The organism is Spirulina subsalsa CS-330 (assembly GCF_028330765.1).
In the GTDB taxonomy this organism is placed as follows: Bacteria; Cyanobacteriota; Cyanobacteriia; order Cyanobacteriales; family Spirulinaceae; genus Spirulina; species Spirulina subsalsa_A.
In genome coordinates this window covers 1-48,075 of record NZ_JAQMTY010000031.1, presented here as the reverse complement: position 1 = coordinate 48,075, position 48,075 = coordinate 1, and the positions used below count along the sequence as shown (strand labels likewise).

The 48,075-nt window shown below is 56.4% G+C and carries 24 protein-coding genes and 1 tRNA gene; 10 read left to right on the top strand and 15 right to left on the bottom strand.

Annotated elements, in window-relative coordinates:
• Positions 1-151: 151 nt before the first annotated feature.
• Positions 152-1,627 (bottom strand): polysaccharide deacetylase family protein, encoded by a 1,476-nt coding sequence (locus PN477_RS02420; RefSeq protein ID WP_272121921.1) that lies wholly within the window; start codon positions 1,625-1,627, stop codon positions 152-154.
• A gap of 325 nt (positions 1,628-1,952) precedes the next feature.
• Positions 1,953-3,968, bottom strand: a complete 2,016-nt coding sequence (locus PN477_RS02415) for a serine/threonine-protein kinase (protein ID WP_272121919.1) — start codon at positions 3,966-3,968, stop codon at positions 1,953-1,955.
• Positions 3,969-4,234: 266 nt separating this feature from the next.
• Here PN477_RS02415 and PN477_RS02410 point away from each other — a divergent pair, with 266 nt between their 5' ends.
• Positions 4,235-4,867: a Uma2 family endonuclease gene (locus PN477_RS02410; RefSeq protein ID WP_272121917.1), complete on the top strand. Its 633-nt coding sequence runs from the start codon at positions 4,235-4,237 to the stop codon at positions 4,865-4,867.
• Positions 4,868-5,032: 165 nt separating this feature from the next.
• Here PN477_RS02410 and treY read toward each other — a convergent pair whose 3' ends face one another.
• The 4 genes from treY to PN477_RS02390 all read right to left on the bottom strand — a co-directional run bounded on the left by treY (position 5,033) and on the right by PN477_RS02390 (position 11,496).
• Positions 5,033-7,891, bottom strand: a complete 2,859-nt coding sequence (gene treY / locus PN477_RS02405; RefSeq protein WP_417158734.1) for a malto-oligosyltrehalose synthase — start codon at positions 7,889-7,891, stop codon at positions 5,033-5,035.
• Positions 7,892-7,944: 53 nt separating this feature from the next.
• Entirely contained in the window at positions 7,945-9,759 is a 1,815-nt protein-coding gene (gene treZ / locus PN477_RS02400) for a malto-oligosyltrehalose trehalohydrolase (RefSeq protein WP_272121913.1), read from the bottom strand.
• A 123-nt stretch (positions 9,760-9,882) separates the two neighbouring features.
• Positions 9,883-10,389, bottom strand: a complete 507-nt coding sequence (locus tag PN477_RS02395) for a cupin domain-containing protein (RefSeq protein WP_272146953.1) — start codon at positions 10,387-10,389, stop codon at positions 9,883-9,885.
• A 189-nt stretch (positions 10,390-10,578) separates the two neighbouring features.
• On the bottom strand, positions 10,579-11,496 hold the full coding sequence (locus PN477_RS02390) for a sulfotransferase family protein (RefSeq protein WP_272121909.1): 918 nt from the start codon (positions 11,494-11,496) through the stop codon (positions 10,579-10,581).
• A gap of 189 nt (positions 11,497-11,685) precedes the next feature.
• On the opposite strand from PN477_RS02390, the gene htpG reads away from it, so the two are divergent.
• On the top strand, positions 11,686-13,632 hold the full coding sequence (gene htpG / locus PN477_RS02385; protein WP_272121907.1) for a molecular chaperone HtpG: 1,947 nt from the start codon (positions 11,686-11,688) through the stop codon (positions 13,630-13,632).
• A gap of 91 nt (positions 13,633-13,723) precedes the next feature.
• On the opposite strand, the gene PN477_RS02380 is transcribed toward htpG, so the two are convergent.
• A complete protein-coding gene (locus PN477_RS02380) occupies positions 13,724-16,609 on the bottom strand; it encodes an NACHT domain-containing protein (protein ID WP_272121905.1) in 2,886 nt (961 codons plus the stop codon).
• A 271-nt stretch (positions 16,610-16,880) separates the two neighbouring features.
• Between PN477_RS02380 and PN477_RS02375 the strand changes: the two genes are divergently transcribed.
• Both PN477_RS02375 and PN477_RS02370 read left to right on the top strand, forming a co-directional pair.
• A tRNA-OTHER gene (locus PN477_RS02375) sits at positions 16,881-17,009 on the top strand.
• Positions 17,010-17,314: 305 nt separating this feature from the next.
• On the top strand, positions 17,315-18,910 hold the full coding sequence (locus PN477_RS02370) for a TROVE domain-containing protein (protein WP_272121903.1): 1,596 nt from the start codon (positions 17,315-17,317) through the stop codon (positions 18,908-18,910).
• A 103-nt stretch (positions 18,911-19,013) separates the two neighbouring features.
• On the opposite strand, the gene cheB is transcribed toward PN477_RS02370, so the two are convergent.
• From cheB to PN477_RS02330, 8 genes are all read right to left on the bottom strand, one after another.
• On the bottom strand, positions 19,014-20,063 hold the full coding sequence (gene cheB / locus PN477_RS02365) for a chemotaxis-specific protein-glutamate methyltransferase CheB (protein WP_272121901.1): 1,050 nt from the start codon (positions 20,061-20,063) through the stop codon (positions 19,014-19,016).
• The gene (locus PN477_RS02360; RefSeq protein ID WP_272121898.1) at positions 20,050-20,892 is read right to left on the bottom strand and encodes a CheR family methyltransferase; all 843 of its coding nucleotides are present in this window, start codon (positions 20,890-20,892) and stop codon (positions 20,050-20,052) included. The genes cheB and PN477_RS02360 overlap by 14 nt, the downstream gene beginning before the upstream one ends.
• Positions 20,893-20,909: 17 nt before the next feature.
• A complete protein-coding gene (locus PN477_RS02355) occupies positions 20,910-24,116 on the bottom strand; it encodes a HEAT repeat domain-containing protein (RefSeq protein ID WP_272121896.1) in 3,207 nt (1,068 codons plus the stop codon).
• A gap of 48 nt (positions 24,117-24,164) precedes the next feature.
• Entirely contained in the window at positions 24,165-26,201 is a 2,037-nt protein-coding gene (locus tag PN477_RS02350; RefSeq protein WP_272121894.1) for a methyl-accepting chemotaxis protein, read from the bottom strand.
• Positions 26,170-26,622 carry a chemotaxis protein CheW gene (locus tag PN477_RS02345; RefSeq protein ID WP_272121892.1) on the bottom strand — a complete coding sequence of 151 codons (453 nt, stop codon included), beginning with the start codon at positions 26,620-26,622 and terminating at the stop codon, positions 26,170-26,172. Before PN477_RS02345 ends, PN477_RS02350 begins: the two co-directional genes overlap by 32 nt.
• Before the next feature lie 5 nt (positions 26,623-26,627).
• A complete protein-coding gene (locus PN477_RS02340; protein ID WP_272121890.1) occupies positions 26,628-28,634 on the bottom strand; it encodes a chemotaxis protein CheA in 2,007 nt (668 codons plus the stop codon).
• Positions 28,635-28,646: 12 nt separating this feature from the next.
• The gene (locus PN477_RS02335; RefSeq protein ID WP_272121888.1) at positions 28,647-29,018 is read right to left on the bottom strand and encodes a response regulator; all 372 of its coding nucleotides are present in this window, start codon (positions 29,016-29,018) and stop codon (positions 28,647-28,649) included.
• 297 nt (positions 29,019-29,315) lie between these two features.
• Positions 29,316-33,902, bottom strand: a complete 4,587-nt coding sequence (locus PN477_RS02330; protein ID WP_272121886.1) for a PAS domain S-box protein — start codon at positions 33,900-33,902, stop codon at positions 29,316-29,318.
• Between the two features lie 533 nt (positions 33,903-34,435).
• On the opposite strand from PN477_RS02330, the gene PN477_RS02325 reads away from it, so the two are divergent.
• The 6 genes from PN477_RS02325 to PN477_RS02300 all read left to right on the top strand — a co-directional run bounded on the left by PN477_RS02325 (position 34,436) and on the right by PN477_RS02300 (position 47,831).
• Positions 34,436-36,157 (top strand): diflavin flavoprotein, encoded by a 1,722-nt coding sequence (locus PN477_RS02325; RefSeq protein ID WP_272121884.1) that lies wholly within the window; start codon positions 34,436-34,438, stop codon positions 36,155-36,157.
• 11 nt (positions 36,158-36,168) lie between these two features.
• Positions 36,169-37,266, top strand: a complete 1,098-nt coding sequence (locus PN477_RS02320) for a TIGR03032 family protein (protein WP_272121883.1) — start codon at positions 36,169-36,171, stop codon at positions 37,264-37,266.
• 144 nt (positions 37,267-37,410) lie between these two features.
• Positions 37,411-39,423, top strand: a complete 2,013-nt coding sequence (locus PN477_RS02315) for an FG-GAP-like repeat-containing protein (protein ID WP_272121881.1) — start codon at positions 37,411-37,413, stop codon at positions 39,421-39,423.
• Positions 39,423-40,190 (top strand): biotin--[acetyl-CoA-carboxylase] ligase, encoded by a 768-nt coding sequence (locus PN477_RS02310; protein WP_272121879.1) that lies wholly within the window; start codon positions 39,423-39,425, stop codon positions 40,188-40,190. The genes PN477_RS02315 and PN477_RS02310 overlap by 1 nt, the downstream gene beginning before the upstream one ends.
• 202 nt (positions 40,191-40,392) lie before the next feature.
• Positions 40,393-41,895, top strand: coding sequence for a peptidoglycan DD-metalloendopeptidase family protein (locus tag PN477_RS02305; protein ID WP_272121877.1), 1,503 nt, complete (start codon positions 40,393-40,395; stop codon positions 41,893-41,895).
• Positions 41,896-42,068: 173 nt separating this feature from the next.
• The gene (locus PN477_RS02300; protein ID WP_272121876.1) at positions 42,069-47,831 is read left to right on the top strand and encodes a translocation/assembly module TamB domain-containing protein; all 5,763 of its coding nucleotides are present in this window, start codon (positions 42,069-42,071) and stop codon (positions 47,829-47,831) included.
• Positions 47,832-48,075: the final 244 nt, after the last annotated feature.

Genomic DNA, 48,075 nt, shown 5'->3' with positions numbered 1-48,075 from the left:
ATTAAAGGACTCGCTGTCGCTCGATTTGTTTGTTGGTGCAAATTCATCTCGCCACTAAAAGGCACGTCCGCCGTTACCTTCGGTAACTCTACTCGGACTCGCTTTATAGTGGGAGTCTTCTTTGCACATTTTAAGATAACGACCCGCCGAACTACTGCACCAACGCTTCTCCCCGGCGATAGAGTTCCCGCGCATAGTCCGTCCAAGTCCCCTGTCCCCAATAGCGGAAACAACTGGTTTCCACCAACATCACATAGAGCAGCGCCTCGGTATAGTCCCGGCTCTGGGTTACGGTTGGATCGGCTGCGATCGCTGCGTCAAACTTGGCGTGAAACTGGGCACTGAGGCGATTCATCGGCTCTAAAACATTCTCATAACCCTTCACCCAACTAAGATCGCTCGTCCAAGATGCGCCCTCCATGTGGAATTGATGATCTTCTGCGTTGAGAGATGCGATCGCCCCCGCCACCGCCTCCGGAGTTGGGCAGTCCCGATCCACCCGTGCCCAAATCTTATGCTGTTGCACCGCCTGACACACCGGATAATCCGCCGCCGTCACCCCCGCCGCCGCCAAGAGTTCTAGATATTCCGTCCCGTTAATCCCCACCGTGCTGCTATCCTGCTGAATCGCCTGCCACGCCGGGAAAAATCCCCCCGGAAACTCATTCATCATCACCCCGCCATTCTCCCCATCGGCGATCTGCGTCCCGCAACAGGGGACGGATTGGCCGCCGAGGGGTTGACGACCCCGCGTTTTCGCTTCATGGTAGGGCTGCATTTGCGCCACTAATTTTGTATCCGATCCTTGGGTTTTAATCAGTGCCGTGATGCTGATCGTTTCGCCGTGGGAATTCGTCGCCACCAAACGATTGGGTAAATATTTATCATCATGAATCAGCCCCGCACCATCGAGCCGTTCGACAGAATGTTCTTGCACCATGAGCCAACGATAGCCGCAATCTTTGAGGGCTTTAATATATTCAAATAACGTGTCAGGATGGTTCGGTAAATGCATTTCCGGCGGTGAAAATCCTTTCACCCGCGCTAGGGCTTCCGGGCCAAAAATGGCCGCAAAATACTGTTGCCAGGCCTGAATTTGCAGCTTCACATCCGGAATCGGAGTAGACGGTACAACCCCGTGACTCCAAAGGGTTCCCAACCATTCCACATGGGGCCAATACCGATCATCGAGGGTGATTTTTTTGAGATTATCAATAATGTCCTGGCGACCCATTTGAATCAAGCCCCAGAGCAGATTTCCGGAATAGTCCAACATGATCCGAGGATTGCAGCCTTGGGCGATTAAATCCGGGATGAAGTCCCCCATGCGGCTGTAGCAATGGGCGAAGACTGTGGCGTTGTGATTATCGCCATCGTGGGGATTTTCAAGCATATTTTGGAGATTACAAATCAAGCCGCCATTCTGTCCCGCTGGGATGGTGGGTTGGTGCATGTGGAGGGCACAGGCAAAACTGGATTTGAAGGTGTCTAGGTTGAGATTTGTGCGGTTTAAAAAGATGGACTGATCGTGGTTGGTAATGCGAGCGATCGCAGCTTCAGATCCGCAAATATTCGGCAAGCCTTCCCGTTCTAAACTGAGATCAATCTGATCTTGAAGCGTTGCCATAATTAACAGTCCTGAGTAGTTTCGGTAATGATTGATCGTCGGTCGCAATGCCAACCGTTGAGCACAACCCAGGCTGCGAGAAATCCTTGCTGCCAGGTAATTTTATAGCGGTTTCCCTCAACACAAGGTACAAAGATCCCCCTCAATCCCCCTTAAAAAGGGGGCGGTGGCGTTCTCATCGTTTCGCAATTTGCTATCAAGATTCCCAATACGTTGATCACTGCTCCAGTATTCAGCAAAAAATGGGGTCTGGCCAACAATATTTGTGACGATTAGCCATGGAGCGAGCGATCGCAGTCCCTTCCGCGTGCGATCGCTCCATCGATCAATCCACATTCAAGCGCAGGGCAAATTGGGTCGGCTCGCGGGTGAGCACATCAATTTGATAAGTCCCTCCTTGGCGGATCTTGCCCTGCCAGGATAAGGTTCCCCGCGCCGATTCGAGCACCGCACCACTGGGATCGCGCAGCCGTAATTCCACCAAGCCATCGGTGACGGCCACCGTCAGCACGCGCCCCGATTCCACCGCCACTCGATACTGCTTAAAGGCTTGGGGGGTGGTGCGTCCCCGCAGTTCTAAGGAGGTTTCTTCGGGTTCGGGGTTAATCTCTACCGGCTCAGGGTTGGGGGTGGGCGTGGGTGTTGGGGTTGGGTTGGGCGTGGGCGTGGGGGTTGGCGTGGGTGTGGGTGTGGGGGTTGGGGTCGGAATGGGGGGAGCCGTGGGGATGGGAGAGGGTTCCGGAGCGCCTTGTACCATGACATCAAGGCGGTATTTGTATTGATCAGCGGCGAATCCGGGTAAGGGGTTCAGGGTGATCGTGTAGCGGCCATCGCTGGGTAGGGTTCCTTGCCAACTGCGGACGCGATCGCTCCCACTACCCACCGGCTGCCCCTGGGCCGTCAACACCGTCAGCACCACCCCATCACTCTCCAAGCGCGTCTCTAAACTCTGGCCCGCCTGAGCATCAAAACTGTATTCTGCCGAGCTATCGGTGGTGAGTTGTCCCCGTCGGGTCAAGTTACGGCCGGGGCGGAGGACGAGGGTTTCTTCCGTCACCGTGGGGGACGGGGTGGGGGTCGGTGAGGGGGACGGGGTGGGGCTGGGGGGCGTATCGGGGATGTCTGTGGTGGGGGTCGGGGTGGGCGTGGGGAAGTCCTGGGGTTCGTCGATCACGCCCGTATCCGGGGAGCGATTGAGCAGCAGAGTGATTAAGCCCCATGTCCCCAAACCCGCAGCCAGACTAATCACCAACGTCAACCCCAACAGGGCTAAGGGGGCGGGGATCGTTGACCCTTGGCGCGGTGTCCGAACTTGAGGGCCGGTGGCTGTGGGGGGTGAGGTCGGTGCGCCGACCGTGGTGGGGTCAGGCGATCGCCCCCCAACCACCATCGTGCCCATCTGCGAAAGATCTTGGGAGCGAGGCGGCGGCGGTGTTTGGGGGGGCGGCGTTTGGGGAGGTTGAGGCTGGGGCGGCGAGATCGGTGCAGGGGGCGCAACGGGAGGCGTACCCAAACCCTGGAGGGCTTGCTGTACCGCCAGAGCCGAGGGATAGCGTTGATTGGGGCGATCGCTCAACATCCGATCCAACACCGCCGCAAACCCAGCACTCACCTGGGCATAATTGCGCCATTGCCAGACAAAATTCCCTTGATCAAACAAGGCTTGGGGGTCTTTCCCTGTCAACAGCACGATCGCCGTCACCGCCAAACTATAGAGGTCACTACTGGGATAGGCCTGGCCCGTTTGCATCTGTTCGCGGGGTGCATAGCCCACCTTGCCCACCGTCGTCGCCGCTTGTAAATCGGGGGATTGAATTCGGGTGGCCAATTCCTTCACCACGCCAAAATCAATCAAAATCGGCACTTGATCGGGCGATCGCAAAATAATATTCCCCGGCGACACATCCCGATGAATAATCCCCTGCTGATGGAGATAGCCCAACACCGGCAACAGCGGCTCTAACCACTGCCGCACCTCCGCCTCGCCGCACTGCTGCCCGTTCAGCCGTCGCACATCAAGCACATCCTGCAACGTCTGCCCCTCAACATAGTCCTGCACCAAAAACAGCCGCCCCGCCTCCTCAAAGGTCGCCTGAAACTGCGGAATTTGGGGGTGCTTAATCTGGTACAGCGTCGCCGCTTCCCGTTGGAACAGTTCCCGCGACTTCGCCAGCACATAGTCCGAACTCTGGGACGGCATCAGTTCCTTAATCGCGCAACGCTCATTAAAGCGGCCCCGATCTTCAGCGAGATAGGTTCGCCCAAAGCCGCCTTGGCCAAGGGTTTGCACAATTAAGTAACGCTGGTTTAACAGAATTCCCGGTGTCAGTGGCGATTGCATGGGAGATTTCAAAAAAATGCGGTCAAAGCAACAGTGTACGCCGAACCCTCATCGTCTGCATGATTTTGCGCACCACACCCGGCACAGCGATCGCAACAATTCAGGGGGCAACCTCTTCCAATCTTAAGCGATCGCCACAAGAGCAAGCCTGAGCGCAGGCCAGGGACGGCAATCCACAGGCTCTAGATCGCTCAAGGTTACAGCGATCGCGCCCAAACGGCCCCCGTGCCATCGGTTAAAATTGAGCGATAGAGTGATGAATCACCATGCTGCTAACCCAACACCGGGCCGATCGCGTCCTGTTGCACCATCTGACGTGGCAACAGTTTGAAACCTTGTTAACCTGTCTTGGCGATCAGCGCAATAGTCGGATTGCCTATGATGCCGGGACCGTAGAGATTATGACCCCATTACCAGAACATGAATATTATCGAGATGCGATCGCGGACACGATCAAAGACATCGCCGACGAACTCGATTTAGATTACGAGTGTTACGGCTCAACAACTTGGCGTAAACCATTAAAACAGGCTGGAGTTGAGGCTGATAATTGTTTTTATTTTCAAAATGAACACCTCATCCGGGGGAAACTAAATTTTGATCTCAGCCAAGATCCACCACCCGATCTTGCCCTTGAAATTGACCTCACCAGTAAATCCTTAGCTCGGTTTCCAATTTATGCCCGCTTAAATGTGCCGGAAATTTGGTGTTATGAAGCGGGAGAATTGCGCATTTATACATTACAAAATGGGCAATATCAAGACGTAGACACTAGCCCGACATTTCCGCAATTAAAGATTCGTGAATTACCCCAACTGATCGAAACTCACCGGATGCAAGGTCGGCGGGCGTTACGGCGGGCCGTGCGGAACTGGACAAGAGCGCAAATTCAGCCATAATCTACCCATGCATTGAGCCGTGAAAAGCAGTTTAATTGTGCTGATCACGGCTCTATCGCGATCCTATTTGATTCATGAACAGGCAAGGGGCTTAAGCCCCTTGTTGATGAGGAGATAAGATCTTCGATTGATTTAGGATCGCTATAGATGGCGAGAGTGCTGGAATTATGAAGACGGTTGACCGTGGCGGCTACTCACCACCTCGGTTTCTGAATTCACATCATCCACAGAATTCACCAACAGAGCAACGGGAAAATGCGCCAAAGTATCCCGCAAAAACAGCGCATCCTGACTGTTGAGGGTTTGACCGCTGATCAGGTCGCACCAGTGGGAGGGGGAACCGGGGGGGAGGGACAGGCGGGTTTCGTGCCACACCTGCTCACCGAGGGGTAATTCTGTGTCGCTAACAATGGAGGTGAAAAAACGCGGCGCGATCGCGATCGCTGTATGGCTTCCCCACGTCCGCGTAAACGCCACCACATGATCCTGAAGACTACCAATCACCGTTAATTTTTGATAATCACCCCGCTGAAACACCTCCATAAATTGATGACGTGCCTGCAAGAGTTGATAAATCAAAAAGAGCTTAACGCGCCCATCCTCCGGTTTTTCGAGCAAGGTTTTCAGTAAATCAAGGGGATCTTTATCCCAGGCTTTTTTAATCGCCCGCAGATACTTCGTGCGCAGTTTATAATCCACCGGGCGACGATTATCGGGATCAACCAAACTCAGATCCCATAATTCCGTCCCCTGATAAATATCCGGCACACCCGGAGCCGTCATTTTTAGCAACACCTGCGAGAGTGAATTAAAGACACCGTAATGTTGAATCTTGCGTTGAAAGACACGAAATTCAGTTAAAAATTCATTCTTTGGACTTGGTTTTAAAATGCGCTCTGCAAACTGAGTAAAGCCATCCTCATACCCGGTATCCGGCTTGAGCCAAGCGGTATAGACTTTCGCTTCTCGAATCGCTTTGACGGTGTATTCTTTAATCCGCTCGACAAAATCATCATGGTCAGTATCGGTGAAGGGAAATGTGCCGATCAAAGTCTGATAGAGAAAATATTCATCATTGGTGTCGGGCACATCAAGACCCGTTTCCGGCAGACAGTGTTTTTGCGCTGCGTTTAATGCCTGCCATTTGCGTAATTGGGCATCCCATTGATCAGGAATTTCCGACAGGACATTAATGCGCGATCGCACATCTTCACCTCGTTTTGTGTCGTGGGTGGCGGTGGCGTTCATCGTGTGGGGCCAGTTGGCGCATTTGAGATGATTTTTCTGGTGAAATTCATCCAACGAAACACCAAAATACAGGGGATTTGATCCCACCTCATTGAGGGACACTAAACGGTTATAAATATAGAGCACCGTATCTTCAATGCCCTTCGCCATCAGCGGCCCCGTGAACTGCTGAAGGCGCATCACAAACAGTAACCATTGCTGCTGTTCCTCACCACTGAGGTAGTCATCAAAATCCAACAAGAGGAATTTTTCAATGAAGCTGAGTTCATTTAAAAAGACCGGAATATTTTCTTTTGCTTGTTGAATGACTTGGGTGATGTGGTTGCGATCGCTCGAACTAATATCGTCGTTATTAATATAGGTACGGTACACGGGAAACAGGGCCATCACCTCGACGAGAGCGGATTTTAAGCCGTAGAGGGTGAAATCGCTGGCGTAGCGGTAGCGGATCGAAATCTGTTTGAGGAAGTGTGCCAGGTTATCAATATCCCCGGCCAAGTGCTTACTAATGATCAGGCGTTTTTTCTCATCGATGAGGCGATCGCAGTCAATCGATGCACCAATGAAGCGGTGATAAATGTCGGTGAGGGTCTGCTCATTTTCCTGTTGACAGAATATCCCATTGACTAAATTGAGGAAATCATAGCCCGTTGTCCCTTGGATCGGCCAATTTAACGGCAGTTCTTCGTGGGTTTCGAGGATTTTTTCGATAGTGAGATAGGTATGGTTAGCGCGATCGCGCAGTCGGAATAAATACGTGGAGGGATCGAATAAACCATCAATGTGATCAATGCGCAGCCCGTGAATTTTACCCGCTTCAATCAGATCGAAAATGAGTTGGTGGGTACTTTTGAACACATCCGGATCTTCAATGCGGAGGGAAATTAAATCATTCACCGTAAAAAAGCGGCGATAGTTTAATTCTTCATTCCCCACCTTCCAAAAGGCGAGGCGAAAAAACTGCTCTGAGAGTAATTCTTCCAGGCGATTAAAACTTTCTGGAATTCCGACTTGACCATTAAAAAGCTGAATATTCGTCTCAATAAACGTGTGAATATCGGTGTTATCATTCCACAATTCCCAGAGCATACTTTTAATGAATGCAATCTGGTCGTAGCGTTCGCTGCCTTCTTCCCCGGACGGAATATATTTCAACCCGTAGAGCACGCCGAGAAATTTCACAAAATCCGGGTGTTTACGCCCCAGGGTTTGGCGCAGTTGCCCCAGGTTATAGGCTAAAACAGCGGTGTAGGATTCAATCCGAATCGGAAATTTTAGATCGTAGTAATTAACACTAAACCCCTGCTCATCGTATTGCAGTTGGAGTTCACCACTTTCGAGGCAGTCACCGTAAAATTTTCCTAAAAAGGGGGCTAAGACCTTGCCGCGAATGCCTTCATAAGGGTGATCCCATTGAATATCAAAGTAGTTTTTGTATTGGGAATCGCTGCCGTTTTCTAAGACATCCATCAGCATTTGATTTTGACTATCAAAGGCCATGTGATTCGGCACAATATCTTGCAGCCATTTGATCTGATGCTCTTGGAGTTTGGCGGTGAGATCTTCAAAGTGATCTGCGCCGCCGAGTTCGGGATTTAACTGGGTGGGGTCGGCCACATCGTAGCCGTGGGTGCTGCCGGAGCGGGCTTTGAAAATGGGGGAGGCGTAGAGGTAGGACACGCCGAGTTCCGCGAGGTAGGGGACGATCGCTTTCGCGTGTTTGAAGGTGAATTGGGGGTTGAATTGGAGCCGGTACGTGGCGAGGGGCAAGTGCATCATGGGAGTTAAACGAGTCCTAAAGCGGCAATGATACGGGTTAAGGGTGAGAGCTAGGATTGACTGTGGTATAACACAACGGCGCGGGGTGCGATCGCCACCGCATCCCCCCCAACACATTGATCGGGGGCATCGCTGCCGGGGCCGTGCCATTGGGCGATCGCAGAATCGAGTTGCAGACTCCACGATCCCGGCGGGGCAGTGATGGGCAGGGAGCGATCGCTAAAATTAAACCCAAACCAGACCCGCTCGCCTTGCTCCTGTCGCTCCACCAATAAGCTTGGATGTTCCGGGTTGGGGGTGGCTTGAATTTGCGTTAAATCCAGGTGATGGAGGGGCTTCAGTTGGCGACGGAGTTGAATTAGGGTTTGATAAAACTGACGCAACACGCCACCCTGACCGGCCCAATCCCAACTGAGGACGGATTCGTGAAACACGGTTTCCCCTTGGGGGTCGGGGATTTTGTCTTCGGGCCAGCCAAAGGCTTTAAATTCTTCGGCGCGTCCCTGTCGCACTCCGTCGATCAACCCTGGATCGCTGTGGTTGACGAAATATTGAAAGGGGCGGGTTTCGCCGTATTCTTCGCCCATGAAGAGCATCGGCACAAAGGGCGAGAGGAAGAGCAGGCCCGCCGCCAGTTTCAACCCTTCAAAGTCCGTCAGTTGGGAAAGGCGATCGCCCAGTAACCGATTGCCAATCTGGTCATGATTTTGCACACAAACCACAAAGTTTTTGCCCTGACAGCCCTGGGGATCATTGCCGTGGTTGCGGCGACGGTGGGGCGCATATTGGCCTGTGTAGATGTAGCCTTGGCGGTAGCTGGTGGCCAATTGCTCCACCGTGCCAAAGTCGCAGTAATAGCCCGACTGTTCCCCCGTGATCAGGGTATGGACGGCGTGGTGAAAATCATCGCACCATTGACTATCGTGACCAAACCCGCCGGTGTCGCGGTCTTGCAGCACCCGCACATCATTGAGATCACTTTCGGCGATCAAATAGCGGGGATAACTCGCCGCGCTCAGGTCAGCCACCGCCGCCCCCAATTCCTGCAAAAAGGGGCGGGCACTAAAGTCATAAATCGCATGGACGGCATCAAGGCGTAGCGCGTCGATGTGGTAGGTGTCGAGCCAGTAGCGCGTATTTTCAATGAAGAAGTTGCGGACTTCATTGCTGTCGGCTTGGTCGTAGTTGATCGCGTCGCCCCAGGGGGTGCGGTATTGGTTGGTGAAATAGGGGCCGTAGGGCCAGAGGTAATTCCCTTCGGGGCCAAAGTGGTTATAGACCACATCGAGGATGACGGCAATGCCCGCTGTGTGGCAGGCGTTGACAAGGCGTTTTAATCCCTCTGGGCCGCCGTAGGAGTCCTGCACGCCATAGAGATAAACCCCGTCATAGCCCCAATTGCGCGTCCCCGGAAAGGGGGCAACGGGCATCAGTTCGATCGCATTCACCCCCAAGTCTTTGAGATCTTCAAGGCGCGGGATAATCGCGTCAAACGTGCCTGCTGGGGTGAATGTGCCCACATGGAGTTCATAGATGATGTAGTGATCTAAGGCATGATTGCGCCAGTCGTGATCCGACCAAGCGATCGCACCGTGATCCACCACCATTGACGGGCCGTGAACGCCCTCCGGTTGGGCATGGGAGGCGGGGTCGGGGCGTTCGAGGTCGCCATCGAGTTGATAGAGATAGCGGCTGCCGGGCGGGGTATCGGTTGCGATCGCACTCCAATAGCCTCCCGATTCCGGCGCGAGGGGAATGATGCGATCGTCCGGAGCCACTAGATGCACCGCCACCGCCTCACGGCCAGGAGCCCACACCCGAAACTCGCAGCGATTCTCTCCGATGTACCAACTACCCACGCGCATACTCAACACACCTAATGATTCACAATATCGATCAATGCTTGATTGAGTCGATTGTACTCAATCTGTCCATTGACCGATGCAGGGGCGCGATCGGATTCCCCTCCCCTGCTCATCGGACACCGCTCACGCCTTGATATACGGAGCCAACTCCGTCCACAGTTCCGGAAACTGCGCCCGAATCTCCGCCGCCGTCGCCACCCGCATATCCCGATAATCAAACCCCGGAGCCACCGCTTCCCCCAGCAGTCCATAGTCCCCCGCCGTCAACACCGCCGCCTTCCAATATCCCCCCGGCACTAATAACTGCGGCACTTCCCCCCGCGCCAGATCTAACCCCAACGTCACCCGCTCAAGGTTGCCCGCCAAATCCACCAAAATATAGCGAATCGGATCACCGGCATGGAAATAATGCATGATGTCGGATTGATTTTGATGGAGATGATCCAAGGGGCGATCGTCGGTTAACAGGTAATAAATCGAGGTCAGCATCGCTCGATTTGTCCCTTCGCGTGGGGTCGGAATTTCGTCGGTGGATCGATGACTTTCCGCAAAATATCCCCCTTCAATATGTTCGATTAATCCTAATTTTTGAATCCAGTCTTGTTTATTCATTTTGGGTTGATTCGACATCGATATATCCTCACTGCGATCGCCTACTACTTATACATAACCCAAGTTGCGAGTCTGGATCTGGTAATACGTGAGCCAGAGGTTCACACTGTAGTGCGAGCTTCTAGCTCGCTGTCCTGACTGAGAGGGGGATGAAACGCAGGCTAGGGCAACTATCCTATCGCAGCTAATCAGCGCAGCCATGCCGGGTTAATCCACGGTTAACCAGTGGGATAGATCCCGCTGAATCAGGTCTTGGGTGGCGAGAATATCCGCTTGGAATCGGGGCAACAGTTGGCGGCGCAGGTGGGGGGTGAGTTTGGGGGGGGCTTCGATGTTGGCGCGGTAGGCTTTGGCGGCGAGGGGTTGACGGATGCGGGCCGGAATCAGGGGGCGCAGCATTTTTTTAATCAGATTATCCTGGGTTAAAAAGTCATGAATACTGACATTTTTTTGTACCTGCTGGGTGGTGTTGTGGCGCTTCGACATATTCGGTTGAAAGTTGGAATCAATCTCTAAAAATTCAAATAGACTGGCAAGAAATTGCCGGGGATGTTGTCGCCAATCGTCGTAAAGATAGATTTTTAATTGTTCACGGGGAAAGATTGACCAATAGCGTTGAAGTTGCTCGGCATATTGCCCGACGGCGTGATAATGCCAAGCGGGGGAAAAGTTTTGGGTGATGCGATCGCTCTCCGCCTCTAACGCCGCGTTGAAATCACTCAACCACTCCCGCCCATCCCGCCGCAAATGGAGAAAATGGGAAAAGGCGCGATCGATAGGATTACGCAAAATCGCCACCAGTTTCGCGTCGGGGGTGTAGCGGTGAATGCGTTCCGGCACGCCCGGCCAATAGAGATACATCGTCGAAGCCTCGCCCCGTGCGATCGCCTCCCCCGCCCCCTCAAACAGTGCTTGATATTCTCCCCACTCATGCACCGATGCCGTGGTGAGGGAGCCGCGCTCATCCCGCGGCCCGTTAAATTGCAAACTATGGCCCTCGAAGGCGAAAAAATGCGGCTCTTTCACCGCGCTCATGAACACCTGGGGATGCTGCTGTAAATAGGCATAGAGGGCAGTGGTTCCGGCTTTGGGCGCACCCAGGAGCAGAAAATTCGGTTGAGTCATGGTGAAAAGGGAGCGAGAACGTGAGGGTATTGAAGTGCGATCGGGTGTTCTAGATTTTGCGTCACAGCAGGACTTTCACCCGGTCAGGTAGGGTAATCCGCATCCCCATTGGGGGGAAATCCTTGCGTGATAATGATCAGCGACGATCCACAATACAAGTCTAGAACCCGTTAGCGACAGAACGAAACTATGGCAACCGTACTCGAACAAGGCAATATTACGATCCATACCGAGAATATTTTTCCCATCATCAAGAAATCCCTCTACACGGATCATGAAATTTTCTTGCGGGAGTTAATTTCCAACAGTGTGGATGCGATCGCCAAATTAAAGATGGTATCCTATGCCGGTGAAGTCGATGGCGAACTCCCCGCACCGCAAATCGATATCACCGTCGACACCGAAAAGAAAACCCTTTCCGTCTCCGATAACGGCATCGGCATGACCCCCGATGAAATCAAAAAATATATTAACCAAGTCGCCTTTTCCAGCGCCGAAGAATTTATTCAAAAATATCAAAAAGACCCCGACCAGCAAATTATCGGCCACTTTGGCTTAGGGTTTTATTCCAGCTTCATGGTCGCCAAACAAGTGGAGATTGAAACCCTCTCCCACCGTCCCAATTCCCAAGCGATTCACTGGTCTTGTGACGGTTCCCCCGCCTTTGAACTCACCGAAGGAACCCGCACCACCCCCGGCACCACCGTCACCCTCACCCTGATGGATGAGGAAACCGAATACGCCGAAGAAGCTCGCATTAAACAGTTAATTAAAACCTACTGCGACTTCATGCCCGTGCCGATCATGATGGGCGAAGAACGGCTCAATCAAGAAAAAGCCCTCTGGAAGGTTTCTCCCCAAGATTTAAACGACGAAGACTATCTCGAATTCTATCGTTATCTTCACCCCTTCCAAGACGATCCCTTACTCTGGGTTCACCTCAAAACAGACTATCCCTTTGTCCTCGATGGCATTCTCTATTTCCCCCAAATCCGTCCCGATGTGGATGTGAATAAAGGGCAGATTAAGCTGTTTTGTAATCAGGTGTTTGTCAGCGATAATTGCGACGACATTATCCCGGACTTTTTGCGGCCCTTGCGCGGGGTAATTGATAGCACGGATATTCCGCTGAATGTGTCTCGGAGTGCGTTAACGAGCGATCGCACCGTCCGCCGCATCGCCGACTACATCTCCAAGAAAATCGCCGATCGCCTCAAACAAATCTTCCGCGAAGACCGCGCTAAGTTTGTCAAATGCTGGCAAGATGTGGGCACATTCATTAAATTTGGCTCCCTTAAAGACGACAAATTCAAAGAGCAAGTCGCCGACATCATCATCTACAAGAGTACCCAGCAAGAGGACGCACCCCAAGTGGAAGTCCAAACCGAAGGGGAAGACGAATGGCAAGATACGCCCACCAATGACGGCTACACCACGATCAAAGACTACCTCGAACGCAACAAAGAAAAGCACGAAAACCGTGTGTTCTATTGCACCGATGCCGGTTCCCAAGCGCCCTATGTGGAACTCTACAAAAATCAAGGCATGGAAGTTCTCTATATGGACTCCTTCATTGATACAAATTACTTTATTCCCTTCTTGGAGCGGGAATATTCCGAGGTGAAATTTGCGCGGGTGGATGCGGAACTGGATCAAAGCCTGCTCAATAAAGACGAGTCGGAAATCGTTGACCCCACCACCAATAAAACCAAAAGTGAGGTGATCAAGGAGTTATTTGAAAAAGCGTTGGAGAATAGCAAAATCACGATTCGGGCTGAATCGATTAAGTCCGAAAATCCCCAAGGCACGCCCCCCGCGATGGTGATCATGCCGGAAGAATTGCGCCGCATTCAAGAGATGACAGCCTTGATGCAACAGAAGGATATGGAATTCCCGGATATGCACACGTTGCTCGTTAATACGGCACATCCGATGGTGCAAAATCTACTCAATTTGTCCCAAGGTAGCATTGTGGATGGGTCGGGTGAATCTCAAACGGGAACGTTGGTCAATCAAATGTGCCAGCATATTTATGACTTGGCGTTGATTTCCCAAAAGCCTTTTGATGCGGACAACATGAAGGCGTTTGTGGAACGGTCTAATGCCCTGCTGACGAAGGTGTCTGAACGGCTGTAATCCAGTGCCAACGGGTTAAACCATCCCACGATTGATGGGGCAGCGGGGCAGGGTTATCCTGTCCCGTTTTTTGGTGTCAGGATTGCGATCGCTACAACAGCAAAAATTCGTGATAGGCCAGGGCATCGGTGCAATACCAAAGGATACGATCGCACTCGTGACGCTGCACCGAGGGGGGAAGCTGGGCGATCGCAGTCTTTAATGACCCCACGATTTGGGGATTGTGTTCGGTTTGAGCGACGGTTTTAATGTCCTTGGCGAGGCGTTTGTAGAGGGCGGCGGGATGGCCGGGGGTGATCAGGAGGTGGAGAAGGGTGGCGATCGCGTCCGGGTGATCGGGTTGGAAGCGGGCGAGGCGGATGGCGTGGCGGCGTTGTTCGGTGGGGTTGGGGGCGGCGTGGAGACGGGCGGTGATGCTGGCGATCGCACGTTCAGAGACGGGTTTGCTTGGGCGGGATTTTGTCGGCATCGGTGGGGGTGCGCCGTGCTGGAGGCGGTGAAGGTTGTCGCGGATTTGGGTGAGCAGGCCGGGGGTTTGGACGGTATCGCGGAGGGTTTCGAGGGTGGCGATCGCGTTAGCCACTATCGCGTTAGCCACTATCGCGTCAGCCACTATCACGTCAGCCACTATCACGTCGGGATGGCCGGGGATAAATTTACCCAAACTGTAGGCGGCTTTGCAGCGAATTTTCGGCGGGTGTTCGGGTTGAAGCAAGTCGGTGAGGGTGGCGATCGCGTCGGGATGCCCCGGCTGCACTCGGCAGAGGCTGTCGCTGAATTGCCAGCGGCGATAGGCATCGGGGGCCGTTTGGAGCAGATCGCACAACGTCGCCACCGCGACGGGATGGCCCGGCGCGAGACTTTTGCCCAGGGTGTAAGCGGCTTGCCAGCGGGGAAAGGGGTGGGTTTGGGTGTCAAGGAATTCCACCAGGTGAGCGATCGCAAGGGTGCGATCGGTTTGTACCACCACTCGCCGGGCCAGGTTTAAGCGCGGCACAGAATGACCCTGGGGCATTGTCGCCGAAAACGTCGGGCCAAACCGCCAGTCTAGGATCACCCCCATTAGATCCGCCGCCTGTTCCGAGTCGGGAAATTCCGCCAACAGCAACGCCGCGAGTCCTTGGGCGCGATCGCGATACAGTCCCACGCCGCCATCGTCGAACGATCGCAGGGCAGCGATCGCGCCCTCCTTCTCCACCTTCGCCCCATCCTCCCGCCCCATCCACAACCGCAACACCTCCCACCAGCGCGGATTCAACGCCGGATAATCTGCCGCCGGATCGAGCCAAAACGCCGCCCCCGGAATCACCTGCGCCGCAAAATACGCCTGAAATAACGGATGATAAAACCGATACACCGGATCAGCCGTGGCCGCACGAATCCCCACCGGATAGAGCCAGCCCACTTGTAACGCCAGGGTCAAAAGGTCGGGAGACTCACGAAACGCCCGCTGTACCACAGGATCGGGGAGATGATAGCCCAAGGACGAATCAGCAAAAGCGTTAAACGCAAGGGTTGCCAAGACCCCATTGAGGCGATGACGTTGGGCGGGGGTGGTGGGGAAACGGTCTTGTTGCCAACTGTAGAGGGCGGTGACAAATTGGGCGTAAAGTTGGGCTTGGCTGCGGGGAAATTGCCCCTCATTGAGCGACCACGCCCGACAGAGTAGCGCTAATCGCAACGGATTGCCCACCGCGTCCCGGATGGTGTGGTGTTGGGGATCGTGGAGGCGGGTCTGTAATTGTTGCCCGCGTTCGGGTTGGGCGGCAAACCAGCGATCGATAAATTGCCCCCCTTGATCCGGCTCTCCGTCCCTGGCCAGACTGAACCGCCGACAGCGATAGGCCGTAAACCCATCGAGGGCATTTTTCGCCCCCTCCCATCCATGGAGCCGACAGGTGAGCACCACCGACACACCCCCCAACACCCCCCGCAACTGTCGCCCCAATTGCGCCAACATTCGGCTACTGTCCCCCGCCATTTCATCCACGCCATCCAGCAGCAGCCAAGCGTTGCCCGTGGTCAGCAGTTGGGATAATTCAGCCTGGAGCAGGGCGGGGATGTGTAGGGATTGGGTGGCCTGTTGGAGCCAGTTTTGCAGCAGATAATCCGGGAGGGATTGACCCTGAAGATCCGCTAACGTGACCCAGATGGGATATGCGCCCCGGTCGAGGAGTTGGGTGGCGAGGCTTTGGAGGGTGGTAGTTTTGCCGGCTCCGGCTTCCCCGACGATCGCCCACCGTTGGCGGCCCGTTGTGGTGTTGAGCAGTTCCTCAAGGGTGACGATCGCTCCCTCGTCTTCGCTGTCTTCTTCGGCATCATCCTGAAGGCGATCGCGCACCGGTCGCGGCACTAATGCCAACGGCACATAAAGATCCTGATGGTCAAACCGCATCCCATCCGGGGCGGTGAGAGGGTTGGTGGTGAGGCGGTGATAGTTTTGGGCTTCGAGGCTGGTGCGGCAGCGCGATCGCCACACCTCCCGATCATGATCCCGCATTGGATCGAGATCGGCAGCGTGATCGGCATCGGCTCGCGGCTCGCTGCGTTTGCCGGCGACCTGTTTCGATTTCACGGGCCGACGGTCTTCCCATTCCTGCACAAAACGCCGGAGGTTAGCGGCGCGATCGCGCCGTCCATGCCACAAATTCACCGAAAAATGCCACAGTTCCGACCCGCTCACCTGGGGCCGATGATCGCTCAAAATTTCTAAAAAATCCCCCCAGCGGTTCAAGGCTTCTCGAATCTGGGCACGGCTTAAGGGGGTGGCACTGGCGCGGCTCAGGGTTTCCAAATGGCGCAGTTTCGTCCGCACCACATACCGCTGCTCCGTTTGCCAATGGAATTGAATCTGAGGCCGCAGCCGTTCGAGCTTGTCCAGTTCAAGATCCAACTCATCGTTGCCATAGTCCAGCAACAGCGTGAAGAGGTGGAGCGATCGCGCCTGAGCCGTGGGGCCATAGTTGGGTCGGGCCATGGGTGCGGTGAAAGTGTGGGGAATCCCCAGGGTTGAAACGATCCCCAAGGTCTGTAATCCAGCCTACCCCAAGGATTCACCCGATTCCAACCCGATTCGCCTTGGGGCAGTTCCCCCGCCTACTTTAAATACAGAGCCAAGACGGAGCACCACCGCACCGAAAGCCCCTCACCCAAACCCTCTCCCAGAGGGCGAGGGCTTCCGACTCCCTTCTCCTTGCGGGAGCAGGGCTGGGGATGAGGGCAACAAATTGGTTCAATATCACTCACCTGTGGCGGCTAGCTCAATCAGTAGAGCACCATCCTTTGCCCTCCGGGGCCGAAGATTGAGGGTTATCGCTTTGGAACGAACCCCCCTTAATCGCCGGAGATGCGGGTGCAACTCCCGCGTCGCTACACCAATGGCAGGTAGTTTAAGTAGTCAAAACATCTCCCATCCTTGTTCATTTTTTCGCCTGTTGGGCCGTCGAATGAGGGTTATCGCCTGTTAAGCGGAAGATGCTGGTGCAAGTCCAGCCCTGCCAGTTGATCCCCCCTGCCCCCTTAAAAAGGGGGGAATGTTCAAAACCCCCTTTTTAAGGGGGTCGGCGCAAGCCGGGGGGATTCTTCTGATCGCAAGTCAAAGCCCTGAACCCCCTTTTTAAGGGGGTCGGCGCAAGCCGGGGGGATATTCTTTCATTCGCCCTCACGGGCTGGAGGTTCACCGATGACATATCAATTTTTTACCCAAGGTCAAACACCCCAAACCCAACCGATTCCCGGTCGTGCCATGATCCAAGGGCGTTCCGGCGGCTGGATGTTCCAGGCCGATGATTGGCAAGTGTTGCGCCGTTGTTTATTAATCGGCACGGCGAAGAGTACCTACTACGCCGATAAGCATGAGTTAACGGGGGATTTTATGGGAGTGTTGCAAGGGGCGATCGCCACCGATCCCGATCGCACCGCCCAAGAAATTCTCTACGCCTCCGACGGTCGCGCCCTCAACAACAGTGCGCCGATCTTCGCCCTCGTGTTGTTGTCGATGGGGAAAAGCCCCGCCGCCAAACAGGCCTTTGGGCGCATTTTTCCCCAGGTGGTGCGTACCGGCAGCCATTTTTATGAATGGTTGAGCTATACGAAATCTCTGCGGGGGTTTGGGAAAATTGTGCGGCAGATGGGGACGGCGTGGTTATCGCGGCCCGACGTGAGCGCCTTGGCCTATCAACTGTTGAAATATCAACAGCGTCATGGGTTTTCCCATCGGGATGCCCTGCGGCTGTTCCACGTCAAACCGCCCACCCCAGAACACGATCGCCTCTTTGCTTGGGTCACGAACGGCTGGGAAAATCTCCCCGGTCAACCGCCGTCCAAAGCCCTCACGCAAATCTGGTGGTACGAATGGCTCAAACGCCACCCCGATCGCACCCCTGAAGCGATTAAACAAGGTCGCCTCACCCATGAAATGGCCGCCCCTGTGGGCCAGATGGATCGGCAAGCGTGGCAATTGCTCTTTGAGGAGATGCCGATTGGGGCATTGTTGCGGAACTTGGGATCATTGACCGCGTTGGGGGTGCTGCGAGGCGATCGCAAACACGGCAACCTGAAACGGGTTAGCAAAGTATTGTGCGATCGCCGCCACCTCCGCCAGGGACGCATCCACCCCATCGACATCCTCAAAGCCCTGAAAACCTACCAATCCGGCGGCAAACTCGGCAAAAGTCAAAAAACCTGGGAACCGATCCCCCAAGTTCTCGACAGCCTCGATCGCGCCTTGGCCCTGTCGTTCCAGGTGCTCGAACCCACGGGGAAAACCTTCCTCCATGCGGTGGATGTGTCCGGCTCGATGTCCTGCCATACCGTCGGCTCCATTGGTTTAACCTGCTGCGAAATTGCGACCGTGATGGCTCTGGCTACGGCCAAAGCGGAACAACATTACATGATTCGCGGCTTTGCCACCACCTTCCGCGATTTGGGGATCACAGCGCGGGATAGCTTCAGCGATGCCATGGCGAAAGCCAGTCGCCAAAACTTCGGCGGCACTGATGCCTCGGTAGCCTACGACTGGGCGATCGAAACCCGCTATCACGCCGATGTCTTCTGTTTCTGGACAGACAGCGAAAGCTGGGCGGGTCGTCAACACCCCAGCCAAGCCCTCGCCCGCTACCGTCAAGCGGTCAACCCCGACGCGAAAGCGGTCTACATCACCCTCGCGCCCTACCGGATCTCCCTGGTCGATCCCCTCGACCCCCAATCCTGGGACGTAGCCGGGTTCGATCCGGGCACACCGCGCCTGATTCAACTCCTGGCCACCGGGGATGTGTAGCCCTCTTGCCCCGCTCCCCTTGGGGAGCGGGGCATTTCACCATGGGCGGGTTTCCTTGTGAGATCATGGCGATCGCTGCATCCTTGGGCTTTGGGGTTGACGATCAAACCAGGCGGCAGAGGTGGGCGGCGAGGGCAGGGAGGGGGATGGCTCCGTCACTGAGGCCGGCTTCGACCACGGAGCGGGGCATACCGTAGATCACGCAGCTTTCGGGGGCTTCGGTGAAAATGCGTCCCCCTTGGGCTTTAATCCAGGCGGCTCCCTGTTTGCCGTCGCTGCCCATGCCGGTCATGACAATGCCGACCGTGCGATCGCCAAACACCGCCGCCGCCGACTGAAACAGCACATCCACCGCCGGGCGATGGAGTTGGTCAAAGGGATGTAAGGTCAGTTGGGTGGTCACGGTGCCATCGGTTTGACGTTGGAAGCGGAGATGTTTACCGGCGGGGGCTAGGTAGACTGTGCCGGGGGTGAGGGGCATCCCGGCGGTGGCTTCGACGACGGTGAGGGCGGCCTGTTGATTGAGGCGAGCGGCATAGAGGGAGGTATAGCCCACGGGCATATGCAGCACGATCGCAATGGGAACGGGAAAATTGGCGGGGAGTTGGGGGATCAGAGCATTAAGAGCTTGGGGGCCGCCCGTGGAAATGCCCAGGACGATGATATCTGGGCTGTGGGGCTGCCGGGGATGGGGTTCGAGGACACGGAGAGGGGCAAGGGGAGCGATCGCCCTCGGAAACACCACCTGGGCCGCTGCCTTCACCTTCGCAATCATGTCCTGGCCGATCTCCAAAATCGTGGCATTGGCTAAGGCGGTGGGCTTATGGACAAAATCCACCGCCCCCGCTTCCAGGGCCGCCAGCACCTGTTGACTATCGGTGTTGGCGATGCTGACCACCACCACCGGCAGCGGCCGCCGGGCCATCTGCACCGCCAAGAATTCCAACCCCCCCATCAGGGGCATATTCAGATCCAACGTCACCACATCCGGCCGGAGCCGCTCCACGAGTTCTAGGGCTTCAGTGCCATCGTGGGCAATCCCCACCACGTCAATGAAGGGACTGCGCAACAGCATTTTTCGCAATGATTTTCGGATGTAGGCTGAATCATCGACGATCAGAACTCGGATCAAGGGGGTCTTAGGGTTTGACATAGACAAACGTATCCTGAATCGAGGTGAGCCGAAACGGGGTCTTGACTTTTAACAACGATTCTGAACTACTGACGAAGAGATAACCGGGGGACGGCATGACGCAGTAGAACTGATCGATCACGGCTTGAATCGTGGGCAAGGAAAAGTAGATAAACAGGTTCCGACAGAAAATCACCGAGGCACAGACATAGGGCTGAATGGCGGCTTGATCTAAAAGGTTGGCTTTGTCCCAGTGGATGCGCTGGTGCAGGGTCTCGTCAATGCGCCAGCCAGGGGCGACGGGCTGAAAATATTTGTGTTTGAGGGTGAGGGGGAGTTGACGAAAGGCGCGATCGCGGTAAATTCCGGCTTTGGCTTGCTGAATGGCCCGGGCTGAAATATCCGTGCCGTAGATCTGAATCGGGAGTTTGTCGAACCAACCGGCCTCGGCGAGGGCGATCGCAATACTCAGCGGCTCCTCCCCCGTGGCACAGGCCGCACTCCAAATCCGCAAGGGTGACAGGCAACGGCCGGGATGAGAGTGGTAATGGTGCGGCACAATCACATCCGTCAGCAGCCGCAGAGCATCAGCCTCTCGCCAAAAAAAGGTCTCCGGCACCGAAAGCACATCCGCGAGCATCTGCCATTCTGCCTGGGCATGGGCATCATATTTGAGGTGATAGTAATAGTCGAGAAAAGACCACACCCGACAGTGTTCGAGGCGGGGTAATAATTTATCGGCCAAAATGTCCCGCTTGCTGTGGTCAAAATAGATTCCCATCTGACGACGAATCAGATCGCGCAAAATAACGAACGTTGTATCCGTTAAACGAGGGGGAGAGTCAAACAAGGATGGAGCCAATCGGGTTAATGGCGGAGATGGGTTTGCACGGTCTGACGAATCGGCAGAGAAGGGTCTTGAGACAGGTGACAACCGGCGGACGGGAGCGGGAACTGTCCTAGGGTGATTAAGGCTCGAACCGCTGCAAGACGCAATGCTTCGTCCGGATTTTTGAGGCTGTTGATCAGGTGTTGGGAGGCGTGGGGATGTTTGAGGCGGGTCAAGATGTCGATGGTGGTAAAACGGACGCTGGCTTGGGCATGGTGCAGACCGAGGGCGATCGCATCAATGTAGTCTTGAAATTCGGCGCGATCGCGGCCAGGGTGGGCATGGGTGAGGGCAGAGCAGCAGGCTTCTCGATGGCGGGGCTGGGCGGTGAGGTCTAGGAGAGTGGCGATCGCCGTGGGTGTGCCAATCTGGACCAAAGACTGCATCGCCGCCTGCATCAGGGCCGCATCCGACGTAGTGGTCACCAACCAATCCAAAACCCCCGTGGCTTCGGGGCCGCCCCGACTGCGTAGGGCATGGATCGCCGCCAAACAGCGACTAGGGGGGCCCCGGTGGATCACCCTCAGCAACGGAGCGATCGCGCCCGGATCGGCCAATTGTCCCAAGGTAGCGATCGCCCCTCGGGCCAGATCGTCCATCGGATGCAGCGTCAAATCCGTTAACACCGGAATCGCCTCAGCCGGGTTAAAGATACCCAGCAGCCCCACTGCCCCCCCTTGAACCTGGGAATGCGCATCCGTGCGCACCACCGCCAGCACCCGATCCCACAGAGTCGAGATCGCCGCCATCGTCAACAGGGGGGCGAGTTTACCGATCGCTTGGGTCGCGTGATACCGCGTCTGGGGGTCAGAGTCGCAAAGTCCGGTCATCAACAGCGGCAGGATAGCGGGATCATCCAATTCCCCCAGGGCACAGACCGCCGCCGCCCGGATCGAGGGAGCGTGATCCTGGAGCGCAGCGGTCAACGCCGGCAACACCGCAATCGCCTCACAATAGGGCAGATGCAGGATCGCCGCACGACGAACCGTTAGATCCGGGTCTTGGGTGGCCCCTAAAAGAGCATGCTGACAGTCCGGAAAGGCAAAGTAGCCAGCAATCTTGACCACCGCTTCGCGCACCACCGGATTCGGGTCGGCAAAGCGGGGTAACAGGGCCGTGGCTAGGTTGGGATGGCCTAAGGAATTCAACGCCGTGATTGCCCCCAGGCGCAACGCCCCATGTTCATGGCCGAGGAGATCGAGGAGGGCATGGAAGGCGATGCGATCGCCAATCTGGGCCAGGGTCATCGTCACCGCCATCACCAAATCCGTCTCCCCCATCAGCAAGGGCAACAACACCGGCACAGCGGGCTGATAGCCCATTTGCCCCAACAGGGTCACCGCGACACAGCGAGTTTCCAGAGTCCAGGTCTCGAGATGCTCCACCAACAAGGGCCCTAAACCCTTACCCCGCTGCCGAATTGCCTCCACCACCAGGGTGCGAGTCTGGGATCGGGGCAACAGCGTCACCAACAGTCGGTCAATCTCTTCCCCCGGCAACCACCCCAAGAGGCGCGTCACCGCCATTAACGTTTCCCCCTGCACCCGTTGGGCCGCCGCGATTAAATTGGCACGCCCCACATTATTCAGGGTGGTTACGGTCAATTCAATAATGTAGTCCCCCTCGTTGTAATGGGCTTGATAGCGGTGATAGATTTTCTCAATGGCCAGCGCCACCTCCTCCACGGCGGAACTTTCGTCCCGATTTAGACAGCGCACCAAGGGCCGCATCACCAAACTATCGCCAAAATTCCCTAGGGCATTGACCACCGGCCCCAACAGCAGCGGCAGTTGGAGGAGGGGCGTTAGATAGGGGGCAACGCTGGGGTCACCAATGCGGTTTAAGGCTTCGAGGGCGGGGAATGCGAGAAAAAAGTCCTCGGTGACGGCAATGTCAGTGAGGGCATCCACGGCGAGGGGATCGGCGAGTTGGCCGAGGGCTTCAATGGTGTGGTAGCGGACATTGAGATCGGGATCATCCAAGCAGCCCAGGAGCGGATCAACCGCCCGTTGATCGCCCCGTTCCCCCAGGGCCAAGGCCGTGTAGATGCGCACATTGGGGTCGCGATCGCTTAAACAGGGAATCAGCAACGGCACCGGATCAAGCTGACCCAGGGTCAAAATTTGCAGGATGCTATTGAGAAGATTGGGGTTGTTGTGGTGACGGCGGAGGAGGTGAATCAATTCCGGCAGTAGGTCTGGGTCTTGATGGAGGGCCACCTGATCGACGGCTTCTTGGCGGATTTGCCAATTGAGGGTTTTATGCAAGAGGGACAGTAAGGGCTGGTGCAGGGAGGTTGCCACCGAGTTGGAGCGGGAGAAGGGGGTGTGACCGGCTAACTTACAGAGGGTGATCAGGGTTTGGAGGGCCGGAAAGGCCAGGAAAAAGTTATCGGCGGTGGCCAGAGCCATCAGCGCCGGCATCGCCTCCACGGCCTGAAGGTGGCCGAGGGCTTCGATGGCGTGGTAGCACACATTGACATCGTCGTCCTTTAAACGGGCGATCACAGGGGCGATCGCCCGCCCATCCCCCCGTTCCCCCAGGGCCAGCACACTGTACATTCGCACCGCTGGATCGGTATCCTCCAAACCCGCCAGCAGCGCCGGTAAGGGGTCTACCTCACTGGCCACCAACGTCTGGAGAATGGTATTGAGGAGATTCGGATTGTGGTGTTCGCGGCGCATCAAGTCCACCAGTTGCGTGGTGAGGTCGGCTTGATCGCTGTGGATCAGTGGGGCGATGGCATCGGAACGCTGTTGCCAGTCAATCTGGGGGAGATGTGCGGCGAGGGTGGTGGGTAAACAGGGGGGCGAGGCAGCGGGGAGGTGTAGCGCGATCGCCCCTCGGATTTCCATCGGGGTGGGAACGGTGACCAGGGTGATGATTGTCCCGACAATCTGGCGGCAGTGGTAGAGGGGCGCGATCGTCACCCGTTGGGGCATGGGGAGCCGATGGGAGGCGGGAGACGCAGCAAAACAGGGAATCAAATACGGATGCTCGACAGGGTTAAGCACCAGGGTTATGCCCAGCGTCAGCACCCGTTGAAAGTCCGTGGCCAGGTGACGCACCTCCCAATCGGGGATCAACTCCGGCAGGGGGCAGCCCTGGCCAACAGTCCAATGGGGGAGCGTGGTCTCCCAGGCCTGAATCGTGAGCGCTGTGTCTGTGGTTAAAACCGTAATCATGTCTTGTCCTGAATTGCTATCTCAAACGATCGGGGCCGCCGGGCCGCCTCAACCCTGGCAGGAATTGAGTTGCCCTTGCAGGTCTGCCGTGGTCTGGTGGGTGGCCTGGATGATGCGGTGTCTCTGGATCATGCCCGTTTGGATCGTGTCGAGGGCGGTGCGCAGCGATCGCCCGGCCTGGGCCTGCTCCTGGTTGTGACGGGAAATCTGTTGAATTTGCTGGGCGATCTTGACGATCGCCGCACTCATTTCCTGCACCGTGCGCGTTTGTTCGGCGATCGCCTTCGCCCCTTGGTTCGATTGCAGGCGAATCGTCTCCACCGCTTGGGTAATCTGCTCAGCGGCGCTGCTTTGGTTGGCCATGGCTTGGGTCACCTGTTGAATTAAATGGGTGAGGCGGGTGGCGGACTGGCTCACCTGCTGACTGGCGGTGGACTGTTCCGTCACAGCCCGCATCGTCGCGATCGCCACCGTGCGCACCGTGGCGATCGCCTGTTGAATCTGCATCGCCCCCTGCCGCTGCTCCGCCATCGCCTGCCGCACCTGATTCGCCAACTCCGCTGTGCCCCGCGCCGACTTCATCACCCCCCGCGCCGTTTGGGACTGTTCTTCCATCGCCCGATTCACCTCCTGAGCCAACTGCCGCATCTGCACCGCATCTCGCAGGGTTTGTTGGGTTGTCCTTGCCTGGTTCGTCATCGCCTCAGACACCGTATTCGCCTGCACCGCCGTCGTATTAATGCCATCCAACGTCCGTTGCCCCGCTACCAACTGTTCCGCCGTCGCTTGGGTAATCTGTTTGACTAAGCCCGTCGTTTCCTCCACGCCGCCCAGAATTTTTTGCAACGCCATCAAACCATTTTCCCCCAAGCGGCTACTCTCGGTAGCCACCTGTACCCCCTCTTTGGAGGTGCTCACCGCTTCCGTCACCACCCGCTGCAACCCCTGAATAATCGTGCTAATATCCGCCGTCGCCTCGGCCGCCCGATCCGATAAACTGCGAATTTCCGTCGCCACCACCGCAAAGCCGCGCCCCGCCTCCCCCGCCCGGGCCGCCTCAATCGAAGCATTGAGCGAGAGCAGATTCGTCCGTTCCGCAATTAGGTTAATCGTATCGACAATGGAGCCAATTTCCGTCATCCGCTGCCCCACATCCTCAATGACCGTTGCCGTTTCCACCATGGATCGCCGCACCCGTCCCAAGCCGTGGATAGTCTGCTCCACCGTCTGCCCCCCTAATTCGGCCTCTTGGGCGACCCGGCGCGTCGTCGTACTGGCTTGCTCGGTGAGGGCGGCCACCGATCGCAGGGAGCGGTCGAGTTCTTCGGCACTGATGGCGGCATCCTGAGCCGCGATCGTGATGTGTTGGGTATTGGCGGCCACCCCCTGCACCGACGCATCCATCTCATTCATGGCACTGACCACCCCTTCGACACTGCCGGTTAAATGCTCGGAGGTGGCGGATACTTCTTCAATGGAGGCGGCCATTTCGTTGATCGAGGTGGTGGTGATGGCGGCGGCTTCGCTGAGATTATCGGCGGTGGTGGTGACGCTCTGGATCGAATGGCTCATCTCTTCGGTGGAGGCGGCGATTTGATCAATGGAGGTGGCGAGGGTTTCGGTGTCCTGGCTGATGCTTTGCACCGAGGCGGCGATTTGGGTGACGGAGGTGGTGGTTTGGGTGGCCGTGGTGGCCATTTCGGTGGCGGTGCTGGCCACTTGGTGGATCGAGGCGGTGGTGTTTTGGATCGAGGTGGCGGTTTGCTGGACTTCGGTGGCGAGGCGATCGCTACTGTCGGACACTTCTTCGAGGGAGGCGGACATCTCATTCCCCGCCGACACGAGCTCTTCGGTGAAGACCGCCACCGATTCCACGGTTGCCGTGGTGGTCTGGAGTGTTTTGTCCATCTGGTCGAGGGCGATCGCCCCGGCGGCGACGGCCTGCTGCTGGGGTTCGATGCTCTGTTGAAGTTCGGCGGCATGGCGGTGCAACGTTGTCAGCAGTGGGGCGATCGCCGCCATGAGTTGTTTCGGTTTGAGGCCGGTGCGGGGGTTAGATTTCGGTTGTTTCGGATGACGAGCCATGGTGGTGGGTGATGATGGTTTCAGGATTGAGCAAAAAAACAAGCCGTTGATCGAGGTGGGCAACCCCATCGAGATAGGGCAGAATGCGATCGCCGATCGCCGCTGGCGGAGGATGAATGCTTTCCGGATCAAGGGTGATGAATTCGCGGCAGCTATCCACCAGCACCCCCACCCGACGCGCTCCGTGGATCACAATCACCAGGCGACTCCGCAGGGTCACAGCCATGGACTCTAGCCCAAACCGGCGACGCAGATTTAACACCGGAATCACCTGACCCCGCCACATCACCACCCCCTCCACATCCGGGGCCGTATTGGGCACGGGGGTAATGTGGTCGATCATTTCCATTTGCTGCACATCAGCGGCAGCAATCCCATAGGTGGTCTCGGCAAGTTCAAAGAGAATGTAGGCAGAGGACACGATGATCACGGTGCAGGCGCACGATCTGAAGGGGTGAGGAGGGTTTGGTGAATCAACGACGCGACATCTAAAATCAAAATGATTGTCCCGTCGCCTAGGGCCGTTGCCCCGCTAATTCCCGACCCTTGCACCAGGGGATCTTGAAGGGGGCGCACCACAATTTCAGATTGCGACACCACCCGATCCACCAACAGCCCTAGGGTGAGCGCCCCCACCGCCACGACAATCACCACCAGGGTGCGATCCGGGGGCGGCGGCGGCAGGTGAAAGCGATGATGCAGCGTGACGAGGGGTAACAGGCCATCGCGGTAGGGCAGGAGGGCGGGGGCGGTGGGGGCGGGACGGTCTTGGGGGGCGAGGGGGAACAGTTCGCGGAGGGTGGCTTGGGGAATGGCAAAGGAGCGATCGCCCACCGTCACAATCAACGCATCGGTAATCGCCAAGGTCAGGGGCAGGTCAATCCGAAAACAGGTTCCCTGCCCTGGGGTGCTGCGCAGACTGAGATGCCCCCCCAACTCCTGCACCGTCGTGCGGACGATCGCCATCCCCACCCCGCGCCCACTGGTGAGATCCGGCTGATCTTGGGTGGAAAAACCGGGGGTACAGAGCACCGACAGGAGCAGATCCGGGTCGAGGCTGTCTGTGGTCAGGGGTGAGGGCGGGGCGAGGTGGAGGGCTTGCGATCGCGCCCCAATCACCGCCGGATCAATGCCGCCGCCATCCTCTTCAATTTCAAGGCTAATCCGTTCCCCGGCGGTGGAGGCCCTCAGGGTCAGGGTGGCGCGATCGGGCTTGGCGCGATCGCGCCGCACCGCCACCGGCTCAATCCCATGACTCACCGCATTGCGCACTAGATGGATCAGCGGGTCAATCATCCGATCCACCAACACCTTATCCAACTCCGTGCCATCCCCCTCAACCACCACCTGCACCGCCTTCCCCATCGTTCGCGCCAACTCCCGCGCCGCAAACTCCAACCGCTTAAAGGTATCCGTCAACGGCACGAGGCGCACCCGCAACACCCCCGTCCGCAACTCCCGCAATTGCTGTTCAAGGGTGCGGCTGATCCCATTTAGATGTCGCCAGGTGGCGGTGGGAACTTGACCCCGCAACTGTTGAATCTGACTCGACAACTGGACGCGACTCATCACCAACTCCGCCACCTGTTCCATCACCTCATCTAACTTGTGCAGATCCACCCGCACCAGAGTCGGGGCGATCGCCGCCGAGGATGCAGTCTCGATCGGCGCTGCGGTCATCTCCTGCACCGCAGCGGCTCGATCCGGCGGCTCCGGTGCGGTGTAGGGATGTACTTCCACGCCCGCTAATTGCCAGTGGGGCGGGGGGTCTGCCTGGGGGTGGGCAACGATAAACCGAAAGGTGACCCCTTGGGTGGGGCTGGATTGGGGGGTGACGGCTAAAATGGTGCCTGGGTCACTGAGGCGATCGCGCACCCGATTCACCGTAATTCCCGCCTCAACGAGGGCCGAACTGGGGGTAAAGATCACGATCCAAAGGCGATCGCCCCGATCTTGGGCCGCTTGGATCTGCTGCTCCTCCGCCTCACTGATCACCGTTGGCAAGAGGGGCGACAGGGGCGATCGCAGCGGAGCCGTCACCGCCCCAATCTCCGCCAACACCGGCGCTAGATCGGGCATCTCCGTTTGCCGTTGACAGGCCCGCAACACCGTATCCAACACCGTCACCCCATGGATCAACGCTTCAAACCCCGCCGCCGTCAAGGTCACCTCCGGATCGCGCAAATGACGCAGATAACTTTCGAGGGCATGGGCGAGGGTTTCCGCCCCTTGCACCCCCACCATTCCCGATAAACCTTTGAGGGAATGCAGCGCCCGGAACAGGGGTTGCAAACTCGCAGCGGTGAAGCTCGATTGCTCGATCTGTGGTTCTAAGCTCAACAGTTGCGCTCGAATCGTACCTAAATGTTCATCACATTCGGCAAGATAGTCCTCAAAGAAATCATCAAAAAAATGGCGATCGGGTTGGGGCACAAAAATCTAAGGTTAAGCGGACGCAAGGATGTGTTGAATCTGTTGGGCAAATTGGCGGGGTTCAAAGGGCTTTGTGATGTAGCTCGCGGCTCCGGCGGCGATCGCATCCCGTTTCGATTGTTCATCACCTTTGGTGGTGAGAATGACCACAGGCGGCTGATGATGGCCAAAATGATTCAACACAAAATTCAGCACTTCTAAGCCATGCATATCCGGCATATTCAGATCTAAAACCATCAAATCGAACGGTGCGATCGCTAACTGTTCAATCGCTTCTAGGCCATTACTCGCCTCGCCAAAATTAAGATTGGGAATTTGACGCAACGCCGCCATCACCATCTTGCGCATTGTTGCCGAATCATCTACCACTAGAATCTGTTGCATCACTATCCTAGTAATGGGTCAATATATTGAATCAATACGATGTTTGTTCGTTGAAACTGATGGGATTTAAAACTGAGGGTTGAACACCAGACATTACGGAAACTTGCAACTCTATCTAAAATTGTACGAGGTTACCGACGATTGACCCGTTAAGAGTCTTTACACGCTTTGATCGCAGTAGCACAAGCCGTTAGAACTATGCCATGACAGTAGAGTGCTGTTAGCGAAGCGTAACGCACCGTCCCATGAAGCGTTAGACATTACGATCCGATTATGAAGTTACATCTTGACACCGTCCTAGGCCCGCCGTCCTCGTAGCCAGTAGGTATTCATCAAGCCCCGACCTTTAATCAGCACTTCACCGCGATTTTCGAGGAAGAATTGATCTTGAATTAACCCATGGGTCGCTTCCGTGACTTGGATCATGTCGGCAATGCCTTGGCTTTCCATGCGGGAGGCAATATTTACCGTGTCGCCCCAGAGGTCATAGATAAACTTATTAATCCCGATTACCCCTGCCACCACCGGCCCGGTGTGAATTCCCATCCGGAGGCGGAAGGGTTTACCGTTCGCCCAGCGGAATTGGGTGACCGCGAGTTGCATATCCAGGGCCATATCCGCCATCGCTACGGCATGATCCGCCGTCGTGTCGGTGATGCCCCCCGCCACCATATAGGCATCCCCGATCGTTTTGATCTTTTCGAGCTTGTACCAGGCGGCGAGTTGGTCAAATTGGGAAAAGACGGTGTTGAGCAGATCCACCACTTCCGTCGGGGAAATCTGGGCCGAAAGGGATGAAAAATCGACAATATCCGCAAACAGAATCGAAACATGATCGTAGCGATCGGCGATCGCCCCCTCATTGCGCTTCAGACGTTCAGCGATCGGCTTCGGCAAAATCCGCAACAGCAAATTCTCCGACCGTTGTTGTTCCAACTGAAGCGCATCTTCGGCGGCCTTCTGCTGGGTAATATCCGCCACCGTCCCCTCGTAATACAGCGGCTCCCCTTGATGATCACAGACCAACCGCGCATTTTCCGAAGTCCAAATTAATGTCCCATCCTTACGCTTCACCTGGGCCTTAAACCCCGTGATTACCCCATCGCGCTCTAAAATTTCGCGGAACTGCGATCGCAATCCCGCATCCACATACACCTGCGTATCAATATTCCAGACCCGCGCCGCCATCTCCTGGAACGACTCATAGCCATACATCTTCACCAGCGCCGGATTCGCACTGATATAGCGCCCATCCGTCGTCGTCTGAAAAATCCCCTCCGCCGCATTCTCAAAAATACTGCGATACTTCGCCTCCGCCTTCGAGAGCGCATCCAACACCTTACGCCGCTCCGTAATATTCCGCGCCACCCACATCACCCGCTGTTCCGGCAGTGGTGAAATCGTCGCCGCAAACCATACCTCCTCATGGTTAATCGTGAGGCTGTATTCCACATTGATAATCTCGTTTTGGGTTAACGCCTCTTGAATATGCGCCAAAAACAGAGCCGCCTGGGACGGGGGCAACACATCCTCAATCGATCGCCCCGTCAACACATCAGCCGGGGAATAGAGCGGCTCAGAATTGGTGCTGACAATCTTCACATACCGCCCCCGCTGATCAAACACCGTAATAATATCCGTCATCGCCGCAAACAACGCCCGCAACTCCGCCTCCGACGTGCGTAGCGCCGACTCGATACTTTCCCGCTGCCCAATCTCCATGATCAACTGCATATTCAGCTTTTGCAGTTCAGCCGTACGTTGTTGCACCCGGCTTTCCAGTTCTTCATTAATTTCCAGCAGCGTCATCTCTGCCTGCTTGCGATCAGTAATATCCTCTACCGTGCCCTCGTAGTAAAGAATCGTGCCCTGATCGTCATAGACCGATCGCGCATTTTCAGAAATCCAGCGAATCGCCCCATCCTGCCGCCGAATTTGCGCTTCAAAACCGACAATATGCCCCTCTGTCACCAACGCATCGATAAAGGCTTGACGTTGGGACGGAGCAACATACAACTGCGCCGCCACATCCGTCAGTTGATGCACCAACTCATCCGGACTCTCAAAGCCGTAAATCCTCGCCAGAGCAGGGTTAGCACTGAGATACCGACCATCGGCAGTGGTTTGGAAAATCCCCTCCACCGCATTCTCAAAGATCATGCGGTACTTTTCTTCCGCCTGTTGCAGCGCATTGAGAGCCTGTTGACGCTCGGTGACATCAATTCCCACCGCAAACGCCGCTTTGCCATCATCATATTTTTGGGACGCAATCAAGTAATTCCGAGTCTCCCCCTTGACGATCGCTTCCACTTCCCGAAAATCATCCTGGGCCGGACTCGCAAAAAACTCCCGCACAAACTGATTAAAATCCCCACTGGCCTGCAAAAAGCCAATATCCTGACCCACAAAGGCATCGGGTTCAAGGTTAAAGGTGCTGGCCAGTTGGCGATTCACCCCCATGTAATGGAGATCCGAGCTAATCCAGGACACAATCCCCGGCACGGCTTCGAGGACAGCTTGGAGTTGATCTTTCGAGCGAGCCAAGTCATCCAGGGCCCGTTGGCGATCGGTGATGTCGATCCCGACGGTGAACGCCGCTTTGCCGTTGTCATATTTTTGGGCGGCAATCAGATAGTTATGGGGTTCCCCATCGACGATCGCTTCCACTTCCCGGAAATCATCATTGGACTCACTGCCGAAAAATTCCTGCACAAAATCGTTAAAATCATCGCTGGCCTGGAGAAAGCCAATCGGTTGACCGACAAAATCCGCCGGGGTGAGGTTGAAGGTGCTGGCCAAGTGACGATTCACCCCCATGTAATGGAGATCGGAGCTAATCCAGGACACGATCCCCGGTACGGCTTCGAGGACGGCTTGGAGTTGTTCTTTAGAGCGGGCCAGATCGTCGATCGCTTCGATCCGTTCGGTGATGTCAATCCCTACACTAAAGGCGGCCCGACCGTGATCGTACTTCTGCATCACGATCAAATAGGTGCGACGGCGGCCCTCCACGAGGGCTTCAATTTCTTGAAAATCCTCCATGAAGTCACTGGCGAAAAAGCCGCGCACCACATCAATAAAACCATCGCTGGCGTTGAGGAAGCCGATGTCTTGGCCGATGAATTCGCGGGGTTCTAACCCGAACATTCCGGCCAGGTGACGATTCACCCCCAGGTAGCGTAAATCTGCACTGATCCAGGACACAATCCCCGGTACGGCATCGAGGACAGCTTGGAGGGCGGTTTCGGCCTGTTGCCGTTCGACGATTTCATCCACGAGTTGATCGTTGGCAGCGATTAAGGCTCTGGTGCGATCGGCAAACTGTTGGCGCAGGTCATCGAGGGAGGCTTGACGTTCAAGCTCCATGAGTTTCTGTTCGGTGATGTCGCGGATGACCCAAATCACCTGTTGATGTTCGGGGATGGGGGCGAACTGAATGGAAAACCACCGCAGGCCGTTGGCTTCGTGGTAGGTGAGGGGGTTGAGGGATGGGCTGAGGGTTCCGGTTTGGATGCTGTGGAGGACAGCGGTGATCTCAGGGATGAGGGTGTCGGGAAAGAGGGGGGCGATCGCTTGCCCGATCTGCTCCGGGCTGACCTGTAGGGGGCCATGGGTGGGCAAGATCCGCAAGACACACCCGTCTAGGTCGGTGGTGATCACGGTTTCTTCCATGACATTGAAGAGGGTGCGCAGTTCGAGGCCGTAGTCCCGGATCGTGTTGCGCAGTTGACGATGGCGGCGACGGCTTTGGCTGAGTTGATCGGTGAGGATGGCGGCGTTGGTGGGGGACGGGGGTGACTGCCAGGGCAGGGGGGGGATCGGGTGGGGTGACTGCCAACCGGGGTGCAGATGGCCGTTGGCGTGACAACGGGCGATCGCACCGCCCCAACTGAGGTGATGGTTGGGGTGGAGTTGCACTAAACCCTGGGGGCCGATGTAGCTCTGACCATAGGCGGCTTGACGTACCGCAGCGGTGTCGAAGGATTGCGCGGTTTCAACGGCCTGTTTCCAGAGGAAGACTTGGGTATAGGCTGCGATCGCCGCATCGCTAATCAGGTGGGGATCATCCCATTGGGCGAGGAGGGCTTGATTTTCGGGGGTGGGGGCGGTGGCATCGTAGTGAGTGACGACGCGATGGCCGGCCGCTGTGGGGCGATCGCCCACGGGCAAGGTTAACGACAGCACCGGCAAGTCCTCCGGGGTCAACCCCGCCGCCGCGAGGGCGTGAAACAGTTGGCTGTGATCCTGAGTCCGGGTGTCAATAATAATCTGGGCGGTGCTGGTGTGGATCTGTTCGAGCAGATCCCCCCAACGGTGATCGGGGCCGAATTCCTGTTCACCCACAATGTTTAAGCCGTACTCGTCACTTTGGGCATTCCACAGGGTACGGAGTTGGCGCGATCGCACCGAATCCGACCCCAGCAGATAGCACCGTTGCACCGTCCCCTCAGCCTGCAACCCCCCTAGGGCGATCGCCACGGTTTGATTGGGGCAACTGCCGGTGTAAAACACCTGGGGATGCGGCCGCAGGCTGGTGGTGGAAAAGGGTTGCCACAGGAGGCGATTGAGGGTGGTAAGGGCCGTGAGGTGAGCGGCTTCAATTTTGGGGGTTGTCGTCGGGCTGCCGGTGCCAAAGAACGTGGCGATCGTCGGGGTGCGCTGCCCCCAAGCCTGTAAATCCTGGGCCCCTGCGGCGGTGTCGAGGGCCACAGGTTGCACGTCATATTGGAGCGATCGCCCCAAGACCCCGCCGTGACGATTAATCGTTTCAATCGCCAAACAGGTGGCTGAGATCAGAGGATCAGCGGTGCTCAAGACCCGATCCGCCTGATGGGCGAGAATGCCCACAGTGATCAGGGGTGAGGTGGACGGTGGGATCTCCATGGAGTTTGACAGGATCATATCCTCTGGGTCAACCGGATCAGGATGGATGGAAGCAGCGTCATGAACGGAAGGGAACGGTAGTGCATTGTGCTCAGAATAGCGTGCCTGTTCTGCCACACTCGGATATTCAAAGCCTGACATGATGATTAGATTGCAGGACGGGTTGGAGTCTGCAATGACTCCTTATGTTGTGGATACACCCTGATGGCCCCTGTGTCGGGATAATCTCTAGTTTCTGCACCCCAGTTCACAGCAGGCTACATCACTATGCCTCAATCTACGCAACGGAAGGGACAATTTTAGCCTGGCGTTTGCTCCCATTCATGATAGCCTGCTTAAATTTTCTCTCCCTGTGGGGAAATAGGATTGTGCCCAGTATAGCCGCAGCAACTTGCTCCCATCAGCAGAATCAATCAAAAAACTCGCCGCGATCGCCCAAGGTCGATCAGCCTGTCCTCTACACTAGAAACCATTACAGAAAAATTTAAAATCACCGCATTCGTTTAGACCTCCACCCCCTCTCCCCACTTGTTATGGTTGATGTAAAACCCCGTGATGTCCAAGTCCTGCCCATTGCTGCCCAAACCCGTGTGCTGCGATCGCGCACCTGGGATCGCCTCAAATTTGAAATTGAATACGCCCTGCGCAAAGGGACAACGGCGAATAGTTACCTGATCGAAGCCGATCGCACCGTCCTGATTGACCCCCCCGGCGAATCCTTCACCGACATTTTTCTTGCCGCCCTCCAAGACCGCCTCAATCTGAAAACCTTAGATGCGATCGTCCTCGGCCACATCAACCCCAATCGCGGCAAAACCCTCGAAAAGATCCTCACGATCAACCCCGCCGTTACCGTCATTTGCTCCAACCCCGCCGCCATTTCCCTCCAGAAAATCCTGCCGGAAATCGCGATCAACTGCCTCGTGATCAAAAACGACGAAACCTTTGACCTCGGCCAAGGCCATCACCTTCAATTCATCCCCACCCCTAGCCCCCGCTGGTCTGACCACCTCTGCACCTACGATCCCGCCACCGAAATTCTCTACACCGATAAACTTTTTGGGGCCCATGTCTGCGGTGATCAAATCCTTGATGAAGGCTGGCAAGTCTACAGCGACGATCGGCGCTATTATTTCGACTGTTTGATGGCTCCCCACGCCACCCAAGTAGAAGCCGCCCTCGAAAAATTAACCGACTACCCCGCGCCCCTCTACGCCCCCGGCCATGGCCCCCTGATTCGCTACGGCCTCAGCGAGTTGAAGCAGTCCTATCACACCTGGCTCGCTGACCAGAAAGCCAAGGCCAACCGGGTCGCGCTGATCTATGCGTCGGCCTATGGCAATACGGCGATCGTGGCCCAGGCGATCGCTCGCGGCATCACCAAAGCCGGGGTTGCGGTCGAAGCGATTAACTGCGAATTCACCACCCCCGAAGCGATTAAAACCGCCGTTGAAACCTCCGCTGGGTTCATTATGGGGTCGCCCACCCTCGGCGGCCATGCCCCCACCCAAGTCCAAACCGCCCTCGGTATCGTCCTCGCCACGGCGGATCAAAGTAAGTTAGCGGCCGTCTTTGGTTCCTACGGCTGGAGCGGGGAAGCGATCGATATGCTCGAACAAAAATTCCGGGATGCCGGCTATCGCTTTGGGTTTGACCCGATCCGCGTTAAGTTCACCCCCACGGACAAAATCATTAAATACTGCGAAGAGGCGGGCACAGATTTCGCCCAAGCCCTGAAACGTCAACAGAAACAACGCCAACCCAAAGGCTCCGTTACCGACTCCCAGTCCGCCCGCCTGGAGCAGGCCGTGGGGCGGATTATTGGCTCGCTCTGTGTGGTGACGGTGCAGCGGGAAGAATTGCAAAGTGCGATGCTGGCCTCTTGGGTGTCCCAGGCTTCTTTTAGCCCTCCCGGTTTAACGATCTCTGTGGCCAAAGACCGCGCCATTGAAGACTTTACCTATGGGGGCGATCGCTTCGTCCTCAACATCCTGGCCGAGGGGAAACAACTGCGCAAACACTTCATGAAAAACTACGCCCCCGGCGAAGACCGCTTCGAGGGGATCAGCACCGAACCCGCCGACAATGGCTGCCCGATCCTCACCGATGCGTTGGCCTATTTAGAATGCCGCGTCGAAAATCGCATGGAGTGCAGCGATCACTGGTTGATCTATGCTGTAGCTGAAACCGGCAAAGTCTTGAACGAAAGCGGCATCACCGCCGTTCACCATCGCAAAACCGGCAGCTACTACTAACCCCCCTCTTCATGAGCGAACCGAATCCCCCCCTCGCGGTCAGTTGTTCCCGCCATGCCCTCAATTGGCTGGCGGAACAACGGATCAGCCTCACTTTCACCACCTACCAAACCAACCGGATTTTTTTCCTGGGCATGAAACCCGATCAGACCCCCTCGATTTTCGAGCGGATGTTTGATCGACCGATGGGACTCTATGCCACCCCAGAGCGGATTTATCTCGGCTGTCGGTTTCAGGTGTGGCAACTGGACAATTGCCTCCAAGCCGGCGAAACCCATAACGGCTACGACAAGGTCTATGTGCCGCGTGTCGCTCATACCACGGGGGATGTGGATATTCATGACATTGGCTTGACCCGGACGCAGCGGGTTTTATTTGTGAATACGCTCTACAGTTGCCTGGCGACGATCAGCAACCATTACAGCTTCATCCCCCTCTGGCAGCCCCCGTTTATCACCAAGTTGGCCCCAGAAGATCGCTGTCATTTGAACGGCTTGGCCTTTGAAAAGGGCCAACCGGCCTATGCAACGGCGGTGAGTCGGTCGGATGTGGCGGCGGGGTGGCGACAGAAACGCCATCAAGACGGCTGTGTGATTGATATTCGCCGCAATGAAGTGCTGCTCGATACGCTCTCGATGCCCCATTCACCGCGCCTGTATCACGATCGCCTTTGGGTGCTCAATTCTGGGACGGGGGAGTTTGGTTATATTGACCCGATTTGGCAGCGGTTTGAAGCGATCGCGTTTTGTCCGGGATATTTGCGCGGTTTGGCCTTTCACAAGGACTGGGCGATCGTGGGAACATCGAAACCACGGGGCGATCGCACCTTTTCCGGCCTCGCCCTGGATGACCAACTCACAGCAAAAAATGCAGAAGCCGTCTGCGGCCTGATGATCATTAACCTCAAAACGGGCAATATAGATCATTGGATACAACTCGAAGGAGTGATCACAGAGCTTTATGATGTTCAAGTGCTGCCCGGTGTCATCCGGCCGATGGCCCTTGGTTTCAAAACTGACGAAATTTGTACGCTTATCACCATGGGCACACCCCCCACGGAGAAGAAGCGATCGCAACTTTTCACAGCGGGCGATCGTCCGTCTCCCTAACCCTTGCACTCATCACCCACAAGGTTATACTTTGCTCAGTTAGCACTAAGCTTGCTTCGTTATTCTCTAACGAGATAAATTTTTCTACCCGCTCGCTCAACCCCTGCCCCCATCCCTTGCCAACCCCCTACCTCCCCAAAAGCCATGGTTCAACAATTCAGAAGTATCTCAACCAGACCTAACCTTAGCCCAGTCAGTGACAAAGGTGTCCTCAGAGTACCCACTTTTGTTGACTTAGACGGTGATAAGGACTTGGATATTGTCGTTGGCCATGGCAGCGCATCCGACCCCAACAATTCAGACGTATACCCGCCACTTTTCTATTTTCAAAATGACGGATCTGGGGCCTTTACAGAACGCACTGGTACTGATAACCCGTTTAATGCGCTTGAGATTACCGATAAAGGTCAAGAGAGTGCGGGGTTTCAGATTATTTATGGAGCCAGTGTTGACTTTTTCGACGCAGATGGTGATGGAGATCTAGACCTATTAGTGGGGGGACCCTACGGAAACCTCTACTTCTATGAAAATAAGGGTACGAAGTCATCGCCCTCATTTGAATCTGAATTTAGCATTAGCAAAACGACACGAGTTGTCGGTGCTGATGGTAATGGTATAGACAAAACCAATGAAATCTTTGGAAAGGTTGTAGGTGTTTCAGCTTATGCTGTGCCCCGATTTGTAGACATTGACGGGGATAAAATTCCAGAACATCTCTTCATCGGTCACTACAATGCGATCGATTACTACGTCAACGAAGGCACTCCAGAAGCCCCCAATTTTGTTCGCAAAAACATTGATACTGCCGAAGATCCCCATGATCCATTCGAGGGTATTAATTTCACGATTCTAGGCACAGATCATAACCGGGTCGTTCCTTATTTTGCAGATTTTGATGGCGATGAAGTATTTGATGCCTTCGTTGGGTCAGAAGATGGCACTATCCGTTACTTCCGGAATGAAGGCAGCAATTTAACGCCAATTTTTACAGAGCAATTCGGAGTCAGTAATCCTTTTGATGAAATCAACACGGAAGCTAAGTTTACGAGAGCAGCCCCAGCGTTAGGTGATGTGGATGGGGACGGAGCACTCGAAGCCTATGTTGGCACAAGACCCAGCTTGAACCCGATTTTTGCCTTCGAGAACTTCACAGAAACGGGAACAAACCCCACAGATTTCCTGTTTTATGATGACATTTCTCAGCGGTTTATCTTTGGCGGTAAAGGTGGAGAAAATTTATCCATCACAATTGAAGGAACACCTGCTTCACAAATTGTTGACCTTAAGCTTGTCTTGACGGATAAAAATGGAACAACCCTTGCTAATAGCAGCTTTGACGGAGAACTTGATATCTTTTCTTTGTTGCCCGCAGGATTCTTGCCGAACAGTTTTTCTGCAACTTCAGGCATTATTGATGATGTCGAAGACGCTCTAGAAATTTTAGGAAAAAGTGTTACGGAGGTTAACTTTAAGTTTGGGGTTGAGTTATCAGGGTCAAGCAGCTTAACGTTATTTGATCAAGTGACCTCCACAGGTACGACGGGAGAGTGGCAACTGAAATCAAGCAGGTCTGAACTCAGCGGCCTGACCATTACCCTTAGTCAAACCAGTAACGCTGATCCAGATTCTGAAAACGGTGTGGTGTGGCTGTGGAATGATCCCGGTGTCAACGGGGGGGTTGAGGTGATTGATTTAACGGGGGCATCCGGGTTAACGGCGACATTTTCGCTCTTTCGGGAAGCAGTTTTTAACAATGTGTTTGGTCTGTATCGGGTAGATAACCCGCTGACGGGGGCGATTAATGGGTTAACGCCGGGGAGTGCTGGCTATGCCCGCGCTGCGATTGAAAATCGGGTGGGGGGTCTGGATTTAACGGTGAATAATAATTCCACCAGTGGCGGTAGTGCTACAGGGTTTGGGGGGGCGTATTATGCGCCGTTTATTCTGGCGGGGGCGACGATTGATGAGTTCCTGGCGGATAATCCGAATAATGAAATCGATCGCAAAAATCAAGCCTACTTTGTCTATAATGCGGCGAATCCTGATGGTCAAGATCACCTGATTATGCTGGGGAATAATATCTTTGGGTTTGAGGATCTCTCGGGTGGGGGTGATTTTGACTATAACGATATGGTGATTCAGATTGATTTTGCCTAGTGGATTGGTTCGATCGCGCCCAATTTGAGGCGGCTTGGTTAACGCTGGCGGGCGGGGCTGAACTGCCTCGGTTGCGGGTGGTGGAACAGGTGGATTCAACGAATCGGATCGCGTGGGAGTTGGCGGCGGCGGGGGTTCCTGGGGGCGCGATCGCTCAATCCCAAACCGCTGGCCGGGGGCAATGGGGGCGGGTGTGGCAGTCGCCGGTGGGGGGCTTGTATTTGTCCTGGGCGATCGCAATTCACGACCTGCCGCCGCTCTTGGTGACGCTCTTGAGTGCTGGGGGGATTGCGCGGCAGTTGCGCGATCGCGCTGTGCCGGTGTGGTTGAAATGGCCCAATGATCTTCTGCTGCACGGGCGTAAGCTGGGGGGGATTAAAACGGAGGTGAATCCGAGGGGGGCGATCGCCGTCGTGGGGGTCGGTCTCAATTGGTGTAACCCTGTCCCGGCAACGGGGATCGCCCTCGCCACCGATCCGGATGCTAGGGTAGCGAGTTTGGAAGAGTTAGCAGCGATCGCGATCGCCGGCATTCAACAGGGTAACCACTGGGGTCAGTCACAACCGATGCCGGACGTGCTCGCCGCCTATTGGGAACTTTTAGAAACCAAACATCGATCTGTATTCGTAGCCGGAGCACCCGGTCAAGTGATCGGCATTACACCCACGGGAGAATTACGGGTACGCTTACAGGGAGGGCAAGCCCACACCGAGTTAAATTGTCCACCGGGAGCCGTGCAAATTGGTTATCCTGACCCGCTCGCCTGATCCCCCTGCCCCGACAATTCAGCCGCATCCTTCTAAACTGACGACCGTGCCCGTCATAATTCGTAATCTATGGCGTAAAATGCGAAATCGTATCCCAACACGTCAGTCCATCCATTCACGACACCCTCGACAAGGAGAGATCATGCGCCAAACCCCACGTCCACTGTACGGACTTCTTCGCAATGCCCTGCTGATGCGTAGCGTGAGCTGGATCGGAGGGTTGAGCCTCCTCAGCGGTGGGTTGGCTTGGTCCCAAACCGATACCTTTGTGGATAATCTCGGTGGTGTCGCTGCGCCGGTTCCCGTGGCCCAAACCCCGCCCCCTGCGCTGCAACCGGTGCAAACGGAATTGGTGAAGCCGGCCAAAGTGGAGACCCCTGCGCCCGCGCCCCAACCCGTGGCTGCCCCCGCGCCCAGACCCCAACCGGTGGCCGCGCCTGCGCCTAAACCCCAGCCCGTGGCCGCCCCCGCCCCTGCGCCCCAACCCACCCGCACGGCAACCCCTCAACCATTACCCGCGCCAACGGTATCTGTGCCGGATCGCAAGCCCGCTTCGATCCCGGCGGCGTTACGCGATCGCCCCCCCGTGGCCAACCAACCGGGACGCGCCACCCAAACCTATGTAGATGTGACCACCTACGGGGCTGAATCCCCCGCCACCGCCGCCCAACCCTCCAACCGACCGCAGCTTCGGCCCCAAGTGGTGGTGAGCGATCGCAACAACGGCTGCCAAACCCAAGTTAGCAACGGTCGCCTCAGTCAAGCCAGTTGCGGCGTGACCCCAGAGCGCACCGTGCGTCGTCCCGCGCCGCCGCCCACCATGGCCGTACCGGGTCGGCTCCAACAAGCCCCCCGCCTCGCTCAACAGCAGCCCCCCGCCCCCCTCCAGCGCCACAATAAACCCGGCCGCAGCTATTCGATCCACGAAGTCCCCCAAACGCCTCTGGCCTATCTCAACCGGGGTCAGAAAGCCCTGAGCCGTCCGGCGGCCTATCCCAACAACAACAATCGCGGCTTGCTCTTCCCCCTCGCCATTCCCAGTTCCATTAGTTCTACCTTTGGCTGGCGGATGCACCCCATCTTTGGGGAATGGCGGATGCACACCGGCACAGACATCGGTGCGCCCCAAGGTACGCCCGTGCTCGCCAGTTATCACGGGCAAGTGGCGATCGCAGAATACACCGGCGGCTACGGTCAACTGGTCATCCTCCGCCACGAAGACGGAACCCAAGAATCCCGCTACGCCCACCTCTCGGAAATGTTCGTCCAAGCGGGTGAATGGGTCGAACAGGGCGACGTGATCGGCCTCGTCGGCAGCACCGGCAACTCCACCGGGCCCCACCTCCACTTTGAATGGCGACACCTGATCGGCGGCGATTGGGTTCCCGTCGATGCGGGGCCGCACCTGAAATGGGCCATGGCTGAAATGCAGCAGGTGATGACCAGCGGCCTCACCCCCGAAGAACGCGCCAAAGCCGAACTGGGTAAAATTGCCCTCGGCAGTGGTACGTTAATGCTCCCCAAAGCCGACGAACTCCAGCCCCAAAAAGCCCTAGATGATGTCGGTTTCGCCACCGAAGCCGGAGACACAACATCTCCCATCACCATTCAACCCGCCGCTCAACCCCTCTACCGTCTTGATCCCCAATCGGGTCAAGCGATTAAATCCACCCCTAATCCTGCCCTCCTCAGCCCAAACCGATAACGGGAGGCAACGGGGAATCCTGTCAGCGGGGAAGCTTCGGTCAACCCAGGCCAATGGGTGTAACTCTCGTCGTGAATTCACCACTAAGGTTGTGGCATTGCGCTCAACGGCAGCGGTTTTACCCGTTTTGGGCCCGTTTTGTGTTAAACCGTCTGGAATGTGGTGCTTGACCGATGACAGACCAAACTCCTGAGACTCAACCGAATCCCCCTAAACCCCGTCGCCGCCGTTGGATCTGGTGGCTCATTTTTGGGGTGGCGGGTTCTGGGTCGGCGTGGATCGTGCTGTGGGTTCTCGTGCAGCAACTCTTGCAACCCTTGATCGCCAAGCAACTCACCAACACCCTCGAACGGCCAGTGGAGTTAGGTGCGGTCACTCGCCTATCTCCCACCGCCATCCACTTCAACAAGACTCGTCTCCCCACCACCGCCGACGATGCGGATTATGCCACCACGGAAGCCGTCGCGGTTCGGTTTAATCCCCTCAAGGTCATTTTTGAGCGGCGGCTTGAACTGGATATCACCTTTGCGGATGCCACGGTTTATGTGGAGCAAGACCGGGATGGTCAATGGATTAATCTCCCGACGATTGAAGAGGGAAACTTGCCGATCAAAATCCGGGTGGTGGCGGTGCGGGTGGATGAGGCGATCGCATCAGTGGTGCGCCGCAATCCCGATCAGAGTCAGCGATCGCCCCTTGTCGCCCAAGTGAGCAGCGGCAATCTGTTCATTAATGGCGGCTTAGACGATCTGCAAGTGACGCAATTACAGGGCACGTTGGCCGAAGGGGGACGGTTTCGGGTGCAGGGGAAATTGGGGTTAACGTCGGGGTCTTTGGATACCTTGACGGGAACCTTAGCCGCCAATCTGCAAGGGGTGGAGATTCCCCAGGTGATGCGGCTGATTCCACCGTTACCCCTCGACACGACCATCCCAACGGGAACCGTGGGGGCGAATGTGACCCTCACCTTGCAGGGCAATCCCTTTACCCTGGAAACCTTACCCACCTTAACGGGCGTGGGTCGGGTTCAAGGCGTGACGGTGCAGGTGGAGGGGGTGAAGTCGGCGGCACGGTTGGCCAATGCCAAACTGCGGTTCCGAGGGGATCAGGTGTTGATCGATGGAGCAACGGCACGTTTGGGTACGGTTCCGGTGGAACTGGATGGGGCGGTGTCCTTAAGTGGTCAGAATGATCTACAGGTGCGCCTTGAACCGGTGGCGGTGACGCGGCTGCTGGCTGCTGTGGTTGAGAAGTTGGAGCTACCGATCGCTCTCCAAGGGGCGATCGCGATGACGGCCCAAGTGCTGGGGCCGTTGGAGGATTTGGGAATTGGGGGACAGGTGCGGGCGGCCTGTTTAACGGCCTCGCCCTGTCTGCCGTTGCGGGTGGATCGGGTGGGGGTGCGATCGCTCAACGCCGACTTCATTGCCTCGGTGGCACAACAAACCCTCAGTGTTGAATCCTGGACGTTGATTCCGGAATTTGGCGGCCGCCTCACCGGGAAAGCGATCGCCACCCGCAAAGACCCCAAAAACCCCATCGCCCTCCTCGAAACCCAATGGAATCAGATCCCGATTAATCGCGCTCTCCAAACATTTCAAGTCGCCACCCCCGTCGCCCTCGGTACCACGTCCGGCAACGCCACGGTGAGCCTTCCCCTCAACAATTGGCAAGCCGCTCAGGTGTTGCTCAGTACGGATCTCCTCGGCGGTCGAGTCCAAGTGGGCAATGTGGGCTTGACGGAAAACACCTGGCAAGCCACTGTTTTTGCCCAACAGTTGCGCCTGCCGCTGGATTTGCCCTTGGGGGCAACCGATGCCCGCCTGCGGGTGGCGGGGCGTTGGGAGGCGCTGAATTTAGACGCGATCGCCATCACCGGCCAAACCCAAACCAGGATCGGCGCAGGACGGCTGGTCATCCCACAATTGCAACTGGCCGGGGGGCAATTCGTCGCCCAACTCCAAGCCCAAAATATCGCAGTGCAACCCTTTGCCGCCCAACTCCCGGCGCAATTGCAAACGTTACCCCTTGGCAATCTTAACGGTCAACTCACCGTTGCGGGAGCCTTGGCGGGGTTCCGGCCGACGCGCTTAGTGAGTCGGGGGGCGATGGGGGTGGGGATCGCGGGGGGGACGGCGCAACTGTTGGGGTTAAGACTGCAAGGCGATCGCCTCACCGCCAGCCTGGACGCTCAGAATTTGAACATGGCGCAACTGGCGCAACTCTTCGGGCAACTGCCGATCAATCGGGCAGCCCTGGGACGGCTTGGGGCAACGGTACAGGTGGCAACGCCCTTTAATGCTCTGTTGCGGGGGGGATTCTTGGGGATCTGGGATGGCTTGCAGGTGAACGGAATGGCGATCGCCTCTGGGTTGGGAGGAGGGACGGGCAATGTGGCGTTTACCCTCAGCGATCGCAATTGGACGGCCCAGGTGCAGGGTGAGGGGATCAACTCGCGGCAACTGTTACCGCAACTCCCGGCCGCCTTTGGGCAATCCTTGCAGAGCCGCGTCACCATGGCCGGCGTGATTCCCCGTCGCTTCACGGTGGAAACCCTGCAACTCCAAGGCCAGGGCACAGCCCAGATGGGGCGCGATCGCCTCGCCATCCCACAATTTAGCCTGCGCGATCGCACCCTCACCGCTCGCCTCTTGCCGGACAATATCGCCCTTGCCCCCTATTCCAACCTGTTACGGGGACAACTCACCGGACAATTGGATGTCCGGTTCCCCCTGTTTGATCTCGCCCAATTCCAAGCCCAAGGCGCGGTGCGGTTCAGTGAGGGGTTAATCGCCGTGCGCGATCCGATTGATGCGGAGTTTGGTTGGCGAGACGGGCGGCTCACCCTGAATCGATTGCAGGGGGGCGAACAGTTGACAGCCCAGGGCTATCTTCAGTTTGATTTGCCGCGCCTGTTGCGGGGGCAACTCGATGCGGCGGTGGTGCAGCGGGTGGATTTGGGGGTCATCGCTCAGAATTTGGACTTGGCCGCCTTGCCGGAGGTGGCGGCCCAATTTGTCACTCTCCCGACGGCGGCGGCCTGGGCAGATTTGCGGGGCTTGACCAGTTTTGAAGGCCGAATTGCGGGGACATTAACCGCGCCCCAAATTGAGGGAGATCTCAGCTTGGTGAATGTGGCGGTGAATCAGTTTCAGCTTGACCCGATCTTGACGGGGCCGGTGTCGCTGCAACCGGGGGGCAGTGAAATCGCCCTGCGGTCTGAGCAGGCAGAAGGCGATCGCATCCTCGTCACCCTCAACGCCAACTACCTCCCCACCACTTTTGATCTCCGCCTGGATCAACTGATCGCCACCGGGCGCACGGAAAACAACATTCTCACCGCGTCCCTGACTCAATTTCCCCTCGCCCAAGCCAAACCCTTTTTACCCAACGGCCTCCTGCCACCCCTGATCGCCGCCCAACCCCTCGCGGGGGATCTCACCGGGCAATTTACCGTTGATTGGCGCAATTGGGGCGTGGCGGGGTCTGTCACCATTGAAAAGCCCGTGGTGGGGCAACTGCGGGGCGATCGCTTCACGGGGGATCTGCAATATGTGGGCAATGCGATCGCGCTGCGGGAGGCTCGCTTGCAAACCGGCAGCACCCTCTACGAGATCAACGGCAGCCTGATCCCCACCGGGCCAGAGCCACGGGTAGACGGCACTGTGGCGATCGAAAATGGCCGCGTGGAGGATATTTTTGCTGCCTTAGACCTGGTGAAATTTTCCGACCTGCTGCGGATTAGCAACACCTTCGGCCAGCCTGCACCGGGTCAGGCGGCGGATCTCAATACCTTGGGGGTGGGTCGTCCCGATGATTCCCTCGGCGATCGCCTCAGTCGATTGTCAGAAATTCGCGCTCTCAACGAACTACGCCGCCAAGACAGTATCGATGCGTTGCCGTTTCCGGGTTTAGATGCGATCGCCGGTTCCTTTAGCGGAGCCGTTACCCTGTCCGGTGCATTAAGCGAGGGCATTGGCGGCCTCAATGCCCAAGTGGAACTCAACGGCAGCGATTGGCAATGGGGCGCATACCAAGCCGATACCGTCACCCTGATCGGCAGTCTAGCCGAGGGGATCGTGACCATTCGCCCCTTGGAACTCCAAACCGCCGAAGGCGTGCTAGCCCTGGCCGGAGTCTTCGGCAACGATGAAATTACCGGTCAGTTGCAAATCAACGACTTCCCGATCATCACCCTCCAAGACCTGCTCCCCCTCCCGCCTGCCATTGGTTTTGGCGGCACGATTAATTTAACGGCCACCCTAGGGGGCGATCGCGCCAACCCCCGCCTGCTCGGCCGCGTCAACATCCTAGGGGCCAGCGTCAACGAAACCCCCATCGACACCGCCACCGCCAACTTTAGCTACAACAACGCCAAACTCCGCTTCAGCGCCACCAGCACCCTCATGGCAGACGGAACCCCCCTCACCGCCGCCGGCCAATTCCCCTATCAACTGCCCATCCCCGGCACTCTCCCCCCCAGCGATAACCAAGCCACCCTCACCGCCAGAGTCCAAGACGACGGTTTGGCCATTCTCAACATCATCAGCCGCCAAAACCTGATCTGGCAAGGCGGCAGCGGTGATGTCAACGTGGATATTCGCGGCCAGGTTAACCCCGATCGCTTCGCCCTCGAATCCCTCGTCGCCGACGGCAGCATCACCATCACAGACGGGGTACTAGGGTCAAAACTCCTCCCCGAAACGATTACAGACCTAGATGGGGTGATTTCCCTCAACTTTGACCAGATTGATATTGAGTCGATCACAGGGGACTTTGGGGGCGGCTCCCTCACCGTGGCGGGCAGTCTTCCCACCTTCCAACGCCAAGCCCTAGAGAATCCCTTAACCGTGACGTTGGATCAACTGGCGATCGCTCTTCAGGGCGTTTTTTCCGGCATCGTCGGCGGCTCAGTCCAAATCCTCGGCACCGCCCTCGCCCCCGAAATCACCGGCAACGTCAACGTCACCAACGGCAATGTTCAACTCCTCGGCGCAGCCTCCCTCAGCGGTGCAGCCGATGACAGCCCCACCGCAGAACCCAGCAATGGTTTTTTTGAATTTCGTGATCTGCGCCTCATCCTCGCCGATGATTTCCGGATTCGGCTCTACCCCATCCTCGATCTCGTCGCCCAAGGAGATCTTGTCTTAAACGGCAGCTTTAGTGACCTACAGCCCGATGGTGTCATTGATCTCAATTCCGGCTATGTCAATTTATTTACCACCACCTTCCGCCTTGACAACAACTACAACAACGTAGCCGTGCTCAACCCCCTCAACGGCCTTGATCCCTTCCTCGATTTGCGCCTTGTCGGGTCTGTGATTGAAACAAGTCGGCGCACCTTTGCGGTGGAATCCCTCTCGGCTGAGGTCAGTGATAGTCCGGTCGGTGTCGGAGGAATTCAAAATCTAACGGTACGAGCGGATATCAACGCCACCGCCTTTGAACTCGCCGAAACCCTCCGCGCCACCGCTCAAAGCGGCACTCGCCCCCGCCAACAACTGATCGACCTCAGCAGCAGCCCCGCCCGCAGCGATACAGAAATTCTCGCCCTCCTCGGCGGCAGTTTTATCAATTCTGTCGCCGGTGGTGATAACACGGCCCTCGTGGGAGGGTTGGCCAATATTGCCGGAACAACCTTGTTTGGAGACTTGCAGCAGACGATTAGTAATGCGTTGAGCTTAAGTGAATTTCGGGTCTTTCCGGCTCAAGTGTTGAATGAAGACAGCACGACGGGAACCTTAGGAATCGCCGTGGAAGTGGGCAAAACGATCGCTAATGATTTTTCTCTTTCCGTGTTGCAGTTTATTACCCCACCCGGCCAAGACACCCGGTACAACATCCGCTATCGCATCAATGACAACTTGACGATTCGCGGCTCTACGGATTTCCAAGGCGATAGTCGCGGCTCGATTGAGTTTGAAACACGCTTTTAACCGACATGTCCCCGGTGACTCAATCAAGGGTACATCAGCCGTTAAGCGGCTCGTTAATCATCACGTACAGATTAGAAGCCCCTCGCCCCGTGGGCTACTGCTTGTACATAACGTTCAAATGTTGGCCTCGTCTGCGTTTGATCCCCCTAAATCCCCCTTAAAAAGGGGGACTTTTTTTCGTTCCCCCCTTTTTAAGGGGGGCTAGGGGGGATCGAGAGAAGGTGAACATCGTTAAGAGCAGTTT

Coding starts and splice junctions, on each gene's coding strand:
- PN477_RS02380 (WP_272121905.1), bottom strand. CDS start 16,609: ATGGCCCGACCCAACTATGGCCCCACGGCTCAGGCGCGATCGCTCCAC.
- PN477_RS02395 (WP_272146953.1), bottom strand. CDS start 10,389: ATGTCGAATCAACCCAAAATGAATAAACAAGACTGGATTCAAAAATTA.
- cheB (WP_272121901.1), bottom strand. CDS start 20,063: ATGTCAAACCCTAAGACCCCCTTGATCCGAGTTCTGATCGTCGATGAT.
- PN477_RS02330 (WP_272121886.1), bottom strand. CDS start 33,902: ATGGAGATCCCACCGTCCACCTCACCCCTGATCACTGTGGGCATTCTC.
- PN477_RS02370 (WP_272121903.1), top strand. CDS start 17,315: ATGACATATCAATTTTTTACCCAAGGTCAAACACCCCAAACCCAACCG.
- PN477_RS02420 (WP_272121921.1), bottom strand. CDS start 1,627: ATGGCAACGCTTCAAGATCAGATTGATCTCAGTTTAGAACGGGAAGGC.
- PN477_RS02355 (WP_272121896.1), bottom strand. CDS start 24,116: ATGATTACGGTTTTAACCACAGACACAGCGCTCACGATTCAGGCCTGG.
- treY (WP_417158734.1), bottom strand. CDS start 7,891: ATGCACTTGCCCCTCGCCACGTACCGGCTCCAATTCAACCCCCAATTC.
- PN477_RS02390 (WP_272121909.1), bottom strand. CDS start 11,496: ATGACTCAACCGAATTTTCTGCTCCTGGGTGCGCCCAAAGCCGGAACC.
- htpG (WP_272121907.1), top strand. CDS start 11,686: ATGGCAACCGTACTCGAACAAGGCAATATTACGATCCATACCGAGAAT.
- PN477_RS02350 (WP_272121894.1), bottom strand. CDS start 26,201: ATGGCTCGTCATCCGAAACAACCGAAATCTAACCCCCGCACCGGCCTC.
- PN477_RS02315 (WP_272121881.1), top strand. CDS start 37,411: ATGGTTCAACAATTCAGAAGTATCTCAACCAGACCTAACCTTAGCCCA.
- PN477_RS02325 (WP_272121884.1), top strand. CDS start 34,436: ATGGTTGATGTAAAACCCCGTGATGTCCAAGTCCTGCCCATTGCTGCC.
- PN477_RS02410 (WP_272121917.1), top strand. CDS start 4,235: ATGCTGCTAACCCAACACCGGGCCGATCGCGTCCTGTTGCACCATCTG.
- treZ (WP_272121913.1), bottom strand. CDS start 9,759: ATGCGCGTGGGTAGTTGGTACATCGGAGAGAATCGCTGCGAGTTTCGG.
- PN477_RS02320 (WP_272121883.1), top strand. CDS start 36,169: ATGAGCGAACCGAATCCCCCCCTCGCGGTCAGTTGTTCCCGCCATGCC.
- PN477_RS02300 (WP_272121876.1), top strand. CDS start 42,069: ATGACAGACCAAACTCCTGAGACTCAACCGAATCCCCCTAAACCCCGT.
- PN477_RS02335 (WP_272121888.1), bottom strand. CDS start 29,018: ATGCAACAGATTCTAGTGGTAGATGATTCGGCAACAATGCGCAAGATG.
- PN477_RS02415 (WP_272121919.1), bottom strand. CDS start 3,968: ATGCAATCGCCACTGACACCGGGAATTCTGTTAAACCAGCGTTACTTA.